The 55,477-nt window shown below is 74.2% G+C and carries 52 protein-coding genes (1 of these 52 cut by a window edge); 32 read left to right on the forward strand and 20 right to left on the reverse strand.

Translation table 11 applies throughout. From position 1 onward, the window contains the following. Positions 1-156 precede the first annotated feature (156 nt). Positions 157-1,119, reverse strand: a complete 963-nt coding sequence (locus ACGF13_RS04280; RefSeq protein ID WP_392868798.1) for a helix-turn-helix transcriptional regulator — start codon at positions 1,117-1,119, stop codon at positions 157-159. Between the two features lie 240 nt (positions 1,120-1,359). On the opposite strand from ACGF13_RS04280, the gene ACGF13_RS04285 reads away from it, so the two are divergent. The 5 genes from ACGF13_RS04285 (at position 1,360) to ACGF13_RS04305 (ending at position 6,294) form a co-directional block, all read left to right on the forward strand. Next, positions 1,360-2,094, forward strand: coding sequence for an alpha/beta fold hydrolase (locus tag ACGF13_RS04285; RefSeq protein ID WP_392868799.1), 735 nt, complete (start codon positions 1,360-1,362; stop codon positions 2,092-2,094). 228 nt (positions 2,095-2,322) lie between these two features. Beyond that, a complete protein-coding gene (locus ACGF13_RS04290; RefSeq protein ID WP_392868801.1) occupies positions 2,323-2,637 on the forward strand; it encodes a hypothetical protein in 315 nt (104 codons plus the stop codon). Then, positions 2,634-4,076, forward strand: a complete 1,443-nt coding sequence (locus ACGF13_RS04295) for a dihydrolipoyl dehydrogenase family protein (RefSeq protein ID WP_392868803.1) — start codon at positions 2,634-2,636, stop codon at positions 4,074-4,076. The genes ACGF13_RS04290 and ACGF13_RS04295 overlap by 4 nt, the downstream gene beginning before the upstream one ends. Before the next feature lie 191 nt (positions 4,077-4,267). Continuing rightward, positions 4,268-5,362 (forward strand): WD40/YVTN/BNR-like repeat-containing protein, encoded by a 1,095-nt coding sequence (locus ACGF13_RS04300; RefSeq protein WP_392868805.1) that lies wholly within the window; start codon positions 4,268-4,270, stop codon positions 5,360-5,362. A 170-nt stretch (positions 5,363-5,532) separates the two neighbouring features. After that, a complete protein-coding gene (locus tag ACGF13_RS04305) occupies positions 5,533-6,294 on the forward strand; it encodes a GNAT family N-acetyltransferase (protein WP_392868807.1) in 762 nt (253 codons plus the stop codon). 57 nt (positions 6,295-6,351) lie between these two features. Here ACGF13_RS04305 and ACGF13_RS04310 read toward each other — a convergent pair whose 3' ends face one another. Then, positions 6,352-7,209: an EamA family transporter gene (locus ACGF13_RS04310; RefSeq protein WP_392868809.1), complete on the reverse strand. Its 858-nt coding sequence runs from the start codon at positions 7,207-7,209 to the stop codon at positions 6,352-6,354. Between the two features lie 71 nt (positions 7,210-7,280). On the opposite strand from ACGF13_RS04310, the gene ACGF13_RS04315 reads away from it, so the two are divergent. Further along, positions 7,281-8,147 (forward strand): MurR/RpiR family transcriptional regulator, encoded by an 867-nt coding sequence (locus tag ACGF13_RS04315; protein WP_392868811.1) that lies wholly within the window; start codon positions 7,281-7,283, stop codon positions 8,145-8,147. A gap of 18 nt (positions 8,148-8,165) precedes the next feature. On the opposite strand, the gene ACGF13_RS04320 is transcribed toward ACGF13_RS04315, so the two are convergent. Then, positions 8,166-8,516 (reverse strand): DUF4436 family protein, encoded by a 351-nt coding sequence (locus tag ACGF13_RS04320; RefSeq protein ID WP_392868813.1) that lies wholly within the window; start codon positions 8,514-8,516, stop codon positions 8,166-8,168. A 131-nt stretch (positions 8,517-8,647) separates the two neighbouring features. Between ACGF13_RS04320 and ACGF13_RS04325 the strand changes: the two genes are divergently transcribed. After that, a complete protein-coding gene (locus ACGF13_RS04325; RefSeq protein WP_392868815.1) occupies positions 8,648-9,676 on the forward strand; it encodes a LacI family DNA-binding transcriptional regulator in 1,029 nt (342 codons plus the stop codon). A gap of 46 nt (positions 9,677-9,722) precedes the next feature. Here the strand turns inward: ACGF13_RS04325 and ACGF13_RS04330 are convergent, their stop codons facing one another. The 3 genes from ACGF13_RS04330 to ACGF13_RS04340 all read right to left on the reverse strand — a co-directional run bounded on the left by ACGF13_RS04330 (position 9,723) and on the right by ACGF13_RS04340 (position 11,368). Beyond that, complete coding sequence (locus tag ACGF13_RS04330) at positions 9,723-10,241, reverse strand: GNAT family N-acetyltransferase (RefSeq protein WP_392868817.1); 519 nt, start codon at positions 10,239-10,241, stop codon at positions 9,723-9,725. A gap of 111 nt (positions 10,242-10,352) precedes the next feature. Beyond that, complete coding sequence (locus ACGF13_RS04335; protein WP_392868819.1) at positions 10,353-10,811, reverse strand: molybdopterin-dependent oxidoreductase; 459 nt, start codon at positions 10,809-10,811, stop codon at positions 10,353-10,355. A 146-nt stretch (positions 10,812-10,957) separates the two neighbouring features. Next, the gene (locus tag ACGF13_RS04340; RefSeq protein WP_392868821.1) at positions 10,958-11,368 is read right to left on the reverse strand and encodes a hypothetical protein; all 411 of its coding nucleotides are present in this window, start codon (positions 11,366-11,368) and stop codon (positions 10,958-10,960) included. Between the two features lie 215 nt (positions 11,369-11,583). Here ACGF13_RS04340 and ACGF13_RS04345 point away from each other — a divergent pair, with 215 nt between their 5' ends. Beyond that, positions 11,584-11,955 (forward strand): YciI family protein, encoded by a 372-nt coding sequence (locus ACGF13_RS04345; RefSeq protein WP_392868822.1) that lies wholly within the window; start codon positions 11,584-11,586, stop codon positions 11,953-11,955. A gap of 52 nt (positions 11,956-12,007) precedes the next feature. Next, positions 12,008-13,357 carry an RNA polymerase sigma factor gene (locus tag ACGF13_RS04350; RefSeq protein WP_392868824.1) on the forward strand — a complete coding sequence of 450 codons (1,350 nt, stop codon included), beginning with the start codon at positions 12,008-12,010 and terminating at the stop codon, positions 13,355-13,357. Here ACGF13_RS04350 and ACGF13_RS04355 read toward each other — a convergent pair. Beyond that, a complete protein-coding gene (locus ACGF13_RS04355; RefSeq protein WP_392870016.1) occupies positions 13,354-13,821 on the reverse strand; it encodes a MarR family winged helix-turn-helix transcriptional regulator in 468 nt (155 codons plus the stop codon). The genes ACGF13_RS04350 and ACGF13_RS04355 overlap by 4 nt on opposite strands. 146 nt (positions 13,822-13,967) lie before the next feature. Here ACGF13_RS04355 and ACGF13_RS04360 point away from each other — a divergent pair, with 146 nt between their 5' ends. Further along, on the forward strand, positions 13,968-14,750 hold the full coding sequence (locus tag ACGF13_RS04360; protein ID WP_392868826.1) for a dioxygenase: 783 nt from the start codon (positions 13,968-13,970) through the stop codon (positions 14,748-14,750). Between the two features lie 121 nt (positions 14,751-14,871). Here the strand turns inward: ACGF13_RS04360 and ACGF13_RS04365 are convergent, their stop codons facing one another. Both ACGF13_RS04365 and ACGF13_RS04370 read right to left on the reverse strand, forming a co-directional pair. After that, a complete protein-coding gene (locus ACGF13_RS04365; protein ID WP_392868828.1) occupies positions 14,872-15,258 on the reverse strand; it encodes a VOC family protein in 387 nt (128 codons plus the stop codon). A 4-nt stretch (positions 15,259-15,262) separates the two neighbouring features. Beyond that, positions 15,263-15,862, reverse strand: a complete 600-nt coding sequence (locus ACGF13_RS04370) for a GNAT family N-acetyltransferase (protein ID WP_392868830.1) — start codon at positions 15,860-15,862, stop codon at positions 15,263-15,265. A 347-nt stretch (positions 15,863-16,209) separates the two neighbouring features. Here ACGF13_RS04370 and ACGF13_RS04375 point away from each other — a divergent pair, with 347 nt between their 5' ends. From ACGF13_RS04375 to ACGF13_RS04385, 3 genes are read left to right on the forward strand one after another with little or no spacing between them, the layout of a single operon-like run. After that, entirely contained in the window at positions 16,210-16,974 is a 765-nt protein-coding gene (locus tag ACGF13_RS04375; RefSeq protein WP_392868832.1) for an SDR family NAD(P)-dependent oxidoreductase, read from the forward strand. Positions 16,975-16,993: 19 nt separating this feature from the next. Next, positions 16,994-17,422, forward strand: coding sequence for a MerR family transcriptional regulator (locus ACGF13_RS04380; protein WP_392868834.1), 429 nt, complete (start codon positions 16,994-16,996; stop codon positions 17,420-17,422). Positions 17,423-17,474: 52 nt separating this feature from the next. Next, complete coding sequence (locus ACGF13_RS04385) at positions 17,475-19,010, forward strand: AMP-binding protein (protein WP_392868836.1); 1,536 nt, start codon at positions 17,475-17,477, stop codon at positions 19,008-19,010. Here the strand turns inward: ACGF13_RS04385 and ACGF13_RS04390 are convergent. Continuing rightward, on the reverse strand, positions 19,003-19,779 hold the full coding sequence (locus ACGF13_RS04390; protein WP_392868838.1) for a LuxR C-terminal-related transcriptional regulator: 777 nt from the start codon (positions 19,777-19,779) through the stop codon (positions 19,003-19,005). The two genes, ACGF13_RS04385 and ACGF13_RS04390, sit on opposite strands and share 8 nt — an antisense overlap. A 252-nt stretch (positions 19,780-20,031) precedes the next feature. Here ACGF13_RS04390 and ACGF13_RS04395 point away from each other — a divergent pair, with 252 nt between their 5' ends. Beyond that, positions 20,032-20,850: a TIGR03084 family metal-binding protein gene (locus ACGF13_RS04395; RefSeq protein WP_392868840.1), complete on the forward strand. Its 819-nt coding sequence runs from the start codon at positions 20,032-20,034 to the stop codon at positions 20,848-20,850. A 114-nt stretch (positions 20,851-20,964) separates the two neighbouring features. Continuing rightward, positions 20,965-21,576 carry a hypothetical protein gene (locus ACGF13_RS04400; RefSeq protein ID WP_392868842.1) on the forward strand — a complete coding sequence of 204 codons (612 nt, stop codon included), beginning with the start codon at positions 20,965-20,967 and terminating at the stop codon, positions 21,574-21,576. Between the two features lie 102 nt (positions 21,577-21,678). Here ACGF13_RS04400 and ACGF13_RS04405 read toward each other — a convergent pair whose 3' ends face one another. The 3 genes from ACGF13_RS04405 to ACGF13_RS04415 form a co-directional block, all read right to left on the reverse strand. Then, complete coding sequence (locus tag ACGF13_RS04405; protein WP_392868844.1) at positions 21,679-24,993, reverse strand: error-prone DNA polymerase; 3,315 nt, start codon at positions 24,991-24,993, stop codon at positions 21,679-21,681. A gap of 63 nt (positions 24,994-25,056) precedes the next feature. Beyond that, positions 25,057-26,826 carry a DNA polymerase Y family protein gene (locus ACGF13_RS04410; RefSeq protein ID WP_392868845.1) on the reverse strand — a complete coding sequence of 590 codons (1,770 nt, stop codon included), beginning with the start codon at positions 26,824-26,826 and terminating at the stop codon, positions 25,057-25,059. Between the two features lies 1 nt (position 26,827). Next, positions 26,828-27,493, reverse strand: a complete 666-nt coding sequence (locus ACGF13_RS04415; protein WP_392868847.1) for a hypothetical protein — start codon at positions 27,491-27,493, stop codon at positions 26,828-26,830. A gap of 508 nt (positions 27,494-28,001) precedes the next feature. Between ACGF13_RS04415 and ACGF13_RS04420 the strand changes: the two genes are divergently transcribed. From ACGF13_RS04420 to ACGF13_RS04440, 5 genes are all read left to right on the forward strand, one after another. Continuing rightward, positions 28,002-28,541: an RNA polymerase sigma factor gene (locus ACGF13_RS04420; protein ID WP_392868849.1), complete on the forward strand. Its 540-nt coding sequence runs from the start codon at positions 28,002-28,004 to the stop codon at positions 28,539-28,541. A gap of 18 nt (positions 28,542-28,559) precedes the next feature. Continuing rightward, positions 28,560-28,949: a hypothetical protein gene (locus ACGF13_RS04425; protein WP_392868851.1), complete on the forward strand. Its 390-nt coding sequence runs from the start codon at positions 28,560-28,562 to the stop codon at positions 28,947-28,949. A gap of 145 nt (positions 28,950-29,094) precedes the next feature. Further along, on the forward strand, positions 29,095-29,799 hold the full coding sequence (locus ACGF13_RS04430) for an ArsR/SmtB family transcription factor (protein WP_392868853.1): 705 nt from the start codon (positions 29,095-29,097) through the stop codon (positions 29,797-29,799). Continuing rightward, positions 29,796-30,539 carry an SRPBCC domain-containing protein gene (locus ACGF13_RS04435; protein WP_392868855.1) on the forward strand — a complete coding sequence of 248 codons (744 nt, stop codon included), beginning with the start codon at positions 29,796-29,798 and terminating at the stop codon, positions 30,537-30,539. The genes ACGF13_RS04430 and ACGF13_RS04435 overlap by 4 nt, the downstream gene beginning before the upstream one ends. 111 nt (positions 30,540-30,650) lie before the next feature. Further along, positions 30,651-31,223 carry a dihydrofolate reductase family protein gene (locus ACGF13_RS04440; protein ID WP_392868857.1) on the forward strand — a complete coding sequence of 191 codons (573 nt, stop codon included), beginning with the start codon at positions 30,651-30,653 and terminating at the stop codon, positions 31,221-31,223. Positions 31,224-31,314: 91 nt separating this feature from the next. On the opposite strand, the gene ACGF13_RS04445 is transcribed toward ACGF13_RS04440, so the two are convergent. After that, the gene (locus ACGF13_RS04445; RefSeq protein ID WP_392868858.1) at positions 31,315-32,154 is read right to left on the reverse strand and encodes a class I SAM-dependent methyltransferase; all 840 of its coding nucleotides are present in this window, start codon (positions 32,152-32,154) and stop codon (positions 31,315-31,317) included. Between the two features lie 157 nt (positions 32,155-32,311). Between ACGF13_RS04445 and ACGF13_RS04450 the strand changes: the two genes are divergently transcribed. The 4 genes from ACGF13_RS04450 to ACGF13_RS04465 all read left to right on the forward strand — a co-directional run bounded on the left by ACGF13_RS04450 (position 32,312) and on the right by ACGF13_RS04465 (position 36,427). After that, positions 32,312-32,902: a DinB family protein gene (locus ACGF13_RS04450; protein WP_392868860.1), complete on the forward strand. Its 591-nt coding sequence runs from the start codon at positions 32,312-32,314 to the stop codon at positions 32,900-32,902. Positions 32,903-33,143: 241 nt separating this feature from the next. Continuing rightward, the gene (locus ACGF13_RS04455) at positions 33,144-34,277 is read left to right on the forward strand and encodes an SUKH-4 family immunity protein (RefSeq protein WP_392870019.1); all 1,134 of its coding nucleotides are present in this window, start codon (positions 33,144-33,146) and stop codon (positions 34,275-34,277) included. A gap of 195 nt (positions 34,278-34,472) precedes the next feature. After that, positions 34,473-35,537 carry a DUF2332 domain-containing protein gene (locus tag ACGF13_RS04460; protein WP_392868861.1) on the forward strand — a complete coding sequence of 355 codons (1,065 nt, stop codon included), beginning with the start codon at positions 34,473-34,475 and terminating at the stop codon, positions 35,535-35,537. A 131-nt stretch (positions 35,538-35,668) separates the two neighbouring features. Continuing rightward, positions 35,669-36,427: a MerR family transcriptional regulator gene (locus ACGF13_RS04465; protein ID WP_392868863.1), complete on the forward strand. Its 759-nt coding sequence runs from the start codon at positions 35,669-35,671 to the stop codon at positions 36,425-36,427. A gap of 279 nt (positions 36,428-36,706) precedes the next feature. Here ACGF13_RS04465 and ACGF13_RS04470 read toward each other — a convergent pair whose 3' ends face one another. Both ACGF13_RS04470 and ACGF13_RS04475 read right to left on the reverse strand, forming a co-directional pair. Then, positions 36,707-39,100 (reverse strand): FtsX-like permease family protein, encoded by a 2,394-nt coding sequence (locus ACGF13_RS04470; protein WP_392868865.1) that lies wholly within the window; start codon positions 39,098-39,100, stop codon positions 36,707-36,709. Then, a complete protein-coding gene (locus ACGF13_RS04475; protein ID WP_392870021.1) occupies positions 39,097-39,867 on the reverse strand; it encodes an ABC transporter ATP-binding protein in 771 nt (256 codons plus the stop codon). The genes ACGF13_RS04470 and ACGF13_RS04475 overlap by 4 nt, the downstream gene beginning before the upstream one ends. 220 nt (positions 39,868-40,087) lie before the next feature. Here ACGF13_RS04475 and ACGF13_RS04480 point away from each other — a divergent pair, with 220 nt between their 5' ends. From ACGF13_RS04480 to ACGF13_RS04495, 4 genes are all read left to right on the forward strand, one after another. Continuing rightward, entirely contained in the window at positions 40,088-41,536 is a 1,449-nt protein-coding gene (locus ACGF13_RS04480) for a histidine kinase (protein ID WP_392868867.1), read from the forward strand. Beyond that, entirely contained in the window at positions 41,488-42,135 is a 648-nt protein-coding gene (locus ACGF13_RS04485; protein WP_392868869.1) for a response regulator, read from the forward strand. The genes ACGF13_RS04480 and ACGF13_RS04485 overlap by 49 nt, the downstream gene beginning before the upstream one ends. A 427-nt stretch (positions 42,136-42,562) precedes the next feature. Beyond that, positions 42,563-43,651: an isopenicillin N synthase family dioxygenase gene (locus tag ACGF13_RS04490; protein ID WP_392868871.1), complete on the forward strand. Its 1,089-nt coding sequence runs from the start codon at positions 42,563-42,565 to the stop codon at positions 43,649-43,651. A 255-nt stretch (positions 43,652-43,906) separates the two neighbouring features. After that, positions 43,907-44,659, forward strand: a complete 753-nt coding sequence (locus ACGF13_RS04495) for a MerR family transcriptional regulator (RefSeq protein WP_392868873.1) — start codon at positions 43,907-43,909, stop codon at positions 44,657-44,659. A 126-nt stretch (positions 44,660-44,785) separates the two neighbouring features. Here the strand turns inward: ACGF13_RS04495 and ACGF13_RS04500 are convergent, their stop codons facing one another. The 4 genes from ACGF13_RS04500 to ACGF13_RS04515 all read right to left on the reverse strand — a co-directional run bounded on the left by ACGF13_RS04500 (position 44,786) and on the right by ACGF13_RS04515 (position 50,751). Continuing rightward, positions 44,786-47,035: a 3-hydroxyacyl-CoA dehydrogenase NAD-binding domain-containing protein gene (locus ACGF13_RS04500; RefSeq protein WP_392868875.1), complete on the reverse strand. Its 2,250-nt coding sequence runs from the start codon at positions 47,033-47,035 to the stop codon at positions 44,786-44,788. Positions 47,036-47,068: 33 nt separating this feature from the next. Then, positions 47,069-48,283 carry an acetyl-CoA C-acetyltransferase gene (locus ACGF13_RS04505; protein WP_224279338.1) on the reverse strand — a complete coding sequence of 405 codons (1,215 nt, stop codon included), beginning with the start codon at positions 48,281-48,283 and terminating at the stop codon, positions 47,069-47,071. Positions 48,284-48,424: 141 nt separating this feature from the next. Continuing rightward, complete coding sequence (locus ACGF13_RS04510) at positions 48,425-49,567, reverse strand: acyl-CoA dehydrogenase family protein (RefSeq protein ID WP_392868877.1); 1,143 nt, start codon at positions 49,565-49,567, stop codon at positions 48,425-48,427. 2 nt (positions 49,568-49,569) lie between these two features. Beyond that, the gene (locus ACGF13_RS04515) at positions 49,570-50,751 is read right to left on the reverse strand and encodes a CaiB/BaiF CoA transferase family protein (protein ID WP_392868879.1); all 1,182 of its coding nucleotides are present in this window, start codon (positions 50,749-50,751) and stop codon (positions 49,570-49,572) included. A 255-nt stretch (positions 50,752-51,006) separates the two neighbouring features. Between ACGF13_RS04515 and ACGF13_RS04520 the strand changes: the two genes are divergently transcribed. The 4 genes in view from ACGF13_RS04520 to ACGF13_RS04535 are tightly spaced (at most 32 nt apart) and all read left to right on the forward strand, a layout consistent with a single transcriptional unit that may run on beyond the window. After that, positions 51,007-51,474: a hypothetical protein gene (locus ACGF13_RS04520; RefSeq protein ID WP_392868881.1), complete on the forward strand. Its 468-nt coding sequence runs from the start codon at positions 51,007-51,009 to the stop codon at positions 51,472-51,474. Positions 51,475-51,497: 23 nt separating this feature from the next. Next, on the forward strand, positions 51,498-53,621 hold the full coding sequence (locus ACGF13_RS04525) for a hypothetical protein (protein ID WP_392868883.1): 2,124 nt from the start codon (positions 51,498-51,500) through the stop codon (positions 53,619-53,621). A 1-nt stretch (position 53,622) separates the two neighbouring features. Beyond that, positions 53,623-54,684 (forward strand): hypothetical protein, encoded by a 1,062-nt coding sequence (locus ACGF13_RS04530; protein WP_392868885.1) that lies wholly within the window; start codon positions 53,623-53,625, stop codon positions 54,682-54,684. Positions 54,685-54,716: 32 nt separating this feature from the next. Beyond that, positions 54,717-55,477, forward strand: the 5' portion of a protein-coding gene (locus tag ACGF13_RS04535) for a hypothetical protein (protein ID WP_392868887.1). The gene runs 313 nt beyond the window's last position; the window shows 761 of its 1,074 coding nt (coding positions 1-761); the start codon lies at positions 54,717-54,719; the stop codon falls past the right edge of the window.

Raw genomic sequence — 55,477 nt, forward strand, 5'->3', positions numbered from 1 at the left:
CCAGCCGAGCGCCTGGCTAAACTCCTCACGGCCTAGACAACCGACCACGTGTTGCAACGACCGCTAGAAACCGCCGTCGAACTGCCGGGCCCTCGCCATGCCCTCACCGCGCCCTCGCCGTGCCCGGCCGCGGCTTCCCGGGCCGGCCGCGGCGGCTCAGGTCGGCTCGGCGCCCCAGGCGGTGAGCCGGGCCGCGAGCGCCCGCACCTCGGCGCGCAGCGCGGCGGGCTCCCGGACGGTGAACGGCCACCCCAGGCCGGCCAGCAGCACCGCGACGCCGTCCAGGTTCTGGGCCCGGGCCCGCAGCAGCACCCGGTCCCCGGCGAGTTCGGTGAGCGTGCCGACGGCGGGCGGCAGCCGGCGGCGGGCCTCGGCGAGGGTGGTCTCCAGCTCCACCTCCACCCGGTGCCGCCAGGGTGCCCCGGCCAGTGACTCCACGACCCGCTGGACCGGGTCGAAGTCCTCCGGCGGCTCGAACCCGGCCTCGCCCTGCTCGACCCGGGTGATCCGGTCCAGCCGGAAGGTGCGCGGCTCGCCGCTGCGGTGGTCGAGCCCGGTGGTGTACCAGCGCCCGGAGTGGAAGACCAGTCCGTACGGGTCGAACTCGCGCTCGCTGGGGCGGTCCTCGCGGTCCCGGTAGGCGAGCCGCACCCGGCGTCGGCGGCGGGCCGCCTCGGCCAGGGTGAAGAGCGCGGCGGCGGCCGGGCCGGGGCCGGTCGCGGGGGCGGCGGTGAGGCCGAGGGTCTCCTCGACGGCGGCGACGCGCTCGCGCAGCGGCGGCGGCAGCACCCGCTGGATCTTGGCGAGGGCGGTCTCGGTGGCCCCCTCCCCCACCGACAGTCCCGAGCTGCGGCCGGCCAGCAGGCCGAGGACGACGGAGGCGGCCTCGTCCGGGTTGAGCATCAGCGGCGGCAGCCGGTAGCCGGGGCGCAGCCGGTAGCCGCCGTAGCGGCCGCGGTCGGCCTGGACGGGGATGCCCAGTTCGGCCAGCCGGGCGGCGTAGCGGCGGACGGTGCGCTCGTCCACGTCGAGCCGGGCGGCCAGTTCGACGCCGGTCAGGCCGGGGCGGTCCTGGAGCAGTTCCAGCAGGGCGAGGACGCGGCTGACCGGGTGCTCCACCGTGCGCTCCTTCCTGTCTCCGTGTCGTCTCCGGGCCGCCTCCGGGCCGCCTTCGGGCCGTCCGGGCTCGGCACCCGGCCCGACCCGGAGGAAATCCGGGCGACTTCTGTCCTGATCCGATCCTAGAGTCGGCGGTGGGGGAGGCCTCACCGCGGCGACGCCCTCCCGCGCCCCACCGGGCCCTCCCGCGGCCCGTCGACGCCTCCCCCGGACATCCCACCGACGAAGGAGTGATCCACCATGAGCACGTTCGTACTGGTCCCCGGGTTCTGGATCGGCGCCTGGGCCTGGGACGAGGTGGCCGCGCCGCTGCGTGCGGCCGGGCACCGCGTGTACGCCGTCAGCCTGCCCGGAGTGGGCGAACGCGCCACCGAGGAAGGCGAGTTCGGACTGGAGGACCACATCGCGGACCTCGCCGCGCTGCTGGTCCGGGAGGACCTGTCGGACGTCGTGCTGGTCGCGCACAGCGGCGCCGCCGCCCCGGTGGGCGGGGTCGCGGACCGGATGCCGGAGCGGATCCGCCGGGTGGTCTACCTGGACAGCGGCCCGCTGGCCGACGGCACTTCGGTGTACGACCTCTGGCAGCCCGACTACCAGCGGACGGCCGAGGCCTCGGTGGTCGACGGCCGACTCCCGATGCTCTCCTGGGAGTACCTGTCCGAGCACGGCACGAGCGTGGTCGGGCTGGACGAGGCCGCCCTGGCGCGCATCCGCGCCCGCTCCACCCCGCACCCGGCCGGGGCCTTCCGGGACCGGTTGCGGCTGACCGGCGCCGGGGCCGTACTGCCGCAGGCGCTGGTCTCCTGCTCCTTCCCGCTCGCCCAGGTGCACGAGCTGATCGCCTCCGGGCACCCGTTCTTCGCCGGGATGTCCGGGCCGAACTGGGAGCTGCGTGAACTGCCCACCGGGCACTGGCCGATGTTCTCCCGCCCGGCCGACACGGCGGCGGTGCTGGCGGAGCTCGCCGCGCTCTGAGCCCGCCTGCCCCGTACCGATCCGTACCGATCCGTACCGGTCCGTAGTGGTCCGTACCGGCCCGTGGCGGCCCGTCCCCGCCGGTTCGGCCGCCCCGGGGCCCCGGACTGTCCCGTCCGCGCCCAACGGCGTGCCCCACGGCGCCCTCGGCGTGTCCGTCCGTCGCGCAACCGCGCGCGGACGGGCAGGATGGGGCCCACGCCGTACCCGAGCGAAGAGCGAGCACCCGTGCGCGAGCAGCCCAGCCGTACCGAACCGCCGGACGCCGTGCCGGAGTTCCGGCCGGGCGGCGGCCCGAGGCCGGGCGCCCCGCTCACCCCGACGGCGCGCGACGGGCACGACGAGTGGCCGCGGCGCGCGGCCCGGGTCAGGCTCGGGTACGGAACCGGAGGCGGCCGCGGCACGCTCCCCGGTGCGGTCGCCCCGACCGGCGACCGGCACGGCGGCCGGTGCGCCCGGTCGCTCGACAACTGTGAGCGCACGGCCGTCACCCCCGCGCGACGGGCCGGGGTGGCCATCGAGACAACGGAGGACAGGGCATGACCAGCACCGCCGAGGAGTACGACGTCATCGTCCTGGGGGCCGGCCCGACCGGCGAGAACGTGGCCGACCGGACCGTCGCCGCCGGGCTGCGCACCGTGATCGTGGAGGCCGAGCTGGTCGGCGGCGAGTGCTCGTACTGGGCGTGCATGCCCAGCAAGGCGCTGCTGCGGCCGGTGGCCGCGCTGGCCGACGCCCGCGCGGTGGCCGGCTCCCGGGAGGCGGTCGGCGACCGGCGGCTGGATCCGGCCGCGGTGCTGGCCCGGCGCAACTCCTTCGCCTCCGACTGGAAGGACGACGGCCAGGTGAGCTGGCTGCGGGACACCGGCATCGAGCTGGTCCGCGGCCACGGCCGACTGGCCGGGGCGCGGACGGTGACGGTGGAGGCCGAGGACGGCGGCGAGCGGGTGCTCACCGCCCGGCACGCCGTCGTGGTGTGCACCGGCAGCCGCCCGGTGCTGCCCGCGCACGTGCCGGGGCTCGCCGAGGCCCACCCGTGGACCAACCGGGAGGCCACCGGCTCGCAGACCGTCCCCGGGCGGCTGGCCGTGGTCGGCGGCGGGGTGGTCGGGGTGGAGATGGCCGCCGCCTGGCGGGCGCTCGGCTCCGAGGTGGTGCTGCTGGTGCGCGGTGACGCGCTGTTGCCTCGGATGGAGCCGTTCGCGGGCGAGCTGGTCGCGGACGGCCTGCGGGCCGCCGGGGTGGACGTGCGTTTCGGCACCGAGGTGACCGCGCTGGAGCGGGCGGACGGCTCCGGGCCGGTGACCCTCACCCTCGGCGGGGGCGGGACGCTGACCGCCGACGAGGTGCTGTACGCGACCGGTCGGGCCCCGCGCACCGCCGACATCGGACTGGAGCAGGTCGGTCTGAAGCCGGGCGACTGGCTGGAGGTGGACGACAGCTGCACGGTGCTCGGGGTGGACGGCGAGTGGCTCTACGCCGCCGGGGACGTCAACCACCGGGCGCTGCTCACCCACCAGGGCAAGTACCAGGCCCGGATCACCGGCGCGGCGATCGGCGCCCGTGCCCAGGGGCGCCCGCTGGACACCTCGCGCTGGGGCGCGCACGCGGCGTCCGCGGACCTCGCGGGCGCTCCCCAGGTGGTGTTCACCCAGCCCGAGGTCGCCGCCGTCGGCCTGACCGCGGCCGCCGCCGAGGCGGCGGGGCTGCGGGTGAAGACCGTCGACCACGAGATCGGCTCCGTCGCCGGGGCCTCGCTCTACGGCGACGACTACCGCGGCCGGGCCCGGGTGGTCTTCGACCTGGACCGCGAGGTGATCGTCGGCGCCTGCCTGGTCGGCGCCGGGGTGGCAGAGCTGCTGCACTCGGCGACCGTCGCGGTGGTCGGCGAGGTGCCGATCCACCGGCTCTGGCACGCGGTGCCCTCGTACCCGACGATCAGCGAGGTCTGGCTGCGGCTGCTGGAGGACTGCCGGGGGTAGCGGCGCGCGGCCCCCGAGGGAGCGCCCCGGACGAGCCCCCGAACGATCCCTGGACGAGCCTCCCGGACGGCCGGTGTTCCCGTCGGCCTCCCGGGTGACCGGCGCGGCGAGGTGTGGCCACCGGTGGACGGCGGGACACTGGCACTCGGGGGCCGTCCGGGGGGCGTACTCGTGACCAGGTGGTGTGAGGCATGACCGAGGTGCTGTTGGCCGTCGGAACCGAGAAGGGCCTCTTTCTCGGCCGCAGCCGCGACCGGCTGACGTGGGAGTTCAGCGGGCCGCACTTCCCGATGAACGCGATCTACTCCGTCTCCATCGACCGGCGCGACGGCCGGACCAGACTGCTGGCCGGGGCCGACAGCAGTCACTGGGGCCCGTCGGTCTGGCGCTCCGACGACCTCGGCGCCAGCTGGTCCGAGCCGCCGCAGCCGGCCATCCGCTTCCCGGAGTCCACCGGCACCTCGCTCACCCGGGTCTGGCAGCTCCAGCCCGCCGGAGCGGAGGCGCCCGGCGTCGTCTACGCGGGCACCGAGCCGGCCGCGCTGTTCCGCTCCACCGACGGCGGCGAGACCTTCGCACTGGTCGAACAGCTCTGGAACCACCCGCAGCGGCCGCAGTGGGGCGCCGGGTACGGCGGCCAGGGCCTGCACACCATCCTGACCGACCCGCGCGACCCGCAGCGGCTGCTGGTCGCCGTCTCCAGCGGCGGCGTCTACCGCAGCAAGGACGGCGGCGACAGCTGGCAGCCCTCCAACACCGGCCTGCGCGCCGAGTTCTTCCCGGAGGAGCGCCAGTACCCCGAGTTCGGCCAGTGCGTGCACAAGATCGCCCCGGACCCCGTCCACCCGGACCGGCTCTACCTCCAGAACCACGGCGGCGTCTACCGCAGCGACGACTGGGGCGACAGCTGGCACTCGATCGTGGACGGGCTGCCCGCCGAGTTCGGCTTCGCCGTGGCCGCCCACCCGCGCCGGGCCGACACCGCCTACCTCTTCCCGCTGGGCGGCTCGGACGACCGCATCCCGCCCGGCCGCCGCTGCCGGGTCTTCCGCACCACCGACGGCGGCACCAGCTGGGAACAGCTCGCCCAGGGCCTGCCCGGCGAGGACCACTACGGCATCGTGCTGCGCGACGCCCTGCGCACCGACGACGCCGACCCGGCGGGCATCTACTTCGGCAACCGGACCGGCGACGTGTACGGCAGCCGGGACGAGGGCGAGAGCTGGTCGCTGCTGCTCTCCCACCTGCCGGACGTGCTCTGCCTCCGGGCCGCGGTGGTGGCCTGACCGGCCCGAGTGGCCCGAGGCCGTCCGCGGCGACGGGCCGAGGCGGCGGTGTGTCGCGGCGGCCCGAGGCGACGGCCCGAGGCAGCGGCCGGAAATAACCGGTTGCCGGACGGCGGGGCCTCGGCGAGCATGGGCCGCCGACGAACGACCGTACGAATGTGGGGTGGGCCATGGCCGAGGACTGGGTGGTCAGGCGGGGTGCCGACGGCGAGCCGGTGCTGCGGTACCAGCTGGACGAGCGGGAGGGACGGCCCTGGGCCGACCTGCTGGAGGTCCTGGACGAGTCGGTGGACGCCGCCGGGTTCATCCGGGCCGAGCTGCCCGGCTGGGTGGTCTCCGGCCCTCCCGGGCTCGGCCGGGAGCTGGCGGCGCAGGGCGCGCGGGTGCTGCGGCACGCCCACACCTTCCGCCGCGACCTGCGCGCCGATGCCCCGCCCGCCGACTGGGCGGAGACGCCGCTGCGCGAGGGCCTGCGGCCGGTGCCCTGCGACCGCGCCCCCGAGGAGCTGTACGAGGCCTGGCGGGCCGCCTTCGCCGCCGGGCACGTCGACCACTACCCGGGCGAGCGGGCCCAGGTGCTGGCCGAGCGGCTCGGCCCGCTGCTGGCCGGGAAGGCCATCGGCCCGGTGCTGCCCTCCAGCGTGCTCGCGGTGGACGCCGAGGACCGCGTCGTCGCCGGGCTGGTCCTCACCGACCGCGACGGCCTGCCCTGGATCGCCGACGTCTTCCGCCACCCGGAGCGCGGCTACCGCGGCCTCGGCGCCGACCTGCTGCGCCGCGCCATCGGGGACGCCGCCGCGCGCGGGCGCGCCAACGTGACCCTGGTGGTGTCCGAGGGCAACCCGGCCCGCCGGCTCTACGAGTCGCTGGGCTTCCTGCTGCAGGAGACCTCGCTGACGGTCGTCGTACCGGACGCCGACACCGCCCGGTAACGGCCCCCGGACTCCGCCCGGAGCCCACCGCCCGGAGCTTGCCCGCACCCCCGCACCTCAGGGCCGGGCGAGTTCCAGGACGGCTATCCCGCCCAGCACGGTGAACGCCGCCGCCAGCCGCAGCCGGCCGAGGCGCTCGCGGAACACCACGGTGGCGATCAGCGCGGCGATCACGATGCTGGTCTCGCGCAGCGCCGCGATCGTCGCGAGGTCTCCCCGGGACTGCGCCCACACCACCAGCCCGTACGCCGTCAGCGAGAGCACCCCGCCGAGGACGCCCAGCGGCACCGCCCGGCCCGCCCCGGCCAGCAGCGCCGGGCCTCGCCGGACCCGGACCATCAGTGCCAGCACCGGCCCCTGGAGCAGGAACAGCCAGGCCACGTAGCCGCCGACCGTCCCGGACTCGCGCACACCGCTGCCGTCCAGCACGGTGTACACGGCGATCATCACGCCCGTCCCTGCGGCGGCCCCGAGCGCGGGCAGCTGCGCCCGCCCCGGTATCCCCCGGGCGAAGGCCAGGCCGATCAGGCCGCAGGAGATCACCAGCACCCCCGCCAGCTCGCCCGCGCCCGGCCGCTGCCCGAGCACGGTGGCCGATATCAGCGCCACCAGCAGCGGTGCGCTGCCCCGGGCGATCGGGTACATCTGGCCGAAGTCCCCCAGCTGGTAGGCCCGCAGCAGGAGCACCGTGGACGTCACCTGGACCGCGACCGAGGCCAGCAGGTACGGCCAGGCACCCGCCGCCGGCAGGGGGTTGAGCACCACTAGGACGAGCGCGCAGGCCGTGTAGGTGAGGTTGATCAGCGTGAAGCCGACCAGCTTGTCCGGGATCCGGTGCGCCAGCCCGTTCCAGACGGCGTGCAGCACGGCCGCCGCGAGCACGGCCGCCGGCACCGCCGGGACGCCTCCGGGCATCACGGACCTCCCCTCGAACGGCCCACCGGAATCGACGGGCCTGGAACCTGATTCCACGATAGCCTGGATTCATGGAAACGCGTTCCGAATTTTTCACGCCCCTGGAATCCCGGCTGGCGGCGCAGATCCGGGCCCGGCTCGGCGAACTGCGTGGCACCGAGGCCCGCGTCGCCCAGGTGGTGCTCGACCGGGGCGCCGACCTGGTGCACCTGAGCGTCAGCGACGTCGCGACGCTGGCCGGCACCGCCCCCTCCTCGGTGGTCCGGGCCTGCCAGCGGCTGGGCTTCCGCGGCTACCAGGAGCTGAAGCTCGCCGCCGCCCGGCAGGCCCCCGCCACCGCGCCCGCGCCCGCCGACGAGGCCGACCCGGCGGCCCGGGCGCTCGCCGAGACCCTGAGCGCCGCCCGGGCCGCCCTGGACGGCCTCACCGCCACCCTCTCCGCGGCCGACCTGCGCGCCGCCGCCGAACTGCTGGACGGCGCGACCCGGGTGGTGCTGCTCGGCGCCGGGCTGTCCGGCGCCGTGGTGCTGGACCTCGCGTACCGGCTGCGCGCGCTCGGCCTGCTGGTGGACGCCCCCGCCGACCCGGTCACCGCCCAGCTGGCCGCCGCCGGGCTCGGCCCGGGCACCGCCTGTCTGGCCGTCAGCCACACCGGCGCCACCCGCAACGTGGTGGACGCCGCCCGGTTGGCCCGCGAGGCCGGGGCCGAGGTGCTGGCGCTCACCAGCTACGCCCGCTCACCGCTGACCGAGACGGCCACCCTGGCCCTGGTCGCGGGCGGGCAGGACCTGGTCTTCGGCCTGGAGACCACCGCCAGCCGGCTCGCCCACCTGGCCGCCGTGGACGCCCTCGCCCAGACCCTGCTGGCCCTGCGCGGCCCCCGCGCCGAACGCGCCCTCAGCCTGTCGGCGGACGTCACGGCCGACTACGCCTACTGAGGCCCGCGCGGACCAGGGCTACCCGCCCCGGTGCCCGCCCTCGATCCGGGCGCCGCGCACCACCACCGTGGTCAGGCCGACGGCCACCAGCAGCTCCGCCCAGAAGAACGCCGCGTAGTCCAGCAGCGAGCCGATCGGCGGGTTGCCCGGCGCGGCGTTGCGCATGCCGACCAGGGCGAACAGCGTGGCCGCCATCCAGCCGAGGGCGGGCCAGACGATCCCACGCCGCTGCCGGACGATCAGCCAGGCCGCCACCAGCACGGACAGCGCCAGGGCCCACATCGCGGCCATCATGAACCAGGCCAGGATGAAGGTGCTGCGCGAGCGGCTGATCCGCTCGGTCACCAGGACGCCGGCGTCCTCGCTCACCTGCTCGCCGGGGCGCAACCGCGGGGCACCCGTCGGGGTGGCCGGGGAGCCCGGCCGGGCACCCGCACGGAGATCCGACCCGAGGCTCGGCGAAACGGGCTGGTCGGAGGGGCTGTGTAGGCTCAACGGTCATGGCGAGGGTGACGCGGGACGATGTGGCGCGGGTGGCGGGGACGTCCACGGCGGTCGTGAGCTATGTGATCAACGACGGGCCGCGGCCGGTGGCGCCGGCGACCCGGGCACGGGTGCTCGCCGCCGTCGAGGAGCTCGGCTACCGGCCGAACCGGGTCGCGCAGGCGATGGCCCGGCGGCGGACCGACCTGCTCGGGATGGTCGTCCCGGACGCCCGCCAGCCGTTCTTCGCCGGGCTCGCGCACGCCGTTGAGCAGGCCGCCGCCGAGCACGGCCGGCTACTGCTGATCGGCAACTCCGACTACGCCGACGAGCGCGAGGCGCACTACATCCGCGCCTTCCTCGGGATGCAGGTCGACGGCCTGATCCTGGTCACCCAGGACCCGGCCACCTCCGGGCTGACCGGCTTCGACGTGGCCGACGGCACCCCCGTGGTGCTGCTGCACCACCGGGCGGAGAGCCCCGACGGCGTCGCCGTGGTCGCGGACGACGAGGGCGGCGCCCACGAGGTGGTCCGCCATCTGCTCGGGCACGGGCACGCCGAGGTGCACTGCTTCGGCGGCACCCTCGCGCTCAGCCCGCACGACCCGGTCACCGGGCGGACGGCCGGCTGGGTCGCCGCGCTGCGGGAGGCCGGACTGCCCACCGAGGGGCGGCTCACCCCGGCGCCGTTCGACCGGGTCCGGGCGCACGCCGAGGCGCTCACCCTGCTCGCCCGGCCCGACCGGCCGTCCGCCGTGTTCTGCGCGACGGACGACCAGGCGATCGGCCTGCTGCGGGCCGCCGACGACCTCGGCATCCGGGTGCCGGAGGACCTCGCGGTGGCCGGCTTCGACGACATCGCCGAGGCGGTGATCGCCGGGCCGGCGCTGACCACCGTCACCACGGCGCAGGACGAGATGGCCCGCGCCGCGCTGGAACTCGTCCTCGGCGGGCCGGAGCGCCGCGCCCGGGGCGCCCGCACCTTCCCGGCCCGGCTGGTGATCCGGCGCTCCTGCGGCTGCCCGCCGGCCGAGGCGCGGGACTGACGCCCGGGCCGGCGTGGGGCCGACGCCCGGGCCCGATGGGGGCGGCTCAGCCTTCGAGCAGCTCGTCCGCGAGCAGGTCCATCAGCAGGTTGTCGTGCCAGGTGCCGTCCGGGCCGCGCTCGTACTGGCGCATGGTGCCGACGGTGCGGAAGCCGACCTTGGCGTAGCAGCGGATCGCGGCGAGGTTGTCCGCGGCCGGGTCGATCACCAGCCGGTGGTAGTGGTGGTCGTGCACCAGGTGCCGGGCCATCGCCCGCACGGCGTCGGTGCCCAGGCCCAGGCCGTGCACCGTCGGGTCGAGATAGAGGTCCATCCCGGCGTGCCGGTACTCGTCGTCGTTGTTGGCGTACCACTGGATGGCGCCGACCACCTTGCCGCCGAGGTCGATCGCGAAGGTCTCGGTGCCGGGCGACTCCAGGTCGTTGGCGACCTCGCCGAGCAGGTCGTCGCCGCCCCGCCAGCGGGCGAACACCTCGGGCGTGCCGCGGATGGCCGCCAGTGCCGGGATGTCGTCGCCGGTGGCGGGGCGGAGCGTGACCAAGGTGCCGTGCAGAATCGTCCCCATATGGGGCATGTTGGCACGGAAACCCGGCTCCGGCGAGTGTTTTCGGACCGCCGTCCGGCCCCTTCCGGCGTGCGGCCGCGGGGCGGGGACGGCAGGCCCGCGGGGCGGGCGTCAGACGGAGGGGTGCGGGTCGCCGAGGGGGCCGAGCCAGACGGCGGTGACGGCGTTGACGTAGCGGGCCCCGCAGTGGTCGTCGGGGACGACGAGCTGCGGGCCGGTGGCGTCCAGCGGGGCGCCGTCCATGCTGGTGGCGAGCAGGATCTCCTGGTCGCCGAAGTCCGGGTCGATCTCGGCCCAGGAGACCACCGCCCGGTGGCCGTCGGCGCCGGCCACCGAGAGCAGGAAGCGCAGCCGCTGCTTGCGGCCGGAGAAGTCGATCCGGGGCCGGGCGGCGCGCAGCACGTCCAGCAGGCGCGGGCCCTCGTAGCCGTGGCGCCGCTCGCCCGCGGTCAGGCAGTCGAAGCCGACCTCGACCCGGCGGGCGGGGAGGGCGCGCAGCTGCGCGACCGTGAGTTCGGCGGGGCGGTCGAGGTGGCCGTGGAGTCGGACGGTGGGTCTCGCCGGGGTCATGGGTGCTCCCTCCTCGCGGGCCACGGCACCGTGGCCCGCGAGGAGGACTACCCGAGGCGGCAGGTGGGCATTCGCAGCTGCCAGGCCAAAAGCACTGTCCCTCCGCAGTTGCGATGGCAGATACCCTGCTCGGCTGGATTCTGCGGTCAGGCGCCCTCGAACCGCAGCGCCCGGCGGACGTAGCCCGCGTTGCCCGAGGCGCAGCCGATCAGGACCACGTCCCGCCCGTCCCGGCACTCGAACACGGTCCAGTTCTTCTCGACGGTCTTCGGGTCGCCGTCGCGCCGCTTCCGGACCTCGACCAGCACGAGGTCGCTCGGCAGGTAGCGGGCCCGCACGTTGGCCGCGCGGAGCGGCGAGATCGCGAGCGCGCCGACCGAGGCCTGCAGGAACTCCGCCGTCGGGCGGCAGTAGGGCCGGGCCCCGGTGACGCAGCCCTCGAAGAACACCACCCGCCCCTCGGCGAAGGCGTCGCGCTCCTTGCGCTCCTCCGCCTTCGACTCGCCGACCGTCGCCCCCAGGATCTCGACGACCGCACCCAGAATGTCCACGAGCATCCGTGTCTCCCCTCCACCGCTCGTACGTGCAGGCCATTCGACCACGGACCGCCCGGACGGCACAGCACAGGGCGCCCCCTCCCGGCCCGTCTCCCGAGCGCGGACCGGGAGGAGCCGGAAGGATTTCCCCACGGCCGTGTCGATCCGGCGCCGGCCCGTTCGACGCAGGAGTGGGAGGCGGGGAGAGGCCCCGCCCGCTCGACCGAGGAGTCACCATGCCGCGCTTCATCACGCTGATCCGCATCGACGAGAACGCCCGCGGCGGCTGGGAGCCGGACCCGGGCTTCGAGCAGCGAATGGGAGCACTGTTCGAGGAGATCACCGGAGCCGGTGTGATGCTGGAGACCGCCGGCCTCACCCCGACCTCCCAGGGCACCCGGCTGACCTGGAGCGACGGGAAGGTCAGCTGCACCGACGGGCCGTTCACCGAGACCAAGGAGGTCATCGGCGGCTACGCCATCTTCCAGTGCAAGGACCACGCCGAGGCCCTGGAGTGGACCCGGCGGTTCCTCCAGAGCCACCCCGCGCACTGGCCGGTGGAGGCCGAGGTCCGGCAGATCGACGAGATGCCGGAGCCGCCGAAGTAGCACCTGCGTCGACGCTTGCCTCCCTCCGCACCGGCTGCTCTGATGGGTGGCCGTGACGGAGAGGGCTGTTACCCGCAGGACCACGACGGCGGCTGTCGAGACGGTGTTCCGGATCGAGTCCGCGCGGATCATCGCCAGGGTCGCCCGGATCGTCCGGGACGTCGGCATCGCCGAGGAGCTGGCGCAGGACGCGCTGGTGGCCGCGCTGGAGCGGTGGCCTCGGGAGGGCGTACCGGACAACCCGGGCGCCTGGCTGACGGCCACCGCCAAGCACCGGGCGATCGACCTGGTGCGCCGCCGGGAGGTCTACGCCCGCAAGCTCGCCGAGGTGGGGCGGTCCGCGGAGGACGTGCCGCCCCCGGAGCCGGCCACCCCGGACGACATCGACGACGACCTGCTGCGGCTGATCTTCACCGCCTGCCACCCGGTGCTGTCCGCGGACGCGCGGATCGCGCTCACCCTCCGGCTGCTCGGCGGGCTGGCCACCCCGGAGATCGCCCGCGCCTTCCTGGTGCCCGAGCCGACGGTGGCGCAGCGGATCGTCCGGGCGAAGCGGGCGCTGGCGAAGGCGGGCGTGCCGTTCGAGGTGCCGTACGGGGAGGACCGGACGCGGCGGCTCTCCTCGGTGCTGGAGGTCATCTACCTGATCTTCAACGAGGGCTACTCGGCGACCGCGGGGGACGACCTGCTCCGCCCCCGGCTGTGCGAGGACGCGCTGCGGCTGGCCCGGGTGCTGGCCGTGCTGATACCGGCCGAGCCGGAGGTGCACGGACTGGCCGCGCTGCTGGAGTTCCAGGCCTCGCGCACGATCGCCCGGACCGGGCCGGACGGCCGGCCGGTGCTGCTCGCCGAGCAGAACCGGGCCCGCTGGGACGGGCTGCTGATCCGGCGCGGCTTCGAAGCCCTGGAGCAGGCGGGCACCGGGCCGTACTCGGTGCAGGCCGCGATCGCCGCCTGCCACGCCCGGGCGCGACGCTACGCGGACACCGACTGGGGGACGATCGCCGCACTGTACGAGCGGCTGCTGGCGCTGTCGCCGTCCCCGGTGGTGGCGCTGAACCGGGCGGTGGCGGTCTCGATGGCACGGGGCCCGGCCGCGGCGCTGGAGCTGGTGGACGGACTGGCGGCGGAGCCGGCGCTGCGCGGCTACCACCTGCTGCCAAGCGTGCGGGGCGACCTGCTGGCCCGGCTGGGGCGGGCGGCGGAGGCCCGGGAGGAGTTCGAGCGGGCGGCGGGGCTGACCCGCAACGAGCGGGAGCGGGAGCTGCTGCTGGAGCGGGCGGCGGCGCTCGGCGAGGGGCAGGATGGCGAGGAGCGGGGTGGCGAGGGCCGGGGTGGCGAGGGCCAGGGGTCCTCCGCCGGCTCCGGTCGGGAGCCATCCCCCGACTCCGACTCCGGTTAGGAGTCCTCCTCCAGCCGCAGCCGCGCGCTGACCGCGCCGAGGCCCTCGGCGAGCACCGCGAGCTGCTCGCGGGTGAGCACGTCGATCAGCAGCTCGCGCACCAGGGCGACGTGCCCGGGTGCGGCCTGGCGCAGCATCTCCCGGCCCTGGTCGGTGAGTTCGGCGATGACGCCGCGCACGTCGCTGGGGCAGGAGCGGCGGGCGACCAGGCCCGCCCGCTCCAGCTGGGTGACCTGGTAGGTCAGCCCGCTCTTGGAAGTGACCAGCTTGTCGGCGAGTTCGGTCATCCGCAGCGAGTCGCCGGGGGCGGCGGACAGGTGCACCAGGATCTCGTACTGCTGGTGGGAGAGGCCGGAGTCCTCCTTGAGCTGGCGTTCCAGCCGCCGGTTCAGCAGGTTGCTCGCGGTGACGAAGCCCCGCCAGGCGGCCGCCTCGTCCCGGTCCAGCCAGCGGGGTTCGTTCAGTGAGGACATGGGGTGAAGCCTACTCCTGTTGTTCAAATTCGAACGAAGGTGTACCGTCGGTCGGAGTAGACGTTCAAATTTGAACTATCTGTTGACCCGAACTGCCAGACCCGCCCACCGGTCGAAACGGTCCCGAGGAGGACGCCATGAGCACCGCGGCCCCCGAGCGCATGCCCGCCCTGTACCTGTCGCACGGCGCCCCGCCGCTGGCCGACGACCCGATCTGGCCGGGCGAGCTGGCCGCCTGGTCCGCCGACCTGCCCCGGCCCAAGGCCGTCCTGATGGTCTCCGCCCACTGGGAGGAGGCCCCGCTCGCCCTCGGCGCCGTCACCACCGTCCCGCTGGTGTACGACTTCTGGGGCTTCCCCGAGCACTACTACCGGGTCCAGTACGCCGCCCCCGGCGCACCGGAACTCGCCGAGCGCGTGCGCAAGCTGTTGCGCGCCCCCGGCACGCCCGTCCAGGACATCCCCGACCGCGGACTCGACCACGGCGCGTACGTCCCGCTGGTGGAGATGTACCCGGACGCCGACGTCCCGGTGCTCCAGGTCTCGCTGCCCACCCTCGACCCACAGCGGCTGATGGAGATCGGCCGCAAGCTCGCCCCGCTGCGCGACGAGGGCGTACTGATCGTCGGCAGCGGCTTCTTCACCCACAACCTGCGGGCGCTCAGCAGGGACGGCCGGGTCACCTCGGTGATGGCCGAGTTCGACGACTGGGGCCAACGCGCCCTGGCGGCCCAGGACCTGGACGCACTGCTCGACTTCGAGCACAAGGCCCCGGCCGGGCGCCTGGCCCACCCGCGCACCGAGCACTTCGCCCCGCTGTTCGTCACCCTCGGCGCCGGCGAGGCCGACCTGGACAGCCAGCGCAGCGTCATCGACGGGTTCTGGATGGGCCTGGCCAAGCGCTCGATCCAGCTGGGCTGAGCCGCCCGGCTGTCGCGGCCTTCCCTGGCAGCCTCCCGCCCATGGCCGCCCGCGCAGGTCCTCGTGGACCTGCGCGGGCGGCCATGGGCGAGTGGCCGGACCGATCCGGCCGGGCGGTCGGTCAGGCGTCGCCGGTGGCGACCCGCTCGGCCTGGCTGCGCTCGACGCACAGCTCGTTGCCCTCCGGGTCGGACAGGGTGACCCAACCCTTGCCGTCCGGTCGGCGGTGGTCCTCCAGGACGGTGGCGCCCAGGGCCACCAGGCGCTCCACCTCCTCGTCCCGGCCGCGGTCCTGCGGCTGGAGGTCGAGGTGGACCCGGTTCTTCACCGACTTGCCCTCGGGCACCCGGATGAAGAGCAGCGAGGCGCCGGCGGACTCCACCACGGCCATCTCGTCACCGGGGTTGTCGTCCGCACCCAGGGTGCCTTCCAGCGCCTCGACCCAGAAGCCGGCCAGGGCGTACGGGTCGGCGCAGTCGATCGTCACATGTCGTACCAGAGAAGCCATCTGCCTACTCTGAAGGGCGCCGATCGGATCCGTCCAACCAATTCCGGGAGTGCCGGTGGCCGTCCAGCGGGTACGGCGGGAAGGCCGGAACGATCTCCGTGAAGGCGTAGCCGCTCTTCTCCGCGACCCGGCAGGAGGCGTGGTTGTCGCCCTCGTGCAGCAGGTCGATCCGGCGCAGGCCGTCGGCGGCGAAGGTGGCGAAGGCCCAGGCGGTGAGGGCCTCCACCGCGCGCGGCGCCACCCCCCGGCCGCGGGCCGGGCCGGTCGTCCAGTACCCCACCTCGGCCCTCTTCCCGCCCGGGGTGCCGCGCTTGAGCACGACGTTGCCGACCAGCTCGCCGGCGGCCAGGACGGCGAAAGAGTACCGGGTGCCGGCCGCCCGGCCCTCGTACTGGAGCCGCAGCCAGTGCGCGGCCTGCTCGGCGTCGTCCACCGGGGTGCGGGTGAAGCGGCGCAGGGTCTCGTCGCGGTAGGCCTCGATCAGGGCGGGCGCGTCGGCGTCCTCGAAGGGCCGCAGCACCAGGCCGTCGGCCGAAATGGCCGCGGTGGCGGTCACTTGAGGCCCTCCCGGCTCCAGCGCGAGGTCGGGCCGGTGGTCGTTCATGGTGTGCTCCCCGTGGGTGGACCGTGCGTTGCGGCCTTCCTAGCAGTCGGCGGGCGCGGACGCAGGCACTGCGGCCCGCTGTCCGCGCCGGGCGCAGCAAGCGGAGGGTCGGGCTCCAGCTGCCCGGCCCGGCGGCAGGCTGCGGCCGCGCGGATGCCCGGCGGGACCGTACCGCGGTGCACCACGGCCAGGCCATGGGTGGCGGCCCACGCGGTCAGTGGGGGGTGCTCGCCCACGTGCTCGGGCTCGGGTACGGCTTCGGGACTGCTCATACACCGCATTCCGGCGGCCGGCTCCGACACTCCCGCTTGACCCTGACGTTGGCGGCAGGGTCGGAGGGTGGGGCCATGAGCGACGAGAGCGGGGCCCGGAGCCGGGTCGTGGTGGTCACCGGGGCCGGGACGGGAATCGGGCGGGAGACGGCGTGGGCCTTCGCGGCCGAGGGAGCGCGGGTGCTGGCGGTGGGGCGGCGGCTCGAACCGCTGGCCGGGACGGCGGCGGCGCACCCGGCACTGATCGAGCCGCTGGCCGCGGACGTGACCGGGCCCGGGGCACCGGAGGAGATCGTCCGGGTGGCGCTGGAGCGGTTCGGACGGCTGGACGTGCTGGTCAACAACGCCGGGATCGTGCGGGGCCCGCAGAGCCTCGGCGGCTTCGACCCGGCCGGCGTCGAGACGCTGCTGGCCACCAACCTGGTCGCCCCGGTGCTGCTCGGGCAGGCCGCGCTGCCCGAGCTGGAACGCACCCGCGGTGTGGTGGTCAACGTCAGCACCGCCGTCGGGCAGCGCGGCTGGACCGGCAACTCGGTGTACGCGGCGAGCAAGGCGGCACTGGAGACGGTCACCCGCAGTTGGGCGGTGGAGTTGGCGCCGCGCGGGATCCGGGTGGTGGCGGTGGCGCCCGGGGCGATCGACACCCCGATCGGCGAGCACTCGGGGTACGACCCGGAGCAGCGCGCGGCGATCCGCGCGTGGCAGCTCGCGCACACCCCGCTGGGCCGGATCGGCCGCCCGGCGGAGGTGGCCTGGGCGATCACCCAACTCGCCTCGCCGCAGGCCTCGTTCGTGACCGGCGTAGTGTTGTCGGTGGACGGCGGCGCGCTGGTGGGCTGACCCGGGGGAAGGGGTGGCGGTGCGAATCGGCGAGCTGGCGGCCCGGACGGGCAGTACCGCCCGCGCTCTGCGGCACTACGAGCAGGCCGGGCTGATCGGCTCCGGGCGCGCGCCGAACGGCTACCGCGAGTACGGCGAGTCCGCGGTCGTCCGGGTGCGCAACATCCGCGCGCTGGTGGCCGCCGGGCTCACCCTGGAGGACCTGCGGCCGCTGCTGGACTGCCTGGACGGGGACGTGCTGGCGAGCCGGCCGTCCGAGCGGGTGCTGGGGATCGCCCGGGAGCGGCTGGCGGTGCTGGACCGCCGGATCGCTGTCCAGACCGGGGCCCGGGACCGGCTGGCGGCGGCACTGGCGGCGGCCGCGGCACCCCCGGGCGAGGCGGAGGCGGGTGGGGGCGGGGGCTGGGATACGGGCGCGGGCACGGGCGCGGTACCCACGGACGGGTGACACCCCCGATCGGGGGTGTGCAGGGCGCGGGCCGGAGAGGACAGTGGGCCCCATGCAGATTCCACTCTCCGTGATGGACTTCCTCGACCGGGCCGAGCTGGTCTACGGCGACCGGGTCGGCATCGTCGACGAGCCGGTGCAGCCGGCCGAATCCTGGGGCGAGCTGAGCTACCGCAGGGTCGCCGAGCTGGCCCGGGCCCAGGCCGCCGGACTGGACCGGCTCGGCGTCGGGCCGGGCGAGCGGGTCGCGATCGTCTCGCACAACTCGGCCCGGCTGCTGACCTCCTTCTTCGGGGTGAGCGGGTACGGCCGGGTGCTGGTGCCGGTGAACTTCCGGTTGAAGGCCGAGGAGGTGTCGTACATCGTCGAGCAGAGCGGCGCCTCCGTGCTGCTGGTCGACCCCGAGGTCGCGGACTCGCTGAGCGGGGTCGTGGCCAAGCACAAGTTCGTGCTCGGCGCGGACAGCGACGCCGTGCTGTACGACTTCGACGGCACCCCGCGGCGTTACGCGGTGGACGAGAACGACACCGCCACCATCAACTACACCAGCGGAACCACCGCCCGCCCCAAGGGCGTTCAGCTCACCCACCGCAACATCTGGTTGAACGCGACGGTGATGGCCCTGCACTACGGCGCCGGCGACCGGGACGTCTACCTGCACACCCTGCCGATGTTCCACGCCAACGGCTGGGGCCTGCCGTTCTCGCTCACCGGCCTGGGCGCGCAGCACATCGTGCTGCGCAAGGTGGACGGCGCGGAGATCCTGCGCCGGGTCGAGCGGCACGGGGTGACCTTCCTGTCCGGCGCGCCCGCCGTGGTCCAGATGGTGCTGGACGCCGCCGCCGACTGGGACGGCCCGGTGCCCGGCCGGGACCGGGTGCGGATGATCGTGGCCGGCGCCCCGCCGCCGACCTCGGTGATCCAGCAGGTCGAGGAGCAGCTGGGCTGGGAGTTCATGCAGCTCTACGGCCTGACCGAGACCTCCCCGGTGGTCACGGTCAACCGCTCGCGGGCCGAGTGGGACGCGCTCCCGGCCGCCGAGCGGGCCGAGAAGCTGGTGCGGGCGGGCGCCCCGGCGCTCGGCACCCGACTGCGGGTGGATCCCTCCGGCGAGGTACTGGTGCGCTCCAACACCGTGCTGGACGGCTACTGGCAGCAGCCCGGGGCGAGCGCCGAGGCGCTGCGCGACGGCTGGTTCCACACCGGCGACGGCGGCACCCTCACGGACGGCCTGCTGACCATCTCGGACCGCAAGAAGGACGTCATCATCAGCGGCGGGGAGAACGTCTCCTCGATCGAGGTGGAGGACTGCCTGTACGACCACCCGGCGGTCGCAGAGACGGCGGTGATCGGGGTGCCGCACGAGAAGTGGGGCGAGACGGTGAAGGCGCTGGTGGTGCTCCGGGAGGGCCACGAGGCGGTCACCGAGGCCGAGTTGATCGCGCACTGCAAGCAGCGGCTGGCGGGCTACAAGTCGCCGACCACGGTGGAGTTCCGGGACGCCCTGCCGCGCACCGCCACCGGGAAGCTGCAGAAGTTCCGGCTGCGCGAGCCGTACTGGGCCGGGCGGGACCGCCAGGTCAACTGACGAGCCCCGACTCCCTTGCCGCGAGGGCGAGTTCGGTCCGGTTGCGGACCCCGAGCTTGTGCATCGCGGACTTGAGGTAGCCCGTCACCGTGTTGCAGGTCAGGCCCAGTCGGGCGGCGATCTCCGGGTTGGTCCGGCCGGTCGCCGCCCAGCGCAACACCTCGTGCTCGCGCGGGGTCAACGGCGGTACGGCGGAGGCCTTCCGGGGCCGCTCGCGGTTCCAGGCCGCGGCCCCGGCGAGCGCCCGGGCCGCCGCCTTCGCCAGCGTGCCGACCGCGGAGATCCGCACGTCCCCGAACGGGACGACGGTGCGCAGCGAGGCGTACACCACGCCGTGCACGGTGCCGTCGCCCATCAGCGGGACGGTGAGCATCGCGTACAGGTCGTCGGCGGCCACGGCCGCGTCGTAGTGGTGCGAAATGGTCGTCGCCGCACGGTAGTCGGGCACCCAGGTGGGCGCGCGCTCGGCGAGCGCCCGGCCACCGAGGCCGAGTCCGGCCGGGACGGGCATGTCGTGCAGCAGGTCGGCCCGGGTGCCGGCCCAGTGCCGCAGCACCATGCCCTCGGCGTCGGGGCGGCTGCCGGGCAGCGGCTCGGGCACGCCGACCAGGCCGACGTCGACGCCGCACTCCGCCACCACCCGGCGGGCGAGGTCGCCGAGCACGGCGTCCCGCACCAGCTCGGCGGCGCGCGCGGCGAGTTGGGGATCGTCGGGTTGCGCAGCGCCGTCGAGGGGTTGCGCAAGGTGGGGGTCCGCAGCCCTGGTCATCGCGGAATTGTCACACGCGGTGGGGCCGGTGGCGAGAGTCCTGACATGCGTGTTTCGTGGAGTCGCGGACGCCGGCGGCTACCCGGGCGTAGGGTGCGCCCGGACGCTACCGGCGGGTAGCGAACACTGGCGGCAGCGGGTGACGGCCACCGGCGGAAGCGGGTGGTGAACACCGGCGGAAGCGGGTGGTGGCCACCGACGGAAGCAGGTGGTGGCCACCGACGGCAACCGCCTTGACCGGAAGGGGAACCGATGACCGAGCCGAAGGCCCCGGACGACGTCCTGGGCGGGCTGCTGGCGGATCTGCGAACCGAGAGCGCGGTGCTGGACGACCTGGTCGCCGGACTGCCGGCCGAGGGCTGGGCCCGCCCGACGCCCGCCGAGGGCTGGACGGTGGCCCACCAGATCGCCCACCTGGCCTGGACGGACGACTGGACGGCGCTGGCCGCGCGCGATCCGGAGGGCTTCGGCGCCTCGCTCGGCGGACGGTTCGCCGAGTTGTCGGCGGCCGGCGCCGACCCGGTCGAGGAGGGCGCCCGCGCCGGAGCGACCGCCGAACCCGCGGCGCTGCTCGCCCGCTGGCGGGCCGGGCGGGCGGAGGTGCTGGCCGCGCTCGGCGCGGCCCCGGCCGACGTCCGGCTGCCCTGGTTCGGCCCGCCGATGAAGCCCGCCTCGATGGCGACCGCGCGGCTGATGGAGACCTGGGCGCACGGCCAGGACGTCGCGGACGCGCTCGGCGCCACCCGCGAGCCCACCGACCGGCTGCGGCACATCGCCCACCTGGGGCTGCGCACCCTGGGCTTCGCCTTCACCCTGCACGGGCTGCCCGCGCCCGAGCGCCCGGTCCGGCTCGAACTGGCCGCGCCCGACGGCGGGACCTGGTCCATCGGCCCGGCCGGGGCGCAGGACGTGGTGGCCGGGCCGGCCCTGGACTTCTGCCTGCTGGTGACCCAGCGCCGCCACCGGGACGACCTCGCCCTCACCGCCACCGGGCCGGTCGCGACCGCCTGGCTCCCGATCGCCCAGGCCTTCGCCGGGGCGCCGGGCAAGGGTCGCCCGCCCGGGGCGTAGGACGGGCGGCCTGGACGCAGGGTGTAGGGCGCGCACCGGGGTGCCGGGCCGCGAGGGGACACGCACCGGGCTCCGGGGGATTCGTTGTCGGACCCCCGGGGTTGAATGGCGGGCATGAACGACCTGCTCAACCGCCTGCCCGCCATCCCCGACCTGCGCGACCGCTGCCGCGCGCTGGCCATGCTCGACGCCATCATCTGCCCGGACGACTGGGCGGCGCGGTACTACTCCTTCGACTCCGCCTGGGGCGAGGGCGAGGAGATGGCCTCGATGCGCGACGGCGAGGGGTCCGACTGGTTCATGGTGTTCTCCCCCGCCGGCGTCTACGGGCGGGGCTTCGGCCACGGGGCCGCGAACAGTCCGGAGCTGCTCGCGGCCGTCCCCGAGGAGTTCCGTCGCTTCGCCGAGGAGCCCGCCTTCCAGGACGAGGACGGGCCGGTCGTGACGGTCTGCTTCTGGCGCGCACCGCAGGACGCCGCCTGGCGCGGCGCGGCCGCCGAGCGGGGCGCGGAGGGCCTCTTCGAGCTGCTGCTGGACGGTTCCGCGGAGGCCTACCTGGCGTGGGCCGAGGAGTACTTCGAGCCGGAGCACGAGCTGGACCCGGCCGCGATCGGGCACGTCCTGGCACTGCGCCCGCTCACCCCGGCCGTGGTGGCGGCGCTCAACCCGGACACCGACCTCGACGAACTCGCCGAGGACCTCGCGGAGATCGGCTACCCGGTCTGACGCTCTGACGCACCCCACGGACGGCGCCCGCCCGCCGCACGGACGGCGCCTTCCCGCCGCTCGGCCTCGCCGAGCGGCCCGTCCTCCGGAACCGGAAGCCGCTCACAGGCCGATCCGCAGCGGGGTGAGCCGGGTGGCGATCAGGTTGGTGGCACCCCGGTCGCGCTCGATGTGCCCGTGGACCAGCAGCCCGGCCCGGTCCAGGGCGGTACGGCGCTGGGACTCCCAGACCGGACGGTTGCAGATCACGTTGATCAGCCCGGTCTCGTCCTCCAGGCTGAGGAAGAGCACCCCGCCGGCCGTCGGCGGCCGCTGCCGGTGGGTGACCAGGCCGCCGACCACCACGGCCGTCCCCGGCGGCACGTCCGGGAGCCGGTCGGCGGAGAGGGCGCCGCCGCGCTCCAGCTGGGCGCGCAGGTGCTGGAGCGGATGGCTGGTGGCGGAGGTGCCGGTGGCCCACAGGTCGGCGATGGTCTCCTCGATCGGGCTCATGCCGGGCAGCTCCGGCGCCTCGGCGCCGGGGGTGGTGCCGGGGATCAGCTCGGCCGAGATCCCGGCGAACGCCCCTGCCGCCCACAGTGCCTGACGCCTGGTCAGCCCGAAGCGGTCGAAGGCCCCGGCCGTCGCCAGCGCCTCCAGGGCGGGCCCCGGCAGACCGGTGCGGCGGGCGAAGTCCTCCAGGTCGGCGTACGGCTGCCCGGCCACGATCGCCTCGGCCTGCGGGGTGCCGATGCCGCGCACCGTCTCCAGGCCGAGCCGGATCGCCGGCTGCGGGCGCCCGGCGGTCAGCGGTGGCTTGGGGGTCGGCCCCCGGTAGGGCTCCAGGGAGGGCCGCGCCCCGCTGGCGTTGACGTCCACCCCGCGCACCCGCACGCCGTGCCGCCGGACGTCCGCGACCAGGCTGAGCGGCGAGTAGAAGCCCATCGGCTGGTTGGCCAGCAGGGCGCAGGTGAAAGCCGCCGGGAAGTGGTGCTTGAGCCAGGCGCTGGCGTACACCAGGTAGGCGAAACTGATCGCGTGGCTCTCCGGGAAGCCGTAGTTGGAGAAGGCCTCGATCTTGCCGTAGACGTCCTCGGCCACCTCGGGCGGGATGCCGCGCTCGGCCATCCCGCCCAGCAGCCGCTCGCGCAGCCGGGCGACCCGCTCGTGCGAGCGCTTGGCGCCCATCGCCTGGCGCAGCCGGTCGGCCTCCGCGGGGGTGAACCCGGCGCAGTCGATGGCGAGTTGCATCATCTGCTCCTGGAACAGCGGCACCCCCAGGGTCTTGCCGAGCGCGTTCTCCATCAGCGGGTGCGGGCAGCCGGGCGGCTCCGCCCCGGCGCGGCGGCGCAGGTACGGGTGGACGGATCCGCCCTGGATCGGGCCGGGCCGGATCAGCGCGACCTCGACCACCAGGTCGTAGAAGTGGTCCGGCTTGAGCCGGGGCAGGGTCGCCATCTGCGCCCTGGACTCGACCTGGAACACCCCGACGGTGTCGGCCCGGCGCAGCATCGCGTACACGCCCTTGTCGTCGTCCGGGATGGTGGCCAGGTCGTAGCGCAGGCCGTGGTGCTCCGCGACCAGGTCGCAGGCGTCGTGCAGGGCCGCGAGCATGCCGAGGCCGAGCAGGTCGATCTTCACCAGCCCGGCACCGGCGGTGGACTCCTTGTCCCACTGGAGCACGGAGCGCCCCGGCATCCGGGCCCACTCGGTGGGGCAGATCTCGCCGATCGGCTCCCGGGTGAGCACCATGCCGCCCGAGTGGATGCCCAGGTGGCGGGGCAGGCCATGGAGCTGGGTGGCGAGCTGGAGCACGTCGGCGGGGATGACGGCGTCCGCGCCGGGGGCGGAGCGGAAGTCGGTCTGCCGGCTGAACGCGTCCACCTGCCCCTGCGGGTAGCCGAGCACCCGGGCGGCGTCGCGGATCGCCAGCCGGGGCCGGTAGGTGATCACGTTGGCGACCTGGGCGGCGTGCTCGCGCCCGTAGCGGCCGTAGACGTACTGGATGACCTCCTCGCGGCGGCGGTTCTCGATGTCCAGGTCGATGTCGGGCGGCCCGTCCCGGGCGGTGGAGAGGAAGCGCTCGAACAGCAGCTTGTAGTGGATCGGGTCGACGGCGGTGATCCCGAGGGCGTAGCAGACCGCCGAGTTGGCGGCCGAGCCGCGGCCCTGGCACCAGATGTCCCGGCTCCGGCAGAAGTCCACGATGTCGTGCACGATCAGGAAGTAGCCGGCCAGGTCGAGGTCCTCGATCACGTCCAGTTCCTTGGCGAGCTGGCGGCGGGCGGCGGCGTTGCCGGGGCCGAACCGGGCCGGGCCGCCGGCCGCGACCAGGGCCCGCAGATGGCTGATCTCGGTCTCGCCCACGGGAACGGGGAAGCCGGGCAGCTCCGGGTCCAGCCGGGCGAAGTCGAAGGCGCAGGCCCGGCCGAGTTCGACGGTGGCCCGCTGCACCCCGGGGAAGCGGGCCAGCCGGCCGGCCATCTCGCGGCCCGAGCGCAGGTGCGCGGTGCCGGCCGCCCGGGTCCAGCCGACCGCGTCCTGGAGGGTGCGGCGCCCGTGCAGCGCGGCGAGGCTCTGCGCGAGTCGGCCCTGGGCGGGGCCGGCGTGGTGGGCGTTGGTGGAGGCGACGACGGGGAGACCCGCCTTCGCCGCGAGGGCGGCGAGGGCGTCGTTGCGCCGGTCGTCGCCGGGCAGCCACTGGTCGATCAGCTCGACGTGGACGTTCTCGCGGCCGAACGCCTCGGTGAGAGTGCGGAGTCGGTGCTCGGCCTCACCCCGGGTGGCGGGTGGGGTGGCGTTCCGGTGGGCGCTCGGGCGGGTGCCTGGATCGGCGGGCGGGTCGGCGGGCGGGTCGGCCAGCGCGGCGGGGACCCGGCCGAGGCGGCAGCCGGTGAGCACCGCCCAGTGACCGCCGTGCGCCCCGGCGAGCGCCTCGAGGTCGTACACCGGGTTGCCCTTGGCGCCGCCGGCCAGCTGGGCGGCGGCGATCGCGGCGGAGAGGCGGCGGTAGCCGGCCGGGCCACGGGCGAGGACCAACAGGTGTTCCGTCGACCTTTCGTGACGGATCGTCAGTTCGGCGCCGAACGCGGTGGCCAGGCCCGTGCCCCGGGCCGCCTCGGCGAGCCGGACGGCGCCGTACAGGCCGTCGTGGTCGGTGATCGCGAGGGTCTCCACGCCCAGCCGGACCGCCTCCGCGACCAGGTCCTCCGGATCGCTGGCGCCGTCCAGGAAGCTGAAGGCGGAGTGGACGTGCAGCTCGGCCCAGGGTTCGGGGCCGGGTTCGAGGCCGGGTTCGGGGCAGGGTCCCGGGGTCGGGGGCTCCTCGGGAACGGGGCGGGTGCGGCGCAGCGGGACGACCGTACGGTCCGGCGTGGCACCGGTCAGTCTGCGGTGCAGCTCGCTCCAGGGAACGGTGGGGTGGCTGGTGAAGCCCATCGGGGTCGCCTTCGTCGTTCTCGTGCTCGTCCTGCTCCCCCCTCCCACTGGGTTCCGGAACCGCTAGTCGTAGCCGGCCTCCAGGTACCAGGCACCCCCCTCCACGGCGAGCAGCAGCGCCCGGCCGCCGCCCACCACGACCTGGAACCGAGCCCGGCGCCGGGCCCGCGACTGGTCCCACCAGTACTCGACCGCCGGCCAGGGCCCGGTCCAGCCGTCCACCCGCTCCTCCCGGCCCCGGACCACGACCAGGGACGGCCGGGCCGACACCCCCGCCCGGCCGTCCACCGTGACCGGCCGCCCGGCCCCGTCCAGCACCCGCACCGACGCCGGCTCCCGCAGCACCACGGCGGGCCACACCTCCGGCAGCCGCCCCGGCCAGGGCGCGTCGGCCGGCACCGCCGCCTCGTACGGCTCGCCCCACGGCACCTTGACCACCTGCTCGCCCGGGCCGCGGCCGCCGGCCGGCTCGATCCGGCGCAGCCCGGCGTGCCCGAGCACCGCCTGCACCCGGGCGACCGCGCGCTCCACCCGGTCGTCCGCGACGGCCTGGCCCCACAGCGCGAGCTGGCGGCCCTGGTCCGGGGAGAGGCCGTCGGGGGCCAGACGGAGCAGGGTGAAGCCGGCCTGGCCGCTCGGGGCGCTGCTCGGATCGCTGACCCGGGCGCTGCTCGGGTCACTGCTCTGGTCGTTGCTCCGGTCGTTGCTCCGGTCGTTGCTCCGGTCGTTGCTCGCGGAGGCGCCCTCGGAGGCGCCCGCGAAGGTGCCTGCGCCCTGCCAGGCCTGGAGCTGCCACCGGACCCGCTCGGCCAGGGCCGTCGCGGACAGCCGGCCCTCGTGCCGCCACAGCCGGGAGGCCGTCCGGCCGTCCGCGCAGGCCACCTCGACGGCCACCCGGCGGCAGGTCAGCCCGGCCCCGGCGAGCCGCTGGTGCAGCTGCTCGGCCAGCGTGCGGGCGACGAACACCAGCGGCTCGGCCAGCAGCTCCGGCGGGTCGAAGCGCTGCTCGACGGCGAGGTCCGGCTCCTCCTCACGCGGTACCAGCGGGCGCGGCTGCAAGCCGCGGGCCAGCCGGTGCGCGACCGCCCCGGACGGGCCGAAGCGGTCCGCGACCGACTCGGCCGGCAGTGCGGCGAAGGCCCCGACGGTGGGCAGGCCGAGCCGCCCGAGCAGCTCGGCCAGCGCCTCGTCGCCCAGCGCGCTCACCGGGTACGGGGCGAGGAACTCCGCCGTCCGGCCGGCCGGAACCAGCACCCCGGCCCGGGCGGCGAGCACGGCGGCGAACAGGCCGTCGGCGACGCCGACCTGGGCCTGCGGGGCGGTTGCCGGTCGGGCCTCGACGGGCCGGGCCTCAACCGGCCGGGCTTCGACGGGTCGGGCTTCGACGGGCGCCGCAACCGGGACGGCCACCGCACCCGGGACGGCGTCCGGGACGAGCGGCTGCCCGAGGGCGTCCGCCACCGCTCTGCCGACCTTGGCGGCCAGCGCCTCCTCACCGCCGAAGTAGCGGCCCGGGCCCTTCACCGGGATCGCGCACAGGCCCGGGCGGATCACCTCCACCCGGGGCGTGAACGCCTCCACCGCCGCGACCACCGGCTCGAAGCGGCGGGTCTCCGCCTCCGGGTCGCGGTCGCGCAGTTCCAGCGACGGGCAGAGCCGTTGAGCCAGCTTGAGCCGCTGCCCCTGCCGCACCCCGGCCTCCCGGGCACCCGCCGAGCAGGCGAGGATCCGCCCGCCCTCGGTCACCGCGACCGGGTCGTCGCCGGTGAGTGCCGCCACCGGCCAGTCCGGGCACCAGACCACCAGCACCCGGGGGGTTCTGTCGTCCGCCATCTCAGACCACCGCCGCCACGCGGGGGGCCAACGGCTCCGCCGCCGGTATCACCGGGATCGCCGGGGTCGCCGGGAGCACCGGATCCGCCACCGGCTGTGGCTGCTCCTGGAGCGGGCGCACCGCGCCGTGCTCGTCCGGCAGCCAGAGCCGGGCCGTCCGGCCGTGCACCGCCGAGCCGCGGCCCTCGGCCACCACCTCCACCTGTCGGCCGACGAGCTGCCCGTGGCCGTCGCCCAGCCCGAACCAGCGCCCCGAGCGCACCCCCAGCCGCAGTGCCGCGCCCGGCCACGGTCCGGCGACCAGCAGCACGCAGCCGCTGCGCCGCAGCACCGCCGCCAGCCGGGCGGCCAGCTTCGGCGGCACCGGCCCGTCCGGGCGCAGCATGATCAGCTCGACCGCGCCGGCCAGCACCGAGACCACCTCGGCCCAGTGCGCCCCCGGATCGTCCACGACCAGCAGCCGTCGCAGGTCCAGCCCGTACCCCTCGGCGGCGGCCAGCCCCAGGTCCGGCAGTCCGACCGCCGCGGCCCAGCCGCCCTCGGTCTCCTTCACCCCGGCGGCCAGCGCCAGCAGCAGCCCGGTGTCCCCGCCCGCCACCGACACCGCCGTCCCCCGGCGCAGCCCGGCGTCGGGCAGCACCTCCCGCAGCGCGGACGGCACCGGCACCAGCCCCCGGGACCCCACCGCCGTCTGCCAGGTACCCGGCGTCCCCCGCCCGTCTCGCTCCCCTTGCTCCCCCGGCTCCCCCGGCACGGCAGCCGGGGACGCCACCGGGCGGAGCACGGGGCGTGCGGGCTGCTCGGCGGTGGATTCGAAAACAGATTCGAAAACGGGCACAACCCCAGGATCGAACATACGTTCGCAAAGATTCAAGTCCGCCCAGGTCACCCCACCCGTCACTCTCCGCAACCGGCCCTACTGTGGCCTGGCCGTAGGCCGGTGGGCTTGGACCCAGGCCGGTGCCGGGCGCAGTCGACGGCGATCCACCGGGAACGCGGGCGACTTTCCCGCGGCACGGCCGAATCCTTCGAGGCGGCGCGCACCTCTTATAGACGTGCCGACGAACGTCCGGCACGGGATCCGGAGGTAGTGATGATCATCGGAATCGGCATCGCCGTCACCCTGGTGCTGCTCTGCACCTGCATGGTGGTCGTAAAGCGCAGGCGAGCCGGACGTGGCTGAATCGACCTGGCCCGGCGCACGGCTGATCGCCGCCGCGCAGGGCGGCGACGTCGACTCGATCGCCGCACTGGTGTCGGGCTCGCACCCCAACGTGCAGCGGTTCGCCCGCTCCCTCTGCGCCACCCCGGAGGACGCGGAGGACGCGGCACAGGAGGCCCTGATCATCCTGTACCGCAAGATCGGGATGCTGCGGGCCTCCGGCGCCCTGGCGTCGTGGATGTTCCGCATCGTCCGCAACGAGTGCCTCCGGCGCGCACGCGCCCAACTGCGGGACCGCAGCGTGCCGTTGCGGCAGGACACCCCCGCACCCTCGGCCGAGGACCAGGTCCTGCAGAGCCTGGAGGCGGGCACGGTGGCGGCCGCGGTCGCCGCCCTGCCCCCGGACCAGCGCCGCGTGCTGATCATGCGGGACATCCAGGGCCACAGCGGCCGCGCGGTCGCCGACGCACTGGGCCTCAGCACGGCGGCGATGAAGTCGTGCCTGCACCGGGCCCGTACGGCGGTCCAACAGGCCCTGCGGGCCACCACCTGAATCCGGCTGGAGGGAACGATGACTGGAACGACAGGCAGGACGAAGGGTGGGACGAAGCCCGGGTCCGATGCCGGACCCGACGGCCCCGACTTCGCGAGCAGGTCCCTGCCCGAGCACGTCGTGCGCGGCGTGGTGGGTTTCGGTGCGCTGGTCGGCTCGGTCGCCCTCATCCCGGCGGTCGGGCCGGTCGCCCTGGGCCTCCTGCCGATCGGCCTGCTCGCCCTGCGCGGCTGCCCGACCTGCTGGACGATCGGCCTGATGCAGACGATCTCGCGGGGCCGCCTCCAGCGCTCCTGCGAGGACGGCCAGTGCAGGCTGACCGTCGCCGGCCAAGGCGAGCACCGGGAGGACGGGTCCGGAGGCACGTCGGCGCCGTTACGCCGTCGGGTGACGGCGCCGGGCGGGTGACGGCGGGCGGGTGACGCCGGGCGGGTGACGCCGGGCGGGTGACGCCGGGCGGGTGACGCCGGGCGGGTGAAGGTGCTCGCCCGACCGGACTACCGACAAGTGTTTTTTCCTTGACAAATTTTTTTGTCGGATAGAAGCTGGAACGGTGCTGGAAGTCGCCGTGATCGAAGAACCCGCCGCGGCCGAGGCCTCGCTGGACCCGATGCGGTCACGCCTCCTCGCCGCCCTGACCGAGCCCGCCTCGGCCGCCATGCTGGCCGCCCGGCTGGGACTGCCCCGGCAGAAGGTCAACTACCACCTGAAGGAACTGGAGCGGCACGGCCTCGTCGAACTCGCCGAGGAGCGCCGCAAGGGCAACGTCACCGAACGGGTGTACCGCGCCACCGCGGCCTCCTACGTGATCTCCCCCAGCGTCCTGGCCGCCGTCAGCCCGGACCCCACCCGCTCCCCCGACCAGCTCTCCGCCCGCTGGCTGCTGGCGCTCGGCTCCCGGCTGGTGCAGGAGGTCGGGGCCCTGCTGACCGGAGCCTCCCGGGCCCGCCGGCGGGTCGCCAGCTTCGGCATCGACGCGCAGGTGCGGTTCGCCTCCGCCGCCGACCGGGCCGCCTTCGCCGAGGAGCTGGCCCAGTCCGTGGCCACCCTCGTCAGCCGCTACCACGACGAGTCCGCGCCCGGGGGCCGCAGCCACCGGGTGGTCGTCGGACTCCACCAGATCCCCGCCGCACCACCCGAGGCCGAGGCCAAGGCCGGAGCGGGGACGGAACCGGCCGGGGCCGAGGTGGCGGCCGGGGACATCGCCGCTGCGGCGGACGAGGCCGGGAGCACACCGAACCAGGAGGACCCGCGATGACCCACCCGTTCGAGATCGGGCTGGAGACCTCCCTGCCGGCGAGCCCGGAACAGGTCTGGGAGGCGATCGCCACCGGGCCGGGGATCGACTCCTGGTTCATGGGCCGCAACGAGCTGGACCCGCGCGAGGGCGGCACCGCCGTCATGGAGACCGGGGGCCACCGCGAGGAGGCGGTCGTCACCGCCTACGAGCCCGGCAAGCGCCTGGCCACCCGTACGGCCACCGGCGAGGACGGCCGGTTCATGGCCTTCGAGTACCTGATCGAGGGCCGGGACGGCGGCGCCACCGTCCTCCGCGTCGTCCACAGCGGCCTGCTCGGCGACGACTGGCAGGACGAGTACGACGCGCTGCGCCGTGGCTGGCCCTTCCACCTCCACACGCTCCGCGAGTACCTCACCCACTTCCCCGGACGCACCGCCGTCCCCGTCTTCGCCGCCGCGCCGTCGGCCGGGCGGCCGGAACCGGAGGTCCGGGCCCTCCTCGCCCGCGCCCTGTCGCTGCCGCTCCCGGTCACCACGGGCACGCGGGCCCACGGGGAACCGGCGGGCCTGCCGCCGCTGGACGGCGAAGTGGTCTGGGCGGACGACGAACGCGTCGAGGTCCGTACCGCCGACGGGCTCTACACCTTCCACCACGGCTCCGGCCTGGTGCTGCTGTTCCACCACCTCTTCGGCCCGGTTCCGGACGGGGCCGAGGCCGAGGCCGCCTGGCAGCAGTGGCTGGCCGAGGCCCTCGCCTGACCTGCCACTTCGGGCCTTCGGGCCTTCGGGCCGACAGACCCGATCCCGGCCCAGACTCAGCCCCAGACCCAGACCCAGACTCAGCCCCGCGAGAGAACCGAGGAACCACTCATGCGCACCCTGATCAGCACCGCCTTCATCTCGCTCGACGGCGTGGTCGAGGGCCCCGGCGGCGAACCCGGCTACCGGAACTCCGGCTGGACCTTCAAGGACATCGAGTTCCTCCCCGAGGCGTTCGAGATCAAGGGGCGGGAACAGGAGGAGGCCACCGCGATGCTGCTCGGCCGGGTCAGCTACCAGGCGTTCAGCCCGGTGTGGCCGGACATGGCGGAGTTCGCCCACTACAAGACGCTGCCGAAGTACGTCGTCTCCACCACCCTCACCGAGGACGACCTGGTGTCGAACTGGGGCGAGACCACCATCCTGCGCTCGCTCGACGAGGTCGCCGCGCTGAAGGAGACCGAGGGCGGCCCGATCATCCTCCACGGCAGCGCCGCCCTGAACCGCGCCCTCTCCGACGCCGGCCTGATCGACCGCTACCACCTGCTCGTCTTCCCGCTGCTGCTCGGCGCCGGCAAGCGCATGTTCAGCACGACGGACAAGGACGCCCAGAAGCTGAAGCTGGTCGAGCACGAGGTGTACGGGAACGGCCTCCAGAAGCAGGTCTTCGACGTGGTCCGCTGACCGGCAGGGCCCGTCCGCCCCGCCCAGGCTGTCGCCTCCCTGACCGTCAGCTCCCTGGCCGCCACCTCTCCGGCCGTCAGTTCCCTGATGGTCAACGCCCGTCCGCCGTGCGCCAGACGAACACCTCGCTGCTCGGCTGCCGCTCCGAGAAGCGCCCCGACGACGAGGTCCGGGCGAGGAGTCGACGGAGGTCCGACTCGAAGGCCGGACGGCGCTCGGCGAACAGGTGCGGGGCCGAGGAGGAGAGCGCGAAGACGCCCGCGACCGCGTCGTCGGCCGTGCGCTCCAGCGGCCGCCCGCCCGGGACGACGATCCGCCGCGGACCGGTGAAGCCCGCCCGGGCGAGGACGGCGGCCTCGTCGTCCGGCGTGCCGTGCGGCAGCAGCCCCTGCCCGGCGCGGCGGACCGGGCCGAGGTAGCGCCGGACCAGTTCCCCGATCGCGGCGTACGGGACCGGCGGGTGCGGCAGCCCCTCGGTGGGACGCGGTTCGCCCTTCAGGTCCGAGATGTGTGCCAGGGCGCCACCCGGCCGCAGCATGCGCCGCACGGTCGCCGCCACCAGGTCGCGGTCCATCCAGTGGAAGGACTGGCCGAAGACCGCCAGCGTGAAGGTGCCGAGGCCCGACGGCAGTTCCTCGGCCCGGGCCCGCACCCAGGTGACCTTGGGCTCCGCGGCGCCCGCCCGGCGCGCCTCGGCGATCATCCCGGCGTCCGGGTCCACCCCGACGACCTCACCGAACAGGTGCGCCAGGCCCAGCGCCAGCGTGCCCGGCCCACACCCCACGTCGAGCAGCCGTCCCCGCCCGTCGAGCCCCAGTTCCTCGACCAACGCCTCCGCCAGTCCAGGGGCGTACGGGAGTCTGCCGCGGGTGTAGTGGGCGGCCGTTCCGGCGAACAGCGTCTCGTCCCAGGACCAGGCCTCGTCGGCCATCTCCGCTCCTTCGAAGGGGCCTGACGTTCGGTGAACAGCCTTGATCATGGCACGTGTTGACGCTCGGTCCCGGCCGGCCGGGACCGAGCGGGACGGCCTTGGCCGGCCGGGACGGGAAACCGATGGACAGGCATCCCGCGGCCAACAGACTGGTCCCATGACTTCGACCGACGACAAGAACGATCTCCGGATCTACATCCAGGATGCCCGCGACGCCCTGCTCTGGAAGCTCGAAGGCCTCTCCGAGTACGACCTGCGCCGCCCGCTCACCCCCACCGGGACCAACCTGCTGGGCCTGGTCAAGCACGTCACCGGCGCCGAGGCGCTGTACTTCGGCGACACCTTCGGCCGTCCCTTCCCCGAACCGGCCCCCGTGTGGATCACCGGACAGACCGAGCCCAACGGCGACATGTGGGCGCGGGCGGACGAGAGCACCGAGGAGATCGTCGGGCGCTACCGACGGGTCTGGGCCCACTCCGACGCCACCATCGAGGCCCTGCCGCTGGACGCCGTCGGCAAGGTGCCGTTCGGTGCCCGCCACGAGCAGACCCTCCACCGGGTGCTCGTCCACATGATCGCCGAGACCCACCGTCACGTCGGCCACGCCGACCTGGTCCGCGAACTCGTGGACGGCGCCACCGGCCAGCGCTCCGACGGCGCCAACACCGCCCCCGGCGACGCCGACTGGTGGCGGGCCCACCGCGACCGCGTGGAGCAGGCGGCCCGGGAGGCCGGCGGCCTCGGCTGAGGAGGAAGGGGGCGGGGTTCGGCGGGGGCAAGGCGGGGTTCGGCGGGGGTGAGGCGAGGTTCGCGGGGGTGAGGCGAGGAAGGTCTGAGCCGCCGCAAAGGGCCCGGCGCCGCAGCAACCGGTCGGCTCCCACCGGCTGCCCCGCCCGGCGAGTGCCCCGGTGCTGTCGGGGCGGGCCGCTAGGGTCTGGGGGTCACGGGGTAGGCCGGGAGAGGTGGGGCACGTGGGGTGTCAGCGGGTGGTGGAGCTTCCGGCTGGGGTGGTACACGCGGGGAGTCGGGAGTTCCTGGCGCGGGAGGGGCTGCCGGAGACCGGGGCGTTCCTGGACTTCGAGGTGCTCGGAGACGGGGAGCCGGCGGCGGTCTCCGCAGAGGCGGAGCGGCTGTTCGTCCTCGGGGAGACGGCGTACTCCACACCGTTCGCCGCCGGCGGCAGCCTGGTGCTGCTGGACGGGGTGACCGGTGAGGTCTTCCTGGACAACAGCGGCCCACGGCGGGACCTGCTGGCCTCCGGCGTCGCCGCGCTGGCGGACCTGGTGCGCGAGGTGGACGCGGTGGCCGAGGCGGCCCGGCGCCCGGCGGCACTGGACGGGCGGCGCGGCCCGACCGTGATGGCCGAGGTGCTGGCGGAGGCCGAGCGACGGATGCGGGAGATCGACCCCGGGCTGTTCGGCGACGGCTCAGCCCCACCCCCGCACTGGGGCACCGCGCTGCTGGTGCGGGCGTTGGGCTGGGGTGCGCTGCCGGGCGGCCCGGGCGGGCCCGCGTACGAGGTGGCCCCGGAGCTGGTGGCGGAGCTGGCGGCGCTGACGGACCAGGACGGCGGCCCCGGCCGGGTACACCTCTTCCGGCCCGAGGAACTGCCCGCCGCCCTGGTGCACGGGCCGACCCGACGGCTGCTGACCGAGGTCGGCCTGCCGCTGGGCGGGGCGATGTTCGGGGTGTGCGAGGAGCCGCTGGTCACCATGGGCGAGGCGTATCCCGAGTACTTCGACGGTGAGGAGGAGCGCCCGTACCAGCGAGAGTTCCTCGCCCTGGGGGACTGGCCGACCGATCTGACGATCGCCCTGGACGGCGCCACCGGCCGACTGGAGCTGCCGGACTGGTACGACGACGGCCACCCCGAGGCCTACCTGAACCGTGACCTCTCCGCCCTGCTCTACTCCCTCTGGACGTACGAGCGGCTGCGCGCCGAGTGGGACCGCTGGGAGTACGGCCGGGCCCGGGAGACCTGGGCGGTGTTCGATCCGCAGGCGCTGCTGAGCACGGTGGTGGACGGGCTGGTGGAGGCCGTCGACCCCGAGGCGTTCGCCTCGCCCGGCTGCTCGTGGCGGCTGCTCGCCGAGGACGGGCACATGGGCGGTCTGCTCGGCTGAGCGGGTCGGTCGGCGCGGCCTTCCGTCGGCGCGGTCCTCGGTCGGCATGGCCTTCCGTCGGCATGGCCACGGGCCGGTTCTGGGTCGGTTCCGGGCCGGTTCCGGGTCTGTTCCGGGCGGAGGGCGGCACGTCGGACCGGGCGTAGTCTGGGCCGATTCGATCACTCGAGAAGGCGTCGGAAGGACGTGTGGGGGATGCGCAGCGATACGGGGGACCTCTACCAGGCGTTCGCGGAGCGGGAGGCGCGCGGCAACTCACCGGTCTACCAGGAGCTGGCCGAACGCGTCGCCGGGGACGGGCAGTTGTGTGCGCTGCTCGACGGTCTTCCGGCCGCGAAGCGGCAGCCGAACCTGCTGTTCGGCGCGGTACGGCACCTGGGTGGGCCGGTGACGGACGGCTGGTCGGCCTTCAACGGCTGGGTGGCGGAGCACTGGGCCGAGGTCTCGGCGACGATGCTGGAGCGACGGACGCAGACCAACGAGGCGGGCCGTTGCGCCACCCTGCTGCCGCTGCTGGCCGCGCTGCCGCAACCGCTTGCCCTGATCGAGGTGGGCGCCTCGGCGGGGCTCTGCCTGTACCCGGACCGGTATCGGTATCGGTACCGCTTCCTGGCCGGGGAGGGCGAGGGAGTCGGGCTTGGTGCCGGCGCCACCGTCGCCGAGTTCGGCGCCGAGTTCGACACTGCGTTCGGCGCTGAGTTCGGCGCGGCGGCGAGCCCGGTGACGCTGGACTGCACGGTGACCGGGCCGGTGTCGTTCCCCGGCTCCCTTCGGGAGCGGCTGCCCGAGGTGGTCTGGCGGGCCGGGATCGACCTCAATCCGCTGGACGTGCGGGCCGAGGAGGACATGCGCTGGCTGGAATCGTTGGTCTGGCCCGAGCAGACCCACCGGTTGGACCGGCTGCGCGGCGCCGTCCGGGTCGCCCGGGCCGAACCGCCGTTGCTGGTGCGCGGCGATCTCAACGCGACGGTACGGGAGTTGGTGGCGCAGGCTCCGGCGGGGGCGACTCCGGTGGTGTTCCACAGCGCGGTGCTCGCGTACCTGCCGCCGGAGGGGCGGGAGGAGTTCGCGGCGACGATGCGCGGGCTTTCCGGGCACTGGATCTCCAATGAGGCGGTCTCGGTACTGCCGACCGTCGCCCGACGCCTCCCCCGCCCGGCACCGGCCGGCTCCGGTCTGTTCGTGCTCGCCCTGGACGAACGGCCGGTCGCGTTCACGGGGCCGCACGGACAGTCCCTGGACTGGTTCGGCGAGGCGTAGCCGGCGCGCTGGCGGCGGGGCGCCCTCGGGCTTGAAGCTGCCGCAGCGGCAGCTTCTACCGTCGTGACCAGGGCCGGAGAACCGGCCCCGGTCCATGCGAACGTGCGACGTGGAGACGAGGGAGGCGGACCATGGCCTGGCCCATCGCCGAAGTGGCCCGGATGTCCGGAGTGACTGCCCGAACACTGCGGCACTACGACGAGATCGGGCTGCTGCCCCCGGCCTGGATCGGCTCCAACGGCCACCGCTACTACGAGGAGCGGCAGTTGCTCCAGCTGCAACAGGTCCTGGTACTGCGGGCGCTGGGCGTGGGGCTGACCGAGATCGCCCGGATCCTGGGCGATCAGGTGGACGAGTTGGAGGCCCTGCGGGGCCACCGTCGGCGGCTGGTCGCCGAGCGCGACCGGCTCGACGCCCTGGCCGCCACCGTTTCCCGCACGATCGCCGACCTGGAACGCGCCCGGAAGGACGGCACGCCCATGACCATCAACCGCCCCGAGAACCTCTTCGAGGGCATCCAGCCCGACGACGTCGACGCGAGCCTGCGGGACTTCCCCGAGCACGCCGAGGCGGCCCGGCGCGCGACGGCCGCGATGACCCCGGCCGAGATCGAGGCCGGACAGCGCGAGCGGACCGCCCGCATGATCCACCTGGCGGAGCTGATGACGGCCGGCCACCCGGCCGACGCCGCGCCCGTGCACAGCACGATCGACGAGGAGTACCAGCTGCTGCGCACCATCCGGTCCGTCCCGACCGAGGAGTACCTGGCGATCGCCCGTTCCTGCACCGAGAACGAGCAGTGGAGTGCCGCGTACGAGGCCATCGCCCCGGGCCTGGCCGCGTACCAGCGCGCCGCCATGGAGGCGTACGCAGCGGCTCGGCTGTCCTGAGTCGGGCCTGGTCGGGCGGCCGGGCCTGGTCGGGTGGCCGGGCCGCCGCGCGATCTTTGGTCGCGCTGGGCTGCCCGTCCGGCTCGGGCGGGATCGGCTCTGTCCGATCCCGCCCGGCTCGGTCCGGTCCGGCTCGGTCCGGTCCGGCTCGGTCCGGTCCGGCTCGGTCCGGTCCGGCTCGGTCCGGTCCGGCTCTGCCGGGGAGCCTTACCGGGGGCTCCCCTGGGCTCCCTGGCAGAAGCCGGGCGCAGGGCGTGTCCTCTCCTCTCTCCCCCGCCGTCACTCCGTCCGCAGCGCCGTGACCGTCCTGGTGCGGGCCGCCCAGGTGGCCGGGAGGACGGCTCCGAGCAGGGCCAGCACCAGGCCGCCGAGTATCAGCGGCCCCGCCACCGAGGGGTCGAACACGGCGAGGTCGGCGTCCGGCACACCGATTCCGGCGGCTCGGGCCATCGCGGGCATCACCTGGTGGTGCACCAGGATGCCGAGCGGGACCCCGATCAGCCCGGCCGCCAGCCCGCTGGCGCAGACCGAGGTGAGCACCATGCCGACGGTCTGCCGGGGTGACATCCCGAGTGCCTTGAGCACCCCGAGGTCGTGCACCCGTTCCCTGGTGTCCAGCAGCACGGTGTTCAGCACTCCGAGCCCCGCCACCACGGAGAGCAGCAGTGTGAGCGTGCCCGCCAGGGTGTTCATCGCCAGCACCACGATGTTGAGGTGCTCCCCGCCGGGGTCGGCGCCCAGGCCCAGGGGTTTCACGACCTGGTCCAGCCCTTCGGCGTAGGCCTGTGCGTCGGTACCCGGGGTGAGGTCGATGTGGAAGGTGAGCGCCTCGGCGTGGATCGCGCCGCCGAGCGGCACCAGTGTGGACCGGTCCGTGAACACCAGGTCGTTGGTGGCCAGAACCTCGCCGGTGATCTTCGCCGGGGTGCTGCGTCCGTGGTCGGTGAGGGTGACGGTGTCACCGACCTTCGCCTGGTTGGCCCGCAGGTAGGCGGCGGCCACCACGACCTCGCCGGGGCCCTGGAACCAACGGCCGGAGATCAGTTGGAAGCCGCCCCAGGAGGCGTCTCCGCTGAGCGCGACCACCTCGGAGCGCCCGGTGTTGCCGGCCAGGGCGACCGGGGTCGGGGCGCTGCTGTACCAGGCCCGGGTGCCCGGGCGGGAGTCGATGGCCTTGGCCACGGCCGCCTCGTCCACGTGGTCGGCCAACGGCGCGGAGCCCTCGATCGGGGCCTGGACCACCACCTTGCCCGCGCGGCCGGCCATCAGGCCGTCCTGGAGGGAGCTCAGCGAGAGCGTCAGGCCCACGCAGAGGGTGACCCCGACCGTGCCGAGCACCACGGCGGCACCCGTGGTCGCCGAACGGCCCGGCCGGTTGAGCGGGGAGGCCAGTCCGAGGCTGAGGGCCCGTGGCACCGGAAGTCGGCCGATCAGCTCCTGTGCCCGGGACAGCGGGCCGGCCGCCCCGGCCCCGTCGGCCGCGCCGCGGGCGGCCGCCCGCTTGGCGCCCGGCGCCGTCCGGCCGACCGCGAGCGCCTCCACCGTCCGCAGCCGCCCGGCCCGCAGCGCCGGCACCAGCGCGGTGCCCGCCACGGCCCCCAGGGCCACCACCGCGACCACGACGTCCACCCAGACCGGGATGCCGAGCAGTCCGCCGCGCAGGGCCTTGTGGGCCAGCCCGAGGACCGGGACGGACAGCAGGTTGCCGAGGAGTACCCCGAGCGCCGTGCCGACCCCGGCGGGGATCAGCGCCTGGCCGACATAGGCGCGCACCACCTGGGCCGGGGTGAAGCCCAGGGACTTGAGGATGCCGATCCGCCGGGTGGCGGCGCTGACGGCGCCGCTGACCACGACGCCGATGATCAGCACCGACATGGCCAGCCCGAGCGCCCCGAAGGCCGTGACGAACGGGACGAACGTCGAGGCCGTCCGGTTCGCCTCCTCCTGGACGGGCCGGTAGGAGGTGGCCTTGGCGAGCGCCCCGGCCGGGACGGCGCCGGCGAGCGCGGCGCGGTCGACCTCCACCTCGGCGTCGCTGTCGGCGTGGGCGAAGCGGTAGAGATACTCGGCGGCGGGCGTGGTGCCGGGCGCCGTCAGCCCGGGCACCTGCTCGGGGGCGACCCAGCCGTCCGCGCTCCAGGAGACCGAGGCCGCCAGGCCGACGACCTTGAGCGTCGGGTGCCCCGGAAGGCCTGGGAACTCCATGGTGTCGCCGACCGCCAGCGGGGAGTGCCCGTCCAGGAACACCACCTCCCCGGGGCCTGCGACCCAGCGGCCCTCGGTGATCCGCAGATCGTCCAGCGCGCCCTTCTCGCCGCGGCCGACCAGCGTCGTCGGCGGCAGGGGGCTCCCGGCCGGCGGGATCCTGGTGCCTGGGCCGGAGCGCGGCTGGACGGTGACCGCCTGGTAGGGGCCGGCCGAGGCCGTCACGCCCGGCACGCGGGCCGCCGCGGCGAGCTGGGCCGGACTCGCCTTGGCCTGGTCGTACAGCACGTTGAGGTGGGCGCCGTGCTGGTCGGCGAAGGAGCGCTGGTACGGGCCCCGGGCGGCGACCAGCAGCCCGAGCGCGAGGATGCACGCCGTCACCGACATCATCGTGGTGAGCACCATGACCAGGGTCTGCACCCGCCGGCGGCCGACCCCGGCGCGCACCACCTTGCCGAGCGCGCTCATCGGCCACCGCCCGGTACCGGCAGGGCGGCCGTGTCCCTGACCAGCCGGCCGTCGAGCAGTTCGATCGTCCGGTCGGCGCAGCCCTCGGCGAGCGCGGTGTCATGGGTGACCAGCAGGATCGTCTGGCCGTCCGCGTTCAGACCGCGCAGCAGGTCGCGGACGTCGGCGGCCGAGGCCGTGTCCAGCGCCCCGGTGGGCTCGTCGGCCAGCAGCAGCGGCGGGCGGTTCATCAGCGCCCGGGCCACCGCGACCCGTTGGCGCTCGCCGCCGGAGAGCCGGCCGGGGAAGGCCTTGGCGTGCCGGGCCACCCCCAGCCGCTCCAGCAGCTCCCCGGCCCGGGCCCGGGCCTGCTCCCGCCGCATCCCGGCCAGCTGGGCCGGGAGCATCACGTTGTCCTCCGCGTTCAGGTCGTCCAGCAGGTTGAAGAACTGGAACACCATGCCGATCCGCGCCCGCCGGTACTCGGCCAGCGCGGCCTCGCCGAGCCGGTGCACGGCCACGCCGTCCACCTCCACCTCGCCCTCGCTCGGGCGGTCGAGGCCGGCGATCAGGTTCAGCAGGGTGGACTTGCCGCTGCCCGATCGGCCGAGCACGGCCAGCGCCTCGCCGGCCCTGACCTCCAGGTCGAGCCCGGCCAGGGCGGGGCGGGCGGCGTCGGATCGGTCGTACGTCTTGCTGACGCCGCGGATCCGGATGATCGGCGCGTTCACGGGCCCTCCACGGTTCGAGATCCGGCACCGGGAATCCCGGTCCGGCTGACGGAACATCACGCTACGAATCGGCGGCGGGGTGCCGACAGCCGTCTGGACAGCCTCCTCGGGGTGTATCCAGATACACCCCGAACTGGGTGTTCAGGCCTAGAGCGCCGGAGGCTCCGGCCGGGCAGACTGACCCAGCGAAAGATCGGAACCGGGGCCCACGGGGGGCTCCGGAGCCGTGGCCTCGAGGCCTCCGGACGGGGGTCTCGGAAGGGAATGGGGGCGCGTCATGAACGCGGGAGTGCTGAACGGGGCGGCCCTGCGGGTCGGCCGGGCCTGCGCGGACGGGGTGCGTGCCTGGTACGCGGTGACGCTGGCCGTGACGGGCCTCCTCGCGCTGCTGGCGGGGCCGGTCCTGCTGGCCACCGCGCTGTTCGGTCCGGACGATCCCCGGGACTTCCACCCGGGCGGGCCGCTGATCCTGGCGGTGCCGATGGCACCGGTCGCCCTCTGGGCGCTGTGCTGGGCCACCGGGGGCGGCGGCCGGGCGCTCGGCGCCGCGCTGTTCGCCCCGGGGGCGATAGCGCTGATGGCGGCGCACCTCTACGGCGGTGCCGCCCCCGGCGGCCGGGCCGGCTCGCTCTGGATGGCGCCCTCGCTGGTGGTGCTCGGGCTGTTCGGCGCCCGCTGGATCGCGACGGAGAGCAGGCGGACGGTCGGGAAGTGGAGCGGGCGGCCGATCCCGGTGCCGTACCGCGGTCCGGCCGGGGCCGGGCCCTGGCAGCGGCTGCGGGCCGGCGGCTGGCTCACCGACCCGGCGACGTGGCGGGACTTCGCCTGGACGCTGCTCACCGGCACCACCGTGCTGCTCGTCGCCGTGATCGTCCTGCTGGCGCCGATCGCACTGGAGGTCTTCGGCCGGAACGAACGGTTCTTCGCCCTGGGCGTCGTCTACTCGATGGGCCTGACCATCTCCCCGCTGGCCGCCCTGTGGGCCGCGCCACCGGTCCTGAGGATCCACGAGAAGGCCGCCCGGGCCCTGCTCGGGCCGTCCCGGCGGGTCGAGCTCGCCCGCCAGGTCAGCCATCTCGCACGGACCAGGGCGGACACCATCGACGCCGGAGCGGCCGAGCTGCGCCGGATCGAGCGGGACCTGCACGACGGGGCGCAGGCCCGGCTGGTGGCGCTGGGCATGCTGCTGACGGTGGCCGAGCAGCTGAAGCACGACCCGGACGCCCTCGGGCCGCTGCTGGCCGAGGCCCGGCTGTCCTCGGTGAAGGCGCTGGGCGAGCTGCGGGACCTGGTCCGCGGCATCCATCCCCCGGTGCTCGCCGACCGCGGCCTGGCCGACGCGGTACAGGCGACGGCGCTGGACCTGCCGCTGCCGGTCGGCTTCACCGGAAGCCTGCCCGGCCGGGCGCCGGCCCCGGTGGAGTCGGCCGCCTACTTCGCGGTGACGGAGCTGCTGGCCAACGTGGTCAAGCACGCCGGGGCCTCGCACGTGTGGATCGAGATAGGGCACAGTGACGGGCTGCTGCGGATATCGGTCACCGACGACGGGCGCGGCGGCGCCGAGCCGTCCCGGGGAACCGGCCTCAGCGGAACCGAACGCCGCCTGGCCGCCTTCGACGGGGTGCTCGCGATCAGCAGCCCGTCCGGCGGACCGACCATCGTGAACCTGGAGATCCCGTGCGCGTTGTCATCGCCGAAGACCTCTTCCTCCTCCGGGACGGCCTGACCCGGCTGCTGGAGGCCAACGGCATGAAGGTCACCGCGGCGGTGGAGGACGGCGAGCAACTGCTCGCCGCGGTGGCCGCGGACCGGCCCGACATCGCCGTGGTGGACGTCCGGCTGCCACCGGGCTTCACGGACGAGGGGCTGCGGGCCGCGCTGGCGGCCCGCCGGGCTCACCCGGGCCTGCCCGTCCTGGTGCTGTCGCAGTTCGTGGAGCAGCTGTACGCCCGCGAGTTGCTGGCCGGCAGCACCGGCGGGATCGGCTACCTGCTCAAGGACCGGGTGATGGACGGCACCCAGTTCATCGACGCCGTACGACGGGTCGCCCAGGGCGGCACCGCGATGGATCCGGAGGTGATCACCAGGCTGCTCACCCACAACTCCTCGGCCGGCCCGGTCTCCACCCTCTCCCCGCGCGAGCGGCAGGTGCTGGCGCTGATGGCGGAGGGGCGGTCCAACGCGGCGATCGCCCAGCAGCTGGTGATCACCGAGCGAGCCGTCGCCAAGCACACCGCGTCGATCTTCGTCCGGCTCGACCTCCAGCCCTCCGACGACGACAACCGCCGGGTCCTCGCCGTCCTGGCCTACCTCAACAAGTCCTGAAGGGAGCCGCCAAGGGATCGTCCATCCGAAGGGGTCCACTACCCGAAGGAGCCTGCCATCCGAAGGGGCCCGCCATCCGAAGGGAGCCATAAGCGGCCGCACTCCGGCACCGTCGCCCGCCACCCCACAACTTGATAGATCACCGACAAGTGGCGAGCGGCCCTCCGCTGCAGGGGGCTCGCCCGCCGCAGAACGGGTCAATTACGCTGGTGAGGTGCTCATCCTTGTTCGCCGCCGCCACGTGGACCTGCTCCGCGTGACGACCATGTCCTGTCGACGCTCCGGCTGAACCTCGCGCCACCCACCCTCACCGGCGGCCCCTGCCCGGCCGCCGCCACCTCCCGGCTCCCGGAGCACCCGCCGCACCAGGCGCAGCTCCGGCCGTCCCCGGTCGACCACCGGGACCAGCCGGGACGAGACCCAGCGGATGTCACACATGACGCAGCAGTACACGCCCATATCCGAGACCGGTACCGGCTCCACTCCGGCGGAAGCCCCTGCAGACGCCCCGGCGAACTCCCCGGCGGACGCCCTCCCGGTGATCGACCTCTCGCTCGCCGACGGCAGCCCGGACGACCGCCGCCGCCTGCACGACGAGCTCCGCACCGCGGCCACCGGCGTCGGCTTCTTCCAGCTCGTCGGTCACGGCGTCACCCCGGAGGAGACGACCGCGCTCACCCGGGCCATGCGCGCCTTCTTCGCGCTCCCCGAGGCCGACCGGCTCGCCGTGAGCAACCTCAACTCCCCCCACTACCGGGGCTACACCCGCACCGGCGACGAGCGCACCGGCGGCAACCAGGACTGGCGCGACCAGCTGGACATCGGCGCCGAGCTGCCCCCGCACGTCCCCAGCGGCGGCGAGCCCCCGTACTGGTGGCTGGAGGGGCCCAACCAGTGGCCCGAGGCGCTCCCCGAGCTGCGCACCGCCACGCTCGGCTGGATCGACCACCTCGGAGAGGTCGCCCGCCGTCTGCTGCACGAACTCCTCACCGCGATCGGCGCCCGCCCCGACTTCTACGACGAGGCCTTCGCGGGCCACCCCCACCTGCGTCTCAAGCTGGTCCGCTACCCCGGCACCGCCCCGGACGGCGCCGGCCAGGGCGTCGGCTCCCACAAGGACTACGGCTTCATCACCCTGCTGCTGCAGGACACCGTCGGCGGCCTCCAGGTCGAGCGCGCGGACGGCACCTTCCTCGACGTCCCGCCCCTCGACGGCGCCTTCGTCGTCAACCTCGGCGAGCTGCTGGAGGTGGCCACGGACGGTTACCTCAAGGCCACCAGCCACCGCGTGGTGAGCCCGCCCGGCGCCCGCGAGCGCTTCTCCGTGCCGTTCTTCTACAACCCCCGCCTCGACGCCCACGTCGAGCCGCTGGACTTCCCGCTCGCCCACCACGCCCCCGGCGCCACCGAGGACCCGGACAACCCGCTCTTCGCCGACTTCGGCCTCAACGAGTGGAAGGGCTACACCCGGGCCCACCCCGAGGTCACCCGCCGCCACCACGCCGCCCTCGCCTGACCCCGCCCGACGCCTCCACCCGACGCCCCGCCCGACGCCCTCCGCCGGACACCGGCCCCGGCAGAGGGCAGGGGCGTCGGCGTATCCGCACCCGTACGCCTCACCCCCGGCCCCACGCCCACGCCCACGCGGACGCCTACGCCCACCAAGCACCGCCCATCGCCCACCGCCCCTCCCCCATCGGTGGACCGGCCGGGACGGCACTGTCACACTGCTGCTGTCACAGCAGGAGTGTGCCAGCGCGGGAGGCGGCAGATGGGGGAGCACGGCGGGGCGGGGGCCGGGCTGCGACTGACGGTGGACGAGCTGGCGGCCCGGGCCGGGGTGACGGTGCGGACGGTGCGGTTCTACGGAACGAAGGGCCTGCTGCCGCCGCCGGAGTTGGGGCCGCGGCGGGTGGGGCTGTACGGGGCGGCGCACCTGGACCGGCTGGAGCTGATCGAGGAGTTGCAGCGGCAGGGGCTGACGCTGGCCGCGATCGAGCGGTACCTGGCGCGGCTGCCGGAGGACAGCACGCCGCTGGACCTGGCGATCCACCGTGCGCTGGTGGCGTCCTGGACGCCGGAGACCCCGGAGGAGGCCACCAGGGCGCAGCTGGAGCGGCGGGCCGGGCGGGGGCTGGCGGAGGAGCAGGTCGAACGGCTCGCCGCGATGGGGGCACTGGAGCGGACGGCGGATCCGGAGGTGTTCCGGGTGGATCCCGGGCTGCTGCCGCTGGGCGTGCGGATCCTGGACGTACCCATCCCGCTGGAGACGCTGCTGGCCGCCCGGGCGGTGGTGTTGGAGCACAGTCGGGCGACGGCACGGGAGTTGCACCGGCTGTTCCGCGAGACGGTGTGGAAGCCGTACCGGGAGAGCGAGCCCGCGCCGGAGGAGCTGGCCCGGATGCGGGCGCTGACGGACCACATCCAGCCGATGGTGGCGCAGGCCCTGGTCACGGCCTTCCAGCGGTCCCTGCGGGACGAACTGGACGAGGAGTTGAGCCAGGAGCCGGGCCCGGAGCGGTAGCGGAAGCCCGGTGAGGTCGCGGACCGCGGACCCCGGACCGCACACCGGTGACCACGGACCGCAGGCCGCAGGCGCCGCGCGTCGCACGGCGCCTGCGGCCTCACCGGCCCCGGCTGGGAGCGCGGCTCAGTCCGTGAAGGTCCGCCCCTCGGCCGCGACCCGCTCCAGCAGCGCCGGCGGTGCGAACCGCTCGCCGTACGCGGCGGCGAGTTCGCGGGCGCGGGCCGCGAAGCCGGCCGGTCCGCCCTCGTACCCGTTGATGTACTGGAACACGCCGCCCGTCCAGGCCGGGAACCCGATGCCGAGGATCGAGCCGACGTTGGCATCGGCGACGGAGGTCAGCACGCCCTCCTCCAGGCAGCGCACCGAGTCCAGCGCCTCACTGAACAGCATCCGCTCCTTGAGGTCCTCGAACGGAACCTCAGCGGCAGAACCGACCCCAGAACCAACCCCAGAACCAACGACAGAACCAACGACAGAACCGCCGGAAGAACCGCCGAAGTGCTCCAGCAGCCCCGGCCAGAGCCGCCCGCGCTTGCCGTCCTCGCCGTACTCGTAGAAGCCCGCGCCGCCGCTGCGTCCCGGGCGGCCGAACTCGTCGACCATCCGGTCGACCACGGCGTCCGCCGGGTGCGGCGTCCAGGTGCCGCCGGCGGCCTCCACCGAACGCCGGTGCTCGTCGCGGATCTTGCGCGGCAGGGTGAGGGTGAGCTCGTCCATCAGGGAGAGCACCTTGGCGGGGTAGCCGGCCTGGGCGGCGGCCTGCTCGATGCTGGCCGGGTGGACGCCCTCGCCGACCATGGCGACGCCCTCGTTGAGGAACTGGCCGATCACCCGCGAGGTGAAGAAGCCGCGGGAGTCGTTGACCACGATCGGAGTCTTGTCGATCTGCCGGACCAGGTCGAAGGCGCGGGCCAGCGCCTCGTCGCCGGTCTGCGGCCCGCGGATGATCTCGACCAGCCGCATCTTGTCGACCGGCGAGAAGAAGTGCAGGCCGATGAAGTCGCCCTGGCGCTCGACGCCTTCGGCGAGCAGGCCGATCGGCAGGGTGGAGGTGTTGGAGCAGAGCAGCGCGTCGGGGCCGACGACGCCCTCGATCTCCTGGAACACCTTGTGCTTGAGCTCGGTGTTCTCGAAGACGGCCTCGATGACCGCGTCGCAGCCGGCCAGGTCGGTGGCCTCGGCGGTGGGGGTGATCCGGGCCAGCAGTTCGTCGCGCTTGGCCTCGGTGGAGCGCCCGCGGGCGACGGCCTTGTTCAACAGCCCCTCGGAGTAGGCCTTTCCGCGCTCGGCGGCCTCCAGGCTCACGTCCTTGAGCACGACCTCGATGCCGGCCCTGGCGCAGGCGTAGGCGATGCCCGCGCCCATCATCCCGGCGCCGAGCACCGCGACCTTGCGGACCAGTCGCTTCTCGACGCCCTTCGGCCGCCCGGCGCCGGAGTTGACCGCCTGCATGTCGAAGAACAGCGCCTGGATCATGTTCGCGCTGGTCTGCCCGCAGGCCAGCTCGGTGAAGTAGCGGGCCTCGGTGGCCATCGCGGTGTCGACGTCCACCTGGGCGCTCTCCACGGCGGCGGCGAGGACGTTGCGCGGGGCCGGGTAGGGAGCGCCGTTGAGCTGCTTGCGCAGGTTGGCCGGGAAGGCGGGCAGGTTGGCGGCGAAGGCCGGGGTGGCCGGGGTGCCGCCGGGGATCTTGTAGCCCTTGACGTCCCAGGGCTGGACGGCGTTCGGGTTGGCCTCGATCCAGGCCTTCGCGCGGGCGGCCAACTCCTCGGGGGTGTCGACCAGTTCGTGCACCAGTCCGTGCGACAGCGCCTGCGCCGGGCGGTACTGGCGGCCCTGGACGAGGAACTTCAGCAGGGCGTCGGTGATGCCGAACAGCCGGACCGTACGGACCACACCGCCGCCGCCCGGCAGCAGGCCGAGGGTGACCTCGGGCAGGCCGATCCGGCTGGCGGGGGTGTCGAGCGCGATCCGGTGGTGGCAGGCGAGGGCGATCTCCAGGCCGCCACCGAGCGCGCTGCCGTTGACGGCGGCGACGACCGGCTTGCCGAGGGTCTCCAGCTTGCGCAGTGAACGCTTGATCCGCATGGACTTCTCGAAGACGGCCTCGGCGTCCTCGGGGCGGGCGGCGGAGAGCATCCGCAGGTCTCCCCCGGCGAAGAAGGTCTTCTTGCCGGAGGTGATCACCACGCCGCGCAGCGCGTCCGGGGAGGACTCCTGGGAGGCCAGGGCCGCCAGCCGCTCGACGACGGCCTCGAAGTCGGCTACGAAGGCCTCGTTCATGGTGTTGACGGACTGGGTGGGGTCGTCGAGGACGAGGGTGACCACGCCGTCCTGGTCCTGCTCCCAGCGGATGGTGGTGGTGTCGCTCATGGGTTCACGGTCTCCAGATCTGCGGGGAGGGAGTCAGATGCGCTCGACGATGGTGGCGATGCCCATGCCGCCGCCCACGCAGAGGGTGATCAGGCCGTAGCGCAGGTCGCGCCGCTCCAGTTCGTCGATCACGGTGCCGAGCAGCATCGCCCCGGTGGCGCCGAGCGGGTGGCCGAGCGCGATCGCGCCGCCGTTGACGTTCACCTGGTCGTGGCGGAAGCCGAGTTCGCGGATGAAGCGGAGCGCGACGGCGGCGAAGGCCTCGTTGATCTCGACCAGGTCGATGTCGGCGGCGGTGAGACCGGCCTTGGCGAGGGCCTTGTGGGTGGCCGGGGCGGGGCCGGTGAGCATGATGGTCGGCTCGGAGCCGGAGACGGCGGCGGAGACGATCCGGGCGCGCGGGCGCAGCCCGTACCGCTCGCCGACCTCACGGTTGCCGATCGCCACCAGCGCGGCTCCGTCCACGATGCCGGAGGAGTTGCCCGCGTGGTGGACGTGGTCGATGGCCTCGACCCAGTGGTACTTCTGGAGGGCGACGGCGTCGAAGCCGCCGGCCTCGCCGATGGCGGCGAAGGAGGGCTTGAGGCCGGCCAGGGTCTCGACGGTGGTGCCGGGGCGGATGAACTCGTCGCGCTCCAGCACGACCAGGCCGTTGCGGTCGCGCACCGGGACGACCGAGCGGTCGAACAGGCCGTCCGCCTGGGCCTTGGCGGCGCGGGCCTGGGACTCCGCGGCGAAGGCGTCCACGTCGGTGCGGGAGAAGCCCTCGATGGTGGCGATGAGGTCGGCGCCGATGCCCTGCGGGGCGAAGTTGGTCTCGTACGCGGTCATCGGGTCGGCGAACCAGGCGCCGCCGTCGGAGGCCATCTTCACCCGGGACATCGACTCCACGCCACCGGCCAGGACGAGGTCCTCCCAGCCGGAACGGACCTTGGCGGCGGCCAGGTTGACGGCTTCCAGGCCGGAGGCGCAGAAGCGGTTCTCCTGGACGCCGGCGACGGTGTCGGGCAGGCCGGCCGCGATGGCGGCGATCCGGGCGATGTCGGAGCCCTGGTCGCCGACCGGGCTGACCACGCCGAGCACGATGTCGTCGATCGCGGCCGGGTCCAACCCGGGGTAGCGGTTGCGCAGTTCGTGGATCAGTCCGACGACGAGGTCGATCGGCTTGGTGCCGTGCAGCGAGCCGGAGGCCTTGCCCCGGCCGCGCGGGGTGCGGATCGCGTCGTAGACGTACGCTTCGGTGGTCACGGTGGGAACGCCTTTCAGCGGGTTCTTCGGGGCAGTGGGTCTGTGGTCTGCGGAGCGGTGAACTTGAGGGGTAACGGGCTTGAGGAGTAACAGGCTCGCGGGGCAACGGGCTTGCGGGGCAACCCGATCGACGGAGGGACCTCAGCCGAGGATGGAACGCCCGACGATCTCCTTCATGATCTCGGTGGTGCCGCCGTAGATGGTCTGGATGCGGCCGTCGGTGAACGCCCGGGCGACCGGGAACTCGCTCATGTAGCCGTAGCCGCCGTGCAGCTGGAGGCAGCGGTCGGCGGTGCGCTTCTGCAGCTCGGTGGCCCACCACTTGGCCATCGAGGCGTCCGCCGGGGTGAGCGCGTAGCGGTTGTGCTCGGTGATGCAGCGGTCCACGAAGGCACGGGTGACGGCGCACTCGGTGGCCAGTTCGGCGATCTCGAAGCGGACGTGCTGGAGCTTGGCGAGCGGACGGCCGAAGGCCTCGCGCTGCTTGACGTAGTCGGTGGTGATCTCGACCAGGTACTCGGCGCCGGCGATCGCCGCGGCGGCGATGGTGAGCCGCTCCTGGGCGAGGTTCTGCATCAGGTGGACGAAGCCGCCGTTGAGCTCGCCGATCAGGTTCTCCTTGGGCACCCGGACGTCCTCGAAGAACAACTCGGCGGTGTCCTGGGCCTTCTGGCCGATCTTGTCGAGGTTGCGGCCGCGCTCGAAGCCGGGCGTGCCGCGCTCGACGGCCAGCAGGCTCAGCCCGTGCGCGCCGCCCTCGGGGGTGGTACGGGCGACCACGATCACCAGGTCGGCGAGGATGCCGTTGGAGATGAAGGTCTTGGCGCCGTTGAGCAGGTAGTGGTCGCCCCGGTCGAACGCCTGGGTGCGGATGCCCTGGAGGTCGGAGCCGGTGCCGGGCTCGGTCATCGCGATCGCGGTGATCAGCTCGCCCGAGCAGAAGCCGGGCAGCCAGCGGCGCTTCTGCTCCTCGGTGGCGAGCGAGGTGAGGTACGGGCCGATGATGTCGTTGTGCAGGCCGATGGCCAGGCCCGAGGCACCGGCCCGGGCGAACTCCTCGGCCAGCACCGCGGCGTAGCGGAAGTCCGGGGTGCCGCCACCACCGTACTCCTCGGGCACGGCGAGGCCGAGCAGGCCCTGGCGGCCGGCCGCGAGCCAGGCGGAGCGGTCGACGATGCCGGCCTTCTCCCAGCGGTCGTAGTGCGGCAGCACCTCCTTGGCCAGGAAGGCCCGCACGGTGGCCCGGAAGTCGTCGTGCTGCTCGGTGAAGATCTCGCGCTGCACCGCTACTCTCCTTGCTCTGCCGAAGCGTTGGGGGATGAGGCACTGACGTCGAGAGAGGGAACGCCCCAGTCCCGGGCCACCTCGGCGGTGTCCGCACCCGGCCGGGCCGGCGGGCGGCGCAGGGCACCCGGGGTGGCGGAGAAGCGCGGGGCGGGGGCCGGCTGGGTGACGCCGTCCACCTCGACGTACGTCCCGCGCGCCGACAGGTGGGTGTCCACAGATGCCTGACGCATCGTCAACACCGGTTCCACGCAGGCGTCGGAGCCCGCGAAGACGGCCTCCCACTCGACCCTGGTCCGGGTGGCGAAGCGGGCGGCGATCAGGGCCCGCAGTTCGGGCCAGCGGGCGAGCTCGTACTGGCCGGGCGCGTCCGGTCCCAGCTCCAGCAGCCGGGCGAACTCCGCGTAGAAGCGCGGCTCCAGCGCGCCGACGGCCAGGTGCCCACCGTCCGCCGCCCGGTAGACCGCGTAGAACGGCGCGCCGCCGTCCAGCAGGTTGACACCCCGGCGGTCCTGCCAGTGGCCGGCCGCGAGCAGGCCCCACAGCATGCTGCCGAGGTGCGCCGCGCCGTCCACGATCGCCGCGTCGACCACCTGGCCGATGCCGGTGGCCCGGCCGTGGTGCAGTCCGGCGAGCAGGCCGACGACCAGGTAGAGCGAGCCGCCGGCGTAGTCGCCCAGCAGGTTGGCCGGGATGCCGGGGGGCTCCTCGGCCCCGCCCGGCGCCGCCACCATCCCGAGCACCCCGGCGACCGCCGCGTACCCGAGGTCGTGCCCGGCGGTCGCCGCCCGGGGGCCGTGCTGCCCCCAGCCGGTCATCCGCCCGTACACCAGCGCGGGGTTGCGCGCCAGGCACGCCTCCGGCCCGACCCCGAGCCGTTCCGCGACGCCCGGCCGGTAGCCCTCGATCAGCAGGTCCGCCCGCTCGACCAGGTCCAGCACCCGCGCGGGGCCCTCGGGGGACTTCAGGTCGATCAGCACCGAGCGCTTGTTGCGGTTGCTGAGGTCGTACGCCGGGTCCGTGCCGAGCGGCGAGGGCTCCGGCCGGTCCACCCGCACCACGTCCGCCCCGAGGTCCCCCAACAGCATGGCCGCGAACGGCCCCGGCCCGATCCCGGCGAGCTCCACCACCCGCACACCCGCCAACGGCCCCCCGGCCTCCGGCGTCCTGCTCGCGTCACCCACTGGCTGCTGAACCCTTCCGACGGGTTTGACAGTAAAGCTGTAACACTCGGGATGATAGGCAAGCGACCCGCCGGTAACAAGACCTCCACCCTCGCGCCGGGCCGCCAATTCCCCCTTGACACAGCCCCGCTGAACGCCGCCACTCCCCGCACATCCAGCGCCACGGAGGGTGGGTCGGTGTACTGACAACGGCTCCCTGTACGGTCTTCATGCCGCAGGGGAGCGGCTGCTTCACCGAATGGGGAGGAATCGCACATGGGTAACCAAGGGCTCGTCACGGGGCCGGTCGCACCGGCCAAGGACCCGATACCGAGCTCAGGGCCCACGTACACCGCGAAGTCGCCGTACGCCCCTCCGGCCCCGGTCGGCGGCGGCAACCCCGCGCTCATCCCACCCGCTCTGGGCACCACCCGGCTGGACACCCCGCACGAGCTCAACGCCTCGGCCGGGATAGCCCGGCAGATCGCCACCGACCTGGACAACGCCAACGGCAAGGCCGGCCCCGGCGCGCACAGCCTCACCGAGTACGCGAGCACCGCGTCGACCAGGATCCGCGGCTTCTCCTTCGGCGGCGCCCTCACCGGCAGCACCGAGCGCTGGCTGCAGCAGTGCAAGACCCTGCACGACAAGCTCGGCAACGCCGCCGGAAACCTCGACAAGACCCAGCGGTTCTACGGCGCCAACGAGGCCGGAATCACCGCCGACATGCGTTCGAACAACTGACAGGTACCGGGGGGAACAGACCGATGGTGTCCTTCAAGGAACTGCACGAGGCCGACTTCTCCGGGGTGAACGAAGCCGCCGAAGCCTGGGCCGGCGTGGCCAAGGCCCTCACCGCCCTGGACGGCCGGGTCGCCAAGGACCTCACCAGCACCGCACAACGGGCCGGATGGAAGGGCGACGCCGCCGACGCCGCGACCACGGCCATGCAGGGCATCGACGGCGACTTCAAGCAGGCCTCGGCCGTCGCCACCGCCCTCGCCGCGATCATGAAGACCGCCGCCGAGGACTTCGCCGCCGCCCGCCGCGACCTCGACGCGGCGCTGCACGACGCGCAGGGCGACACCACCCTCAGCGTCACCGCCGACGGGACGGTCAACTGGACCGTCCCGAAGGAGGAGAGGAACGACCCCGAGGCCGAGCGCACGATCCGGGCCAACGCCCAGGCACTCTCGGACCGGCTCGGCAAGGCCGTCGCGAAGGCCACCGCCGCCGACCAGATGGCCACCGTGGCCCTCCAGGGCGACATAGGCACCAGCACCACCGCCTTCAACGCCGCCCCGTACGGCGCCGGCCCGGTCGCCGACGCCAACCGGGCGAAGGACCTGATGTCCAAGGCCGGCAGCCTCTCCGACGACCAGCTCAAGCAGCTGCAGGCGCTCATGGCCGCCAACGCGGCGAACAAGGACTTCTCCACCACCCTGCTCAACGGCCTCAACTACGGCGGCAAGACGGGTCCGGACGCCCTGCTGGAGTACAGCAAGGTCTACGACGGCCTCGCGCACGGCAACCACAACGCCAAGGGATACCAGGACGTCTACGGCAGCCTGTCCGTCGCACTGGCCACCGCCACCCGCGACGGTGGAATGGGCAAGGCCTGGGAAGACGGCCTGCTGGCCGCCGCCCGTCGCCCCGGGGCATCTGCGGCGGGTTACAACGACAACTACCCGGCGCTGACGGCACTGCTCAACGCGAGGGGCAGCTTCGACAAGGGCTTCCTGACCAAGGTCGGCACCGACCTGGTCGACTACGAGCGCGGCAGCAAACTCAAGGGCGAAGACCTGTGGGGCCCGGACTGGAGCAACATCTCCGGCCACCAGGGCGATCCGATGCGAGACCTCATGCAGACCATGAGCCGCCACCCCGAGGCGTCGAAGGAGTTCCTCGACCCCGCGGCCAACAAGAACCTCGCCTACCTGCTGAAGGACCGCCAGTGGCCCAACCAGGGCTACGAACACAACCAGTTGGACACGCTCGCGCGGGACACCTCCCGCGGTGCTTTCGGCGATGCCCTGGAGGCCGCCACCACCGGCCGCGATCCGCACGGCAACCAGCCGCCGGTTCGCCCGCACGACGCGGCGATGGCGCGCATCATGTCCGACACGATCAGCCACTTCGGCGGCGACTCCGCCGGCCATGTGACCGAACTCCCCGTCGGACTGCGCCGGCCGTTCGGCAACATGATCGCCGACTACGCGGCCGACACGTACGAGATCATCGGCAAGGAGGTCAACGGGCACTCCGAGACCAGCGGGCTGGCCATCGACCGGGACCGCCTCATCCGGGTCATCCGAGGTGTGTCCGACGACCCGGAGGCGTTCAAGGCCATCCACTACGCCGAGAGCCAGGAGATCGCCCGGCGACTCGACTCCTACCCCGCCGACGCGTTCAGGCCGGACGGCACCGGGCGCCCCGGCCCCGGCATCGAAGGCTACGTACGGGAGGCCGGCCAGGTCCTGGGGGCGCTCAGCGGCGCACAGTCGGACGTCATGACCCGTCACCACGACGACGTCGTGTTCCAGAACAACTGGCAGGCGAAGATGAACTACCACCTCATCGGCACGCCCCTGACTCCCGTACCGGTCGTGGGCGACTTCGTCCAGCGCATGGTCGACGTCGGGACCTCGGAGTGGGCGAACGGGCTCAACAGCGAGCAGGACCAGCAGACGCAGGCGGACCTGTCCAAAATGTTCAACTCCGGAGAGAACCAGCTGAAGACGATGATCGTCGAGAAGGCCGGACTGGCCGGTCTCACCCAGGCGGAGATCAACTCGACCGCCGGTGTGCCCCAGAAGCTGCTGCACGACGTGTCCGAAAGCTACGGGACAGGCGTCAACCAGACATACCGCAACGCACTCGGAGGGCGCTGAGATGAAGAAGACACAGCACACCGCCGATCAGCCCGGCGACGGGAGCGCCGTCGGCGAGCGTCTGGACGCGGCGCTCGACCGACGGGGGTTCACCACCTGGCCGCTGCGGGTGCGGGCGGCGGTCGCCGTGGTGGCGGTGACGGCGGTCGTGGCCGGGGCCGGGGTGTTCCTGGTGGACAACCTGACCAACGCCTTCGGTCCGGACAGTGTGTGCGAGGGCGCCGTGAGCGCGGATCTGCTGAACGACGCGCTCGGGCCGGGCAAGGTCAGCGATCAGGCGTTCGGCAACGGGTACCTGCGCAGCGGGTCAGCCTTCTGCATGGCGAAGGTGAGTTCCGGGGTCTTCGGCAACGAGCGGTCCGTCACCGTTGAGCTGCGCAAGAACGGCGACCTCTCCGTCGTCGCGAATGACGCGGAGGCCCGGCTGTTCGCCGCTTCGGCCAACGGCGGAGCGTCCGGCGCGGGCTTCGACCACCGGGCCTGGGCGCTGCTTCCCGAGGCGTGCGACAGCGGGCAGCGGATCACCGTCAGGGCGGACCGCGACAACCGGCCCGGGGCCGAGAAGCTCGCCGCACTCGCCGTGTCGACGGCCGGCCGCGTCGCGTCACAACAAGGGTGCGGTACGTCGTCCATGCCCGCGCCGCACCAGCTCTCCGCTGCTGGGAAGGACCACGACCTCGACCGCAACGCCGTCTGCGGCCTGCCCGGGCTCACCGCGCCCGCCGGCCTCGGCGGCGCGGCCCTCCGGGAGACCGTGACCACCTCGACCGACCCGCTGTGGACCTGTCTCATCCACTCGGACGCGAGTCCGAGGTCCCCGATCACCTTCACCATCGGCACCGAGCCCCGGCTCCTGGCCCCGGCAACCCCGAAGGACGAACCGGGGATCGGCCGGGCCCGCTGGGTGCGGCCCGGCGAGATGACGGCGACTTGCCAGGGCCGGCCGACCACCTTCCGGATGGAACTCAACGGCTCCTGGAGCTCCGGACCGGATGGCGACTCCACCTGGCAGCAGTTCCTCACCGCCGGGGGCAAGGCGATCGGCTGCGAGCCGATCCTCTAGCCGGACGAACGACGAGCGAAGGGGGACACGCCATGGAACAGAACGACCCGGACGGCCAGGACGGCCGGCGGAGCGCGGCGGGGCGGCTGGACACCGCGCTCGACCGGCGGGGGTTCACCACGCGGGCGCTGCGGATGCGGTTGGCGACGGTGCTGGTGGCGTTCTGCCTCGTCCTCGTCGGGGCCCTGGGGTTCGTGTCGTACCGGCTGACGAACATCGGCGGGCCGGACGCCGTGTGCGACGGGGCGGTCAGTGCGGACCAGGTGCACGACCTGCTGGGGTCCGGGCGGATCCGCGAGAGCAAGGGCCGCTACTCGGCGACGGAGAACCACACCGGGAACAGTTGCACGGCCACGGTCAGCTCCGGTGTGTTCAAGACCACCGAGAAGATCGTGCAGTTCACCATCGCTCTCAACACTGATGACGGACCGAGAGTGTTGGCCGCGTCGGATGCCCGGCTGTTCTCCGGTGACTCGGCCGGTTCGGTGACTCCGGCTGGCGCATGGGCCGTGCTCCCCGAGGGGTGTGAGAAGGGCGTGCGCGCCGAGGTGCGCGCCGACCAGCCGGGCCACGACGAGGCCCGAGCCCGCTTGGCCGTGGCCTTCGCCAACAGGGTCGCCAAGGCACGCGGCTGTGCCGATCGGGCCGTTGCGGCACCGAAGGAGCTGTCGGCGAAGGGCGCCGTGACGGACCCGGACTGGACCAACCTCTGCGGACTGCCCGGGTTCGCACCCGCCAGGAACCCCGAGGCCCAGTGGCGCATGCCGCAGCAGGTCACCACCGCCACCGCCCC

The sequence above is a fragment of the Kitasatospora sp. NPDC048286 genome (assembly GCF_043201735.1).
Lineage (GTDB): Bacteria > Actinomycetota > Actinomycetes > Streptomycetales > Streptomycetaceae > Kitasatospora.

Coding starts and splice junctions, on each gene's coding strand:
- ACGF13_RS04285 (WP_392868799.1), top strand. CDS start 1,360: ATGAGCACGTTCGTACTGGTCCCCGGGTTCTGGATCGGCGCCTGGGCC.
- ACGF13_RS04295 (WP_392868803.1), top strand. CDS start 2,634: ATGACCAGCACCGCCGAGGAGTACGACGTCATCGTCCTGGGGGCCGGC.
- ACGF13_RS04300 (WP_392868805.1), top strand. CDS start 4,268: ATGACCGAGGTGCTGTTGGCCGTCGGAACCGAGAAGGGCCTCTTTCTC.
- ACGF13_RS04305 (WP_392868807.1), top strand. CDS start 5,533: ATGGCCGAGGACTGGGTGGTCAGGCGGGGTGCCGACGGCGAGCCGGTG.
- ACGF13_RS04310 (WP_392868809.1), bottom strand. CDS start 7,209: ATGCCCGGAGGCGTCCCGGCGGTGCCGGCGGCCGTGCTCGCGGCGGCC.
- ACGF13_RS04315 (WP_392868811.1), top strand. CDS start 7,281: ATGGAAACGCGTTCCGAATTTTTCACGCCCCTGGAATCCCGGCTGGCG.
- ACGF13_RS04325 (WP_392868815.1), top strand. CDS start 8,648: ATGGCGAGGGTGACGCGGGACGATGTGGCGCGGGTGGCGGGGACGTCC.
- ACGF13_RS04330 (WP_392868817.1), bottom strand. CDS start 10,241: ATGGGGACGATTCTGCACGGCACCTTGGTCACGCTCCGCCCCGCCACC.
- ACGF13_RS04335 (WP_392868819.1), bottom strand. CDS start 10,811: ATGACCCCGGCGAGACCCACCGTCCGACTCCACGGCCACCTCGACCGC.
- ACGF13_RS04340 (WP_392868821.1), bottom strand. CDS start 11,368: ATGCTCGTGGACATTCTGGGTGCGGTCGTCGAGATCCTGGGGGCGACG.
- ACGF13_RS04345 (WP_392868822.1), top strand. CDS start 11,584: ATGCCGCGCTTCATCACGCTGATCCGCATCGACGAGAACGCCCGCGGC.
- ACGF13_RS04360 (WP_392868826.1), top strand. CDS start 13,968: ATGAGCACCGCGGCCCCCGAGCGCATGCCCGCCCTGTACCTGTCGCAC.
- ACGF13_RS04365 (WP_392868828.1), bottom strand. CDS start 15,258: ATGGCTTCTCTGGTACGACATGTGACGATCGACTGCGCCGACCCGTAC.
- ACGF13_RS04370 (WP_392868830.1), bottom strand. CDS start 15,862: ATGAACGACCACCGGCCCGACCTCGCGCTGGAGCCGGGAGGGCCTCAA.
- ACGF13_RS04375 (WP_392868832.1), top strand. CDS start 16,210: ATGAGCGACGAGAGCGGGGCCCGGAGCCGGGTCGTGGTGGTCACCGGG.
- ACGF13_RS04385 (WP_392868836.1), top strand. CDS start 17,475: ATGCAGATTCCACTCTCCGTGATGGACTTCCTCGACCGGGCCGAGCTG.
- ACGF13_RS04390 (WP_392868838.1), bottom strand. CDS start 19,779: ATGACCAGGGCTGCGGACCCCCACCTTGCGCAACCCCTCGACGGCGCT.
- ACGF13_RS04395 (WP_392868840.1), top strand. CDS start 20,032: ATGACCGAGCCGAAGGCCCCGGACGACGTCCTGGGCGGGCTGCTGGCG.
- ACGF13_RS04400 (WP_392868842.1), top strand. CDS start 20,965: ATGAACGACCTGCTCAACCGCCTGCCCGCCATCCCCGACCTGCGCGAC.
- ACGF13_RS04405 (WP_392868844.1), bottom strand. CDS start 24,993: ATGGGCTTCACCAGCCACCCCACCGTTCCCTGGAGCGAGCTGCACCGC.
- ACGF13_RS04410 (WP_392868845.1), bottom strand. CDS start 26,826: ATGGCGGACGACAGAACCCCCCGGGTGCTGGTGGTCTGGTGCCCGGAC.
- ACGF13_RS04425 (WP_392868851.1), top strand. CDS start 28,560: ATGACTGGAACGACAGGCAGGACGAAGGGTGGGACGAAGCCCGGGTCC.
- ACGF13_RS04435 (WP_392868855.1), top strand. CDS start 29,796: ATGACCCACCCGTTCGAGATCGGGCTGGAGACCTCCCTGCCGGCGAGC.
- ACGF13_RS04440 (WP_392868857.1), top strand. CDS start 30,651: ATGCGCACCCTGATCAGCACCGCCTTCATCTCGCTCGACGGCGTGGTC.
- ACGF13_RS04445 (WP_392868858.1), bottom strand. CDS start 32,154: ATGGCCGACGAGGCCTGGTCCTGGGACGAGACGCTGTTCGCCGGAACG.
- ACGF13_RS04450 (WP_392868860.1), top strand. CDS start 32,312: ATGACTTCGACCGACGACAAGAACGATCTCCGGATCTACATCCAGGAT.
- ACGF13_RS04460 (WP_392868861.1), top strand. CDS start 34,473: ATGCGCAGCGATACGGGGGACCTCTACCAGGCGTTCGCGGAGCGGGAG.
- ACGF13_RS04465 (WP_392868863.1), top strand. CDS start 35,669: ATGGCCTGGCCCATCGCCGAAGTGGCCCGGATGTCCGGAGTGACTGCC.
- ACGF13_RS04470 (WP_392868865.1), bottom strand. CDS start 39,100: ATGAGCGCGCTCGGCAAGGTGGTGCGCGCCGGGGTCGGCCGCCGGCGG.
- ACGF13_RS04475 (WP_392870021.1), bottom strand. CDS start 39,867: ATGTTCCGTCAGCCGGACCGGGATTCCCGGTGCCGGATCTCGAACCGT.
- ACGF13_RS04480 (WP_392868867.1), top strand. CDS start 40,088: ATGAACGCGGGAGTGCTGAACGGGGCGGCCCTGCGGGTCGGCCGGGCC.
- ACGF13_RS04490 (WP_392868871.1), top strand. CDS start 42,563: ATGTCACACATGACGCAGCAGTACACGCCCATATCCGAGACCGGTACC.
- ACGF13_RS04495 (WP_392868873.1), top strand. CDS start 43,907: ATGGGGGAGCACGGCGGGGCGGGGGCCGGGCTGCGACTGACGGTGGAC.
- ACGF13_RS04500 (WP_392868875.1), bottom strand. CDS start 47,035: ATGAGCGACACCACCACCATCCGCTGGGAGCAGGACCAGGACGGCGTG.
- ACGF13_RS04520 (WP_392868881.1), top strand. CDS start 51,007: ATGGGTAACCAAGGGCTCGTCACGGGGCCGGTCGCACCGGCCAAGGAC.
- ACGF13_RS04525 (WP_392868883.1), top strand. CDS start 51,498: ATGGTGTCCTTCAAGGAACTGCACGAGGCCGACTTCTCCGGGGTGAAC.
- ACGF13_RS04530 (WP_392868885.1), top strand. CDS start 53,623: ATGAAGAAGACACAGCACACCGCCGATCAGCCCGGCGACGGGAGCGCC.